This is a genomic window from Pelatocladus sp. BLCC-F211, from assembly GCF_041928655.1.
Taxonomy (GTDB): domain Bacteria; phylum Cyanobacteriota; class Cyanobacteriia; order Cyanobacteriales; family Nostocaceae; genus Pelatocladus.
Genome location: NZ_JBHFLM010000232.1, coordinates 1 through 57,671, shown reverse-complemented (window position 1 = coordinate 57,671; position 57,671 = coordinate 1). Strand labels below are relative to the sequence as shown.

The following is a 57,671-nucleotide window of genomic DNA, read 5'->3' as shown; positions in this document are numbered from 1 at the left end:
GGGCTTCTAAGTCTTCTGTTTCTACGGGTTCAAATCTTTCAGAATTGACGATTTCACTCAGGACATTCAGCATATTTGTCATTGAAGCATGACCAGCTATTTGTATATTCACCCGTTCTGCAAGTTTGTCGGCAGTTGCAAGTTCTGCTTGGTCGTAATTTAATGCCAAAGCGAGGAAGGAAATCAACTGATACAGGGGTAGTTCCATCCGCGCCCGCAATAAACTTCGACATAGGTGTGCGGCTTTTTGTACTGGTTCTGGCTGGGGTGCAGACAAGGGGCCTGGATACAAGAATTCTTCAGGTACAGCAGCAGGGGCGTTGAGGTCTTGAGTGGGAATTAACTGTCTTTCTACAAAGACTTCCAAGGCTGCTTTCAAATGGTCAGGAGAGTGGGGGCGATCGCAAAATTGTAGTAATGCCAAAATTTCCTGGGGTACATGGGAATGGCGATCGCGTTCTCCAACATCATAAAGTGTAATTTGATGCTCTTTACATACAGGTGTTAATGCTTCTGCTAACCATCTACCTTGACGGTTTTCTCTGACTAATATGGCTGCACTAATGGTATTTGGTTCTGAGGAAAATAACTGAATTACTCGTTGGGAAAGCAATTCAACTGTGTGATGAATATCACGCGGAGTATACAGTTCTAGTCCCCGTCCCACTGGTTGAGGATTTGCATCTGGTTGAGGATCACTAGAGTCAACAAGGCGAATGATTTGGGGACGAAAGGGGGAGGTGGACAGGTCTATTGAGAGATGCGAAGACGCGGAAACATCCCCGTGTCCCTGTGTCCCTGTGTCCCCGTGTCGTTTTGTGTTCCCATAGAGGCTATTTACCCATTGCAAGACGAAATTGGCAGCATCAATAATCATTTTGGTGCTGCGTCCTGCTTGATCCATTGTTGCTAAACGATTTTTGCTGTTGCAATCTTCGCAAAACTCACGAAAATAAATTGGGTCTGCGGGGGTGAAGGTGGAGTTAATTGCTTGGTTGGGGTCGCCGACACGAATTAAGTTTGGTTGGTTGAGATCGTCGGGATTGGTGGCAAGAATTTGTAAGAGTTTGGTTTGGAGGGGACTAGAGTCTTGGGCTTCGTCTTCAAAAACGGCGAATACTTGGTTTTGTTCGATTTTGCGGGCGCTGGGATTTTCGAGTACTCGCAGCGCGGCTAAAATCATGTCATCGTAGTCAATGAAGTCACGCGATCGCATTAATTTTTGGTACTGCTCGTATAATCCCGCAGCCACAGTTAAAATTTCATAATTGTCTGTGGTTTGTTCACTTAAACGTCGTAAATCTTCTGGCAATATTCCCGAACTTTTTGCCTCATGAATTACGGTTGTTGCTAAATCTGGTAATACTTCTGTTCGCAATACTGATTGGCGACGCAATCTTTCTGTCTCTTCACCGTCAAATTGTATACCTTCTAGTAAGCGAAAATAATGCCCTGGATGGCTAGCAATCCATTCTTCTACGGCATTACGGATGAAGCGGTGGCTTTGGTTGGGTGTAATTAATGTGACGTTATCTAATTGCAATCCTGATAAATCGGAATGGCGACTAGCAATGTTTAAAGCTAGTCCATGCAGGGTATATACAACAAAACCAGTTTGAGGTAAGGATAATTCTTCACGTAAGTATTTACGGATTTTGACTTTGATATTAGCAACAGCAGAACGAGTGAAGGTCACTACTACTAATTGCTGACGTTGAGACGAACCTGAAGAATTTGAACGCTGATACTGACGGGCGATCGCGATCGCCGCCGCCGCCGCCATTCCCGTAGATTTACCAGCACCAGGAACAGCAGAGACAGCCAATGGCCCAGAGTACCAATCAGCCATTTGTTGCTGTCCAGGACGCAGGCGATTGCGAATGCTTAAAATCGCACTTTCTCTCAGAGAAGATAAAGTGGACAGAGGATCAGCTTCGATTGGATATGATTCTTGAGGCACTAGATGTTTAAAATGAGATATTACATTAAAATTTTAAATTTTTAGTACAACCAACAACTAAACTATCAACAACAACCACAAACTTGACCAATTATTCCGAGCAGGGTACAGAGCTTCTCCCCCTAACCCCCCATTCCCCCAAATTGGGGGTTAGGGGCTGGGGGACGGCACTCAATGTGGCGATGCTCTTTCGTCACCCGTGCCTCGTCAATCCAAAATCTAAAATCCAAAATCCTGTTAGAGGTTGACTGCTGTATCACCCTAGAGTGAAGATAAAATGGTTGGGACTGTTGCTAAAGTATAGGCGATTTTTGATGTCGCCTTGTTCTCTTATTCTTCTCGTCGATTGGAAAACAGGGTTTTAGACTAAGAGAACGAACCATATTCAAGCCTGCATGGGCAGGCTTTGTTTGTCTAGCAGTATTAAGACGTCAAATTGCGCCTTAATACTGCTAGAAGCCAAGATCAACTTTTGCAAACAGTCTATTTTATGAGCAGCAAGTTCAATGAGGGATGGCAGTGGAGACACTTGTGGAAAAGCAGAAGCTAGGTGTAAATTTTGTTATGAATAAAGGCGATCGCGTTCGTGTTAAAGAATCCGTGGTAGTGTACCATCATCCCGAACATCGCGGTAATGCATTTGACCTGAAAGGTACAGAAGGAGAAGTAGTAGCTATTGTTACTCAATGGCAGGAGAGACCAGTTAGTGCTAACTTGCCAGTCTTAGTGCAGTTTAGTAAAAAATTTAAAGCTCACTTCCGCGAACAGGAGTTAGAAATTATCTAACATCCCTCATTGGCGGCGAACAAAAAACTGCATTATATTCAATTCGCCGCGCATTTTTTTTAGGTCTTGACGATGCTGTTCTGCTATTGCGTAGTACCACTCACAGTATTCTTGATGATCTGATCTCGTTTTAACTTCGTGATAAAACTGGTGAGTTGTTTGATAGACAGCAAAACTTTCCTCAACTTGAGGTTGAGGCGGAGGAATAATATATGGTAAGTTTTTAGACATAAGGAGTCAAACAATTTTGGATTTTAGATTACTTTGTCGAGTAGACACGGAGTGGCTACTTGCACGCCTGTCGCTAACGCGCCTACCAAAGGTAGCCGCACTTCGTGCATCTATGGATTTTGGATTGATCTTTCAAATCAAAGCCAACCTCTTAAACGATAGACAAACATACCTACATACTCTTTTGCTGCCGCAGTAAACTTGTGTAAATTAGAACTCTCAGGTAGCAAACTCAAAATAGCAGCCTTGGGAGTGTGACTTAGCGCCTCGATTTCACTTTGAGTTACAAGAAAGTCAGTAGGTGCAGGGATAGCATCAATACCCTGGTGTTTAAAGATTAAGAACGATCGCGGCATATGCATAGCTGAAGTCACAAGTAAAATCTGGCGAATTCCACGAGTATCAAGTATTTTTTTGACATTTACTGCATTTTGATAGGTATTGAGAGATTCCGATTCTTGAATGAGAACTTCTGGTGGAACACCAATAGATGTAAGGACTTGAGCCATATCTTCAGATTCTGCTAAACCTTGGTTGTCGTCCCAATTGATACGTCCACCACTCAGAATAATTACAGGGGCTTTGTTTTGGCGATAAAGTTGAGCAGCATAAATTACGCGATCGCCAGCTTCATTTAAATCTACACCCGGTCGTGGTGATAAAGCTGGTTTGGTAGCACCGCCTAAGACAACTATTGCTTCAGTATTTGGGAGTTGTGCAGGTGGTAAATACTGCCATTCGAGCGATCGCACCATGAGATTAGCAATCCAGGCGTTACTGCTCAATAACAATATTAGCAGCGCCAACATCATCGCGATCGCTGCTGTACGAGGGCGTTTCCATACCATAAACAGCGCTACCACTAGACAAATACTAGCTAGCCCCAAAGGATAAAAAAATAGTGGTAGCAACTTTGAGAGATACAAGAACATAAGGGGGATCGGGGATTGGGACACGGGGGACAACTTCTCAGTGATCACTGATCAGTGATCAGTTACCAGTTTAATTTGATAACTGATCACTGATTCATGCCCGATCCCCAAAACTTTTTTACCTCCGCCAAAATTGTGGCCAGTTGGAATTACCAGATGAACGACGGTAACGACGTGTGGGCTTTCGGATGCGTCGTTTGACAGTTGGGGTAGGGGGTAATTCTAGTTGTGTTTCATCTGTTAATTCATCGGGGATTTGAGTTCTAGTTTCTTCCTTGCTTTTCCACCAAGCAATCAGCCAGCCTCCGCCAATCCCAGCCAATGAACCCAGCAAGATGCTTACAGATGGTTTGTATCCCAAAAAAACAAAGCCAAGTAAGAAAAATAACCAGTATTTCAAACCTGCATCAATACCCTCAGAAGAAGCAATTGCATCACTCTGAGGGCTACTTTTATTAGCTGTAGTCACCCAGCCTACAGCCAAACCACCCAACACACCCAAGAAAAGGCTTATAGGTAGTGCATAACCGACTACCAAAAAAATGAGTGTTAAAAATACCCCAAACAGGATTTGATTCAAAAAGTTGGGCGAAATCGATAGAAATTGGTTGAAATTGTTCTTTTGTGGTGCCATGAGGTCAACCGATTTTAGATTTTAGATTTTAGATTTTAGATTTTGGATTTTAGATTTTGGATTTTGGATTTATGAGCATCAAGTCAATTACAAAAATTACTTTCCTATTCACTAATAATTCTCAATCTAAAATCCAAAATCTCAAATTTCAAATCTCAAATTTTCTGTTAAGGCATTAGTGAAATATTTCTTTTAATTGTGCCTGTATTGGTTGAGTTGTGTCCAAAATTTTTACTAGTGGTTTTTCTTTTTCTGTCCAAGCCTCAGCAGCAGCAAGTTGTGACTCTAACAATTCAGCAGTTGCATCAGCAATATCACCAGTGCGGTGTTGCAGACGTTGTTGTAAAACTTCTAGCGGTGCAGTGCAACCCAGAATTTGTAAAGGTATTTGTTTGTCTTGGGCTTGGGCGATCGCTTCTTGTCGTAATTGCTGGCGATCGTACTTAGCATCCAAAATCACATTAAATCCTTGACTTGCGAGTATTATTCCCAATTCCAGCAAGCGTGCATAGGTTTTTTGACTCATTTCGGGGGTATACAAATCATCTCCACCACGTTGCAGTAGGGGAATCCCCGCCAAATGCTTCCGCACCGCATCTGAGCGCAGGTGAACTGCTCCTATCTGTTGAGCTAAACACCGAGCCGTTGTACTTTTCCCAGAACCAGATACCCCGGACATTAAAATTAACTGTCCTTGACGCGGTTGAGTATACTCCCACGCTTGCCGGTAATAAGCCGCCGCAGTTTTCGCCGCTTCCTCTTTGGCTTCTGGCGGTACACCAGGATCATCTAACAAAAACGAAGTTACTTTGGCTCTGACATACGCTTGGCGGCTTAAATACAAAGGTAATAGCTGTAAACCTTCCCAATCTCCAGTTTGCTCAATATAAGTATTTAAAAACACATTAGCTAAATCTTTGCACTGCCTTGCTTCCAAGTCCATTACCGCAAAAGCGACATCGTACATTACATCAACAAAGCGAAATGGTTCGTTAAACTCAATGCAATCAAAGAGCAAAATTTTATCTTGCCATAGCGCAATATTTCTTAAATGCAGGTCTCCGTGACATTCCTTAATATAATTGTTCTGAATGCGACTCTTAAATAAATCCGCACGTTCTGCAAAAAACCGATCTGTATACTGCTTCGTTTCCTCAAACTGCACCTGAGTTTGTGGCCCACCAATATATTTTTCCGTTTGCTGGTAATTTTCGTCAAATGCAGCCCGGACTTGTGATACTTCCCCAAAAGAACTAATGTAATCATTGGTAACAGCTTCCCTATGAAACTCTGCTACTACCCGTCCCAATTCTGCGATATGCTCCTCCTCTAACTTCCCCTGCTCAAACATTTCACTCAGCAAAGCTTCCTGGGGAAACTGATGCATTTTCAACGCATACTCTACCGCTTCTGTTCCCCCTAGTTGATATTGCTCACCTACCAAACTTATAGGCAATACTTCTAGATATAATTCCCCTGCACCTCGCTGATTTAACCTTAACTCTTCCTCACAAAAGTGCTGGCGTTTTTCCAAGGTTGAATAATCCAAAAAGCCAAAATTTACTGGCTTCTTCAACTTATAAACATAATCCCCAGTCAACAATACATAAGAAACATGCGTCTGAATTAACTTCACTGGTTCCTGTACCACATGGGGATAAAACCCAGGTTGTAACATCTGCTCAATTAAAGGTGGAATAGAAATAGCCATCTTTTCTCTTTGTCTCCTACTCTTCCTTGAAGCCGCTATCGCGTTTATGTGTTCTATGTGATTCAATCAACAAAAAACCAGGGTTTTTACCCTGGTCTTTTCAGCAATTATGATAAACTCTATCAACCTTTGCTGGAAGCAAAAAAACTCAAGTGGTAAGGTGTTCCCTTCGCCGGATGAGTTTGAAGTTCGCGGATCACCGTTTTACCGCGCCAATCCAAATCTGTAACATTGAGTTCAAACTCAGTTTTGTTGACACGAGCCTTCTTGAGCAAATTCTCAACAGTTTTAGCGTCAACAACTAGAGAAACAGACTCGCTACCTTTGTGACCATACAAATTAGCAGGTATTAATCCAGAACGACGCAAAGCATTGGGCTTGCTACCTTCCGGGCGCTTTTTACAATCAATCGTAAGTTCCATAGAAATTGTTAGTTGTAAATTGACAAATTGGGGGATCGGGGATCGGGGATCGAGGAAAGGGGATCGGGGAAAGGGGATCGGGGAAAGGGGATTAGTGTTTATTCTCTCCCTTGTCTCCCTTGTCCTCCTTGTCTCCGATCCCTGATCCCCGATCCCCGATCCCTAACCTAAGCACTCAGCAATGAAGCTGGAGAACCATCGGCGTGTAGCAAAGCCCGTTTGGGGCCATGTATCGGGTCTTCGACAATGATAGTTTGATCGCGGCTGGCTCCTAAAGAAACAATCGCGATCGGCACTTCCATTAATTCTGCCAAAAATTTGAGATAATCCAACGCTTGTCTTGGCAAGTCATCTAAAGAACGGCAGTTACTGGTAGACTGCTGCCATCCAGGTAAGGTTTTGTAAACGGGACGACATTGAGTAAACTTACGGGCGCTGGTGGGAAAATGCTCACAGCGTTCCCCATCTATCTCATAGGCAACACAAACTTTAATTTCCTCTAGTTCATCAAGGACATCTAGTTTTGTGATTGCTAGACAGTCTAAGCCATTAATACGCACAGCATAGCGACCGATGACCGCATCAAACCAGCCACACCGGCGTTTGCGTCCGGTGGTTGTGCCAAATTCCGCACCACGGGAACACAACAATTCTCCTAATTCCCCATCTAATTCTGTGGGGAAAGGCCCTTCGCCAACACGAGTAGTATAGGCTTTTGCTACCCCAATTACCCGGTCTATCATTGTCGGGCCTAGCCCTGTACCAACACAAGCCCCTCCTGCTACTGGGTTAGAAGAGGTGACGTAGGGATAAGTCCCATGATCTAGATCAAGGAGTGTACCCTGTGCGCCTTCAAATAAGATATTCCGCCGTCGCAGAATCGCATCGTAAATTTTTAGAGAGGTATCGACCACATAAGGTCGCAACCTTTCCGCATACCCCAGATATTCATCTATCACCTTCTGGGGTTCTAGCGGTGGTAAGTTGTAAAGTTTTTCTAAAATGACGTTTTTATAATTGATCGTCCACTCTAGTTGGTCACTTAGCCCTTGGGAGTCCATCAAGTCTAACATCCTGATGCCTGTCCGCTCCGATTTGTCGGCATAGGTTGGGCCAATACCTCGACCAGTCGTACCTATTTTATGATTTCCTCGGCGTTCCTCTGATGCCTGATCAATCAAACGATGATAAGGCATTGTCACGTGTGCAGTTTCAGCAATTAATAAATTGCTAGTAGAAATGCCAAGTTCTTCTATTTGATCGAGTTCTGCTATTAAAACCTGTGGATCGATGACTGTTCCTGAACCAATAATGCACTCTGTATCCGGGTACAAAATACCAGAGGGAATCAAATGCAATTTAAAGGTTTGACCCTTGACTACAATTGTGTGTCCAGCATTGACACCCCCTTGATAACGTACTACCACATCTGCGGAGCGGCTGAGTAAGTCGGTGATTTTTCCTTTTCCTTCATCGCCCCACTGGGCACCTATAACAATAACGTTAGCCAAGAGTTTATATTAAAAAGCTAAAGTTTTCACAAATGCTAATTATCGACAAATTTTGTAGCCGATGTCAAGCTTTGAAAGCAAAAGTTTACCGATGATAAACGTAGACACGTCTCTTAATGTGGGCGATCGCATTAGCAAGCGTTTTTTTGCAATCAAATACTACCCAACATCAAGCCTCTGCGGTGTACATCATTAAAAGTAATTGCTTGTTGGGAGGAGCGATCGCCATCCGCAAGTTCAAATAAATCAACCCAAAATTAAGTGGTTAGGCAACAGGGAACAGGGAACGGGGAACAGGAAGACAATGTGTGTAATTAATTCTGTTTGAGTACTTACCTCAAGTATACTTTTATGAAAGCCAAAAGTTACTGATATCCAAGACATAGGATTAAAAGAATTTTTGGCGTTGCTGAATCATAGGATGATTTCGCTTAATTTTTAACTATTTTTCCATGCTTTCAACCCCCAACTCATCTTGCATTTATACAACACTGAATTTTATCTAAACCTTGTGAGCAAATGAATTATTGAGGACTCTGAATGCAGTTATCTGCAATTGTGATTCTTAATATAATTCATGATTAAAATGTTATTTTGTTAGTGAAATAATCTCTTTAATCTTGCGATTCTGTTTTATGATAAAATTGAACATGCTGCTTTTAGCAGGTTAGCAATCGCACTTAGTAGTTTTTCTCTTTTTTACACACATAATTTGTGGAATACTTGGAACAATAGAAAAAATGTGTAGTTAAAGACACCAAAAATCAAATAAAATTAAAAATTATATATTTATTATTCCAGAAGGTTTTCAGGTGGTCGAAATAATGTTTGCTCAGAAATAAATGATACCTCTAAACTCTTTATTCAGAGCTATTACCTAATGTTATTTTACATTAAGAAAAATCTGACACTTGGATTTGCAATTGCGTCGGCAATTATAGTTGCTAATGCAGTAATATCTTATTGGCACATTGTCAAGCTAATAAAAAATGAGCAATGGGTGCAACATACTCACCAGGTGCTAACTCAACTTGAAGATACACTTTCGACATTAGAAAATGCTGAAACTGGGCAACGCGGCTATCTAATTACAGGAGATATCAGTTATCTAGAATCATATTTTGTGGCTGATCAAGAAATAGAGAACAAGATCAATCAACTTAAAGAATTAACAGCAGATAACCCCAGACAACAACAGCGAATTTCTGTACTTCAGCAGAAGATTCCTGAGAGATTGCAGCACCTCGAACAAGGAATTTTATTGCGGAGACAAAAGGGATTTGTACCTGCACAACAGTTAGTCATGTCTGGTAAGGGAAAACGGGTAATGGACGAAATCCGCCAGATTGTGCAGGAAATGGAAAAGACAGAAAACTCACTCTTACAACAACGAAGTCAACAGTCGCAAGCAAGTTCTCAACAGACAATAACGACATTCTCCTTCGCCGCAATTCTGAATTTTGCGCTAATCGTTGCGCTTTACATGTTTCTCAGGCGTTATCTCAACCAACGCTTGTTGGCTGAGAAGGAACTACAAGATAGCGAGCAGCGATTTCGCGGTACATTTAATCAGGCTGCTGTTGGTATTGCTCATGTTGCACCAGATGGCAAATTCTTACAAGTCAACGAAAAAATTTGTCAGATTATTGGCTACAGTCATCGGGAATTACTCAACTTAACTTTTCAAGATATTACCCATCCTGATGATCTTAATTCCGATTTAGAGTACGTCCAACAAATGTTAGCAAATCAAATTCAGACGTACTCAATGGAGAAGCGGTACATCAAGAAGAATGGCGATCGCATTTGGGTAAATTTGACTGTATCGCTTGTACGCGAAGTTAGTGGAGAGCCTAAATATTTTATTTCAGTTATAGAAAAAATTACAAAACGTAAGCAGGCAGAACAAGCGCTCCAAGAGTCGCTTAAAAACCTAGCAGACATGAAATTTGCACTAGATCAAGCTGCTATTGTGGCTTTTACCGACAAGAAAGGAACAATTACATACGTCAACGATAAATTCTGCAAAATTGCCAAATATTCTAGAGAAGAACTTTTGGGACAAAATCACCGCCTGATTAATTCTGGTTATCACCCACAGGAATTTTTTCAACAAATGTGGGCAAGTATTACTAAAGGACAGGTATGGAGAGGTGAAATTAAAAACCGCGCTCAAGATGGCACACTTTACTGGGTAGATACAACAATAGTACCGTTATTAGATGCTGAAGGCAAACCCCAGGAATATGTAGCAATTCGTAGCGATATTACCGAGCGCAAAGCTGACGAAGAGAAAATCCAAGAGCAAGCACAACTTTTAGATCAATCCCAAGACGCGATTTTTGTTCTAGATATGGCAGAAACTATCGTGTTTTGGAATAAGAGTGCAGAAAGTTTATTTGGTTGGACAACAAAAGAAGCAATTGGTACAAATAGCAGCGAACTTGTCTTTGAGGAAACTTCACCACAGCTCGAAGAAGCACAAGAAACAGTTGTTCAATCAGGCTCATGGCAAGGTGAGTTATATCTAATCACAAAACAGGGCAAAGAAATTATCGTCCGAAGTGGTTGGACACTAGTACGAAATGAGAAGCAGCAACCCAAGTCGATTTTAATTGTCAATACAGATATCACAGAAAAGAAAAAATTGGAAGCACAATTCTTACGCGCTCAACGCCTAGAAAGCATCGGCACTCTTGCAGGCGGTATCGCTCATGACCTCAACAACGTATTAGCACCAATTTTGATGTCTGTACAGCTGTTGCAGAAGAAATACCCCGAACGGCAGAATCAACAATTACTAACATTAATGGAAGACAGTGTCAAACGTGGAGCGAATTTGGTTAAGCAGGTGCTGTCTTTTGCTAGGGGAATGGAGGGCGATCGCACCACCTTACAAGTTAAGCATATCATCCGAGAAATTGAGCAGATTATTCGAGAGACATTTCCTAAGTCTCTTGAATTCTACACAGATGTATCAAGAGACCTTGCGACTGTTTCTGGCGATGCTACCCAAATCCATCAGGTACTGATGAACTTAGCTGTTAACGCCAGGGATGCCATGCCTAATGGCGGTAAACTTAATATTTGTGCGGAAAATGTGGTTCTTGATGAACAATATGCCAGGATGCATATTGATGCCCAACCTGGATCTTACATAGTCATTACAATCGAGGATACAGGCATAGGTATATCCCCGGAAGTTCAAGAACGGATTTTTGAGCCATTTTTTACCACAAAAGAGATAGGTAAAGGTACAGGTTTAGGTCTTTCTACCGCGATTGGAATTGTGAAAAATCATGGTGGTTTTATCAATGTCTACAGTGAAGTAGATAAAGGCACAAAATTTCAAGTTTACTTACCAGCTATCGAAGATAATGAAACCCAACAATCTACTCAACAAGTAGAAGAACTCACAGGAAATGGCGAGTTAATTTTGGTAGTAGATGATGAAGCCACAATTCGTGAAATCACTAAGTCATCTCTAGAAACTTACAATTATCAAGTACTTACTGCTAGTGATGGCGTAGAAGCAGTAAAAATCTATGCACAATATAAGCAGGAAATTAATCTAGTGTTACTAGATATGATGATGCCATCAATGGATGGAGCGATCGCCATCCGCACGCTACAAAAAATCAATCCCAATGTCAAAATTATTGCTACTAGTGGACTGTCGTCACAGCAACACATCGCCGAATCACAAGGGGTAGGAGTCAAAGCATTTTTATCTAAACCTTGTACGGCGAAAGAATTATTACTGACAATTGCCGCAATCAATAAAGGTAATTAAATTAACTTACAAAAAATTTATCCAGAAGCAGCTTATTTTTTTATTTGTTACTGTTAATAATAATTAATATTTGTTCTAGATACACTACTATGGCTTTATACGCAGAGTTACACAGACACCTTGGCGGTTCGGTTGTACCGCGAGTTTTATGGCGGTACTTTGAACGTCATTCCTCGGAGTTAATTTCTCGGTTTGCTGACTATGGAGGTTTTGAAGAGTTTTATACACGTCCGCGTAATACTTTAGATGAGTATTTAGAGTTACATACTTTAGTAGAAAGTGTACAAACTGTAGAGACTCTACCCTACTTTATTTATCGGCTATTACGGGGTGCTTATATATTTGAAAATTTGGCTTACTTAGAACTGCGTTATACACCTTATCTACGAACACCAGAACACCTAAGTCAATCAGAAAGAATTGACAAAATGGCAGAAATTGTCGAAGTTGTAGGTAAGGCCAGCAAACTACCTGAATATCCGATTGTCACTAGTCAAATTCTTTGTATGCATTCGCGTTTACCCTATGAGGTGAATAAAGCGATTGTAGATTTAGCTGCACAAAATAAGCAGTATGTTTGTGCAGTAGACGTGGCGGGAGGAGATAGTTATTATGGCGATCGCATAGAAGAATGGGTAGAACTATATAATTACGCACTGTCTTTAGGAATTGGTACAACAGGACACCTGTACGAAACAACAGCTGGTTGTTACCCTGAACTGTTACCATTTTTGATGCGAATTGGTCACGGTATCCAAATTCCTTTGTTGTACCCCGAATTACTTCCAGATTTAGCGAAACAGAATCAGTGTTTGGAAGTTTGCCCTACAACTTACCTCAAAACAGGTACTTTAGAAGATATCCGCCAACTTAAAGTTGTCTTTGACCGTTGTTTTGATGCTGGAGTCGATATCGCCATTTGTACAGACAACGCTGGACTACACAACGTCCGTTTACCATTTGAGTACGAAAATCTGCTCACCTACGACATCATTAATTTTCAACAACTCCAAGCTTGTCAGGATGCAGCTTTCCGTCATGCTTTTGCTTGGCCTTACACTCAACGTCCAGCATCACTATTAAATGGATTGCTGAAACCTGAATCTACCAAGCTTGTAGCGACGAAAAATTAGATCGGGGATCGGGGACTTAAATCAGTTAACAGTTAACAGTTAACAGTAACCAGTTTAATTTTGATAACTGATAACTGATAACTGATAACTGATAACTGAATTTTAAGCTCCTACTGTTGCACCTCCGGCTGTTTTCCAGGCGGACAAGCCACCTTTAATTTCAGAGACATGAGTAAATCCAGCCTCTTTTAAAAGTTGTGTAGCTTCGGTTGCTTGTTCGTCGTTTTCACCATAAACAAAAATCTCGCGCTTGCTATGGAAAGCAGTTTTCGCGCGGCTTGTCAAGTCAGCTAGGGGAATGGGTACTGCTCCTGTAATATGACCTGTATTGTAGCTGCTGCGATCGCGTACATCCAAAATCGTAAAACCAGGTTGACCCAATTCCAGACGAGATTTCAGGTCGTGTGCAACAGAATCAAGCATAATAGCCACCTAAATTAATTGTTTTTGCCTAATAGTTTCGTTGATTTCCACTATCAACAGCAATCTATCAAAAAACTTATTTTTATCGAGCTTTTTTTAAAAAGAATAAATATTTTCATTAAGATTAATAAATCTGTATGTTTTTGTGTCAAAAAATATAAAATTTTGTATATAAAGTTAATGAAATTTGTTTAGATGATACACTGACTAACGCCTTGTTTAAACTAGACTTTATGGTATCCACGATCCAAGTTTTACCAAAAGAAGTCGTACATTTAATTACAGCTGGAGAGGTTATAGATTCTTTAGCAGCTGTAGTCCGGGAATTAGTAGAAAATTCCCTTGATGCAGGTGCAACGCGGATTGTGGTTTCTATTTGGCCAGAACAATGGCGAGTCCGAGTAGCTGATAATGGCTGCGGGATGAACTTAGAAGACCTGCAACGAGCTGCATCAGCCCATAGTACGAGTAAAATTCATAGCTGTGCAGATTTATGGAAAATTACTAGTTTGGGATTTCGTGGTGAAGCGTTGCACAGTTTGACGACTTTGGCTGAATTAGAAATCTTGAGTCGTCCGTCTCCGGTTGTATCTGCTCAATTTACTGGGGGAACACGGATAGTATATGGCTATGGAGGGCAAATTCTACATCAACAAGCAGCCGCGATCGCGCCTGGTACAGTTGTCACAGTCTCCAATCTCTTTGGTAGTTGTATCGCCAGACGTCAAGGTTTACCAGCGATCGCACAGCAAATGAAAGCAGTGCAAGCAACGATCTATCAAATAGCCCTTTGCCACCCGCAAGTTGCTTGGCAAGTTTGGCAAAATGACCGGGAATGGTTTAATATTTCTCCGGCTGGGACAATGGGGAAACTCCTACCGCAACTAATCCAGCAGGTGCGTCCGGGAGACTTGCAAGAATTGCAAATAGAATTGTCTCATTCTCCCCAACATTCCTTAAATATAGTTGTGGGATTACCTGATCGCTGTCATCGTCATCGTCCAGATTGGCTGCGGGTTGCGGTAAACGGCAGAATAGTCAAAGCGCCGGAATTAGAACAAACTATTTTAGGAGCATTTCACAGAACATTACCACGCGATCGCTATCCAGTTTGTTGTCTACATCTGGTGATTTCTCCAGATCAAATCAATTGGAACCGCAACCCCGCCAAGACAGAAATTTATCTCAATGACTTGAGTTTTTGGCAAAAGCAAGTCAGCCAAGCTATTGAACAAGCACTCCGAATTAATTCTGACACGATTCAAGAAGCAGTTCACACTACTAGAGTTGGGAAATTAATTAAAGTAGCCGAAGAAAGCGGTGCTTACAATACAAACTGTTCCACTTCGTCTGAAGATCATTCAACTTCTCACACCTTAAAAGCCGTTGGACAAGTTAACAATACTTATATAGTTGCTGAACATCCCGGTGGTTTGTGGTTAGTGGAACAACATATTGCTCATGAGCGCATATTGTACGAACAATTGTGCGATCGCTGGCAAATTGTCCCGATTGAACCACCGATCATTCTCTATCAATTGTCCTCATTGCAAGTGTCTCAACTACAGCGCCTTGGTTTAGATATTGAACCCTTTGGTGAACAACTTTGGGCAATCCGCAGTATACCCGCAATGTTGCAGCAGCGAGACGACTGTGCAGACGCAATTTTAGAACTGAGTCGGGGAGGAGATTTACAAACAGCACAAGTAGCTGTTGCTTGTCGCAGTGCCATTCGCAATGGTACACCCCTTTCCTTACCAGAAATGCAACAAATTTTAGATGACTGGCAACGCACCCGCAACCCCCGCACCTGTCCCCACGGACGCCCAATTTTTCTATCACTCGAAGAGTCTTCTTTAGCACGCTTTTTCCGGCGTCACTGGGTGATTGGGAAGAGTCACGGGATTTAAGCGGATTTATCCGTGGAATCAATTGCGTTTTCCAAAATCCTACTGTACCATTTCACGAAAACCTTGATACATCTGCTACTAAAAGACAAAGACGCCAATAATTACTCAGCGTCTTTGCATCAGATAAATTTTGCTGGTTTAGCCTACACCATTTCTGAGGATGTTTGCACTACTGCTTGAGGTTGGGGTTGGAACATAAACAAGGAGTAGACGACATCTCGACGAATATTGGTCATCATATCCAAGAAGAGTTCGTAACCCTCGGTCTTGTATTCAATCAATGGGTCTTTTTGACCATAACCCCGTAATCCTACGGACTCACGCAAAGCATCCATTTGTTGCAGATGTTCTCGCCAGAGGGTATCGATTCGCTGCAAGATAAAGAAGCGTTCGGCTTGGCGCATCAATCCGGGTTGAATTTGGTCTATTTGCGCTTCCTTCATGTCGTAGGCGATTCGCACCTGTTCGTGCATGAAGGCTTTAATTTCACTCATCGACATATCTACTAGTTGAGATGATTGTAAGTCTGCTAGTAGATAAACAAATTCTTTGACTTTCTCAACTAATTTGTCTAGTTCCCACTCTTCGGAAGGCAAATCTGGATTGATGTAGTAGTTAACGATGTCGTCCATCGTTCTTTCGGCGTACTCAATCACTTGTTCTTTGAGGTCTAGTCCTTCTAAAACCCGACGGCGTTCGGCGTAAATCGCACGACGTTGGTTGTTCATCACCTCGTCGTACTCAAATACCTGTTTCCGGATATCGTAGTAGTAGGTTTCAACTTTTTTCTGGGCGCCTTCTAAACTGCGGGTTAGCATCCCAGACTCAATTGGCATATCTTCTTCAACGCGGAAAGCTTCCATTAATTTAGCGACGCGATCGCCACCAAAAATCCGCATCAAGTTATCTTCTAAGCTAAGGAAAAATCTCGTGGAACCAGGGTCGCCTTGCCGTCCCGCACGTCCGCGTAATTGGTTATCAATCCGTCGTGATTCGTGGCGTTCTGTACCAATTACGTGTAAGCCTCCCAAGTCTACTACTTCTTGGTGTTCACGACTGGTGAATACTTCATACTCTTGTTTGATCAGTTTGTAAGCTTCCCGCAATTTTTGAATTACAGGGTCGTCAGTGGGGGCTTTTTCGGCGGCGACAGCGATTTTTTCCTCTGCTTCCAATTCTGGTAAACTGCGATCGCCATAGGCTTGAACTGCCATTTCTACTGCTTGTTTGAGCAGTTGTTCTGTTTCTTTGGAAAGTTGAGTTGGGAAAACTTGGGGCGAAGCTTTCCAAGTTTTGACTTTTTTCCCAGGAACAAAGCCTTGTCCCGCACTACTGGAACTCGGAGGTAAACCAGCTGCTCTGTGGACACTAAACATATCTTCATCTTCTGGCTTGACGATCCGGGGCATAAAGTATTCCCGCATCTTCAAACGAGCCATATATTCAGAGTTACCACCCAAGATAATATCCGTACCTCTACCTGCCATGTTTGTGGCAATAGTCACAGCACCTTTGCGTCCAGCTTGAGCGACAATCTCCGCTTCCCGCTCTACGTTTTCCGGTCGGGCGTTGAGCAATTCGTAGGGAATTTCCATTTGCTTCAACAGCTGGCTGAGATACTCAGATTTTTCGACACTTGTGGTCCCGACCAAAACAGGCCTACCAAGTTGGTGCATTTCGGCACATTCTTTGGCGATCGCTCGCCACTTACCTGGTTCATTCTTAAACACCATATCAGACAAGTCTTCCCGTCTTCTGATCCGGTTAGTAGGAATGACGGTGACTTCTAGTTTGTAAATTTTTTCAAATTCAGCTTCTTCAGTTTTTGCCGTTCCTGTCATCCCACCCAGTTTTGGATACAGCAAAAACAGGTTTTGATAAGTAATGGTTGCTAAAGTTTGGGTTTCTGGTTGAATGTCTACGTGTTCTTTGGCTTCAATTGCTTGGTGTAGTCCATCACTCCAACGTCGTCCCGGTAGCACCCGCCCGGTAAATTCATCGACAATTACTACTTCGTCATTACGGACAATGTAGTTAACGTCTTTGAGGAACAGTTCTTTGGCTTTAATCGCGTTGAAAACAAAGTGCGCCCAAGGTTCTTCGGGGTCAAATAAATCTTTTACTTGCAAAAGCTGTTCTGCTTCAGCAAAACCTTCATCTGTTAACAGCACGTTCCGGGCTTTTTCATCTACTTCATAATGCTCATCTTTTTGCAAAGCGGCGGCGATGCGAGCTGCTTCTGTATATTTCTCTGTTGGTCGTTCGACTTGCCCAGAGATAATTAATGGTGTCCGCGCTTCGTCAACTAAGATTGAATCGACCTCGTCAATCACGCAGTAGTTAAATGGGCGTTGCACTACATCTGTGATTGATGTTGCCATATTATCCCGTAGGTAATCAAAACCTACTTCACTGTTGGTAACGTAAGTAATATCACAGTCATAGTTTTTCTTGCGTTCTTGGGGCGTCATGCTGGCTTGAATCAAACCGACACTCAAACCCATGAAGCGATGCACCTGTCCCATCCATTCCGCGTCCCGACGAGCCAGGTAATCGTTAACAGTAACTACGTGTACACCCTTACCTGTTAGGGCATTTAAATAACTCGGTAAAGTAGCAACCAGGGTTTTACCTTCACCAGTTTTCATTTCGGCAATTTGCCCTGTGTGCAGAATTACACCACCCAACAACTGAACATCAAAATGCCGCAACCCCAAGACTCGTCGTCCGGCTTCCCTGACTACAGCAAAAGCTTCGCTTAAAATGTCATCGAGAGTTTCGCCTTTAGCCAGACGCTGTTTAAACTCTAGTGTTTTACCCTTGAGTTCATCATCAGAAAGGGCTTTGATCTCTTCCTCTAACAGGTTAATTTCAGTAATGTAAGGTTGATATTTTTTAAGCTTACGAGCGTTGGGGTCGCCCAACAAAGTTTTTAGCATGGCAGATTATTTAACAAAATCAACGGGGACGGGAATTTTAGGTTTGGATATGATTATAAGCATTTGACCCAAATGAGTTTTTATACTCTATAAATGGGTTGGCAATCGATTTTCCAACAAAAACAGCAACAAGACAAACCAATCTAGTTACTAAATGATGGCTTTAAATTAGGAGTTTATATTTGAAACTTTATTAATAGTATCATTTCGCTTCCAGATGAAGCAGTGAAGCCCGACCATGCTCAAGTAGCGATCGCCCATGCCTAATACCCATTATTGTGTGTTTTCCCACTCTGGTGTCAGACGGCGGAAATTATACTCATTGGCACTCGGATGACAAGAGACACAGCTATTTATTTCCACAGGACGTGGAAGTTGCACTTGGGGATGCAAAGCTTTGAAAAAACGAGAGTTGTTGACACGATAGGGTATTTGTTCGTCTTCTCGGATAGAACGGGAAAAAGTGGAAAGATATCTCCAAACCAAAATTCGCGGTGGATCGACAAGAGGCTGAACTTGAGCGCCGTAATGTTGTGAATCTTGCAGAATATTTTTCCAAGTTTGGGTAGGTAAAACTTGTGGCGGTAAGGCTAGATGACAACTAGAGCAGTTTTCTAAGTAAAGTTCTTGACCGAGTTGGTACTGAGCAGGGACTACATCTACAGTCCCGATTTCAGAGGTAGGAGTTGCGCTTTGAGCATTAGTTGCAAAGGAAATAAGCCAACCCATAGCCAAACTCCAAGTTATGACTACTAAAAATAAACCCAAAGATTTTATTTTGAATTGGCGACGTTTGCGATACTTAATCATACTAGAAATGCCTCACACCATTAATTCTTTATTTAAGATTTAGACACACAACTACGCATTTATTAGCATAGCTACTGCTTTTTTTAAAGATACCTCTGCAACTCGACCAAACAACCGCCGTTGAGCAAACTGTTTAGCTAGCAAAAGCTTCTTGATGACGTTGCTTGCAATTAGTCCATATACTGTAGTGGTTAAGTATTGATTGCATCTTAACTATACAGGTAATACTTATGGGCTTTATATTCTCCCTCTTAACAAGCCTGATTGCAATTTTTATCTATTTAAGCTCTGGCAAAATATCTAATGAGCGATCGCGCTGGGTAATTCGCACAGTTAGTATCTTAATTGGTGCGATCGCTCTACTTGCTTCTATTTCCAGACTTTTAGTGATCGTACCACCAGGTAACGTTGGAGTCGCCAACTTATTTGGTCAAGTTTCTGATGATACCTTTAATCCAGGTGTCCACTTGATGAATCCTTTTGTTAGGGTAATCAATTTTTCTACACGTTTAAAAGATGTCAAGGAAAACGTAGACACCACATCTCAAGAAGGATTGAGTTTAAATCTTGATGTAAGTTTGCAATACAAACTCGATCCACAAAAAGCAGCAACAGTATATAAAAATATTGGCATTGACGAGGCACAATTAGTAAATTCTAGATTTCGCTCAACAATTCGCGCTATCACAGCTAACTACCCAGCAGCAGCTATTTATTCTACCAAGCGTCAAGAAATAGTCCAGCAACTCGATCAACAACTCACTCAACAGTTACTTCCCTTGGGTTTTATTGTCGAAGAAGCTTTGTTAAGAAATGTCAAAATGCCTGACAGCTTGCAAGCAGCAATTCAAGAAAAACTCAAAGCCGAACAAGAAAATCAGCAAATGAAATTTATTCTAGAAAAAGAACGTCAAGAAGCAGAACGCAAACGCATTGAAGCTAAGGGTATAGCTGATTCTCAAAAAATTATTGCTGATGGACTGAGCAATTCTGTGTTGCAACTGCGAGCCATAGAAGCTACTGAAAAATTAGCACAATCTCCCAACTCAAAAATTATTGTGATTGGTTCTGAAAAAGGCACGGTACCAATTTTACTTCAACAAGAAACCAAATAGGGGATACCACTATGCTATGTAGCAGTGCGTTAAGCACTTAGATCATATTTTTCGCGACAAATCAGATTAAAAAATATGGGCTTAACACAGAGAAATGACCACCCGCAAAGTTAACTTCATGGGCAATGCCAACATTAAAATTTAAAATATGAATGTCTTTGTCAAGCAAATATGTTGTCAAAATCATGGAAATGATATCACAAAAATCATATATTGTCAAGCGTCCTGCTGGAAATTGCGAAATCATCCCCAGCGATGAAATTGCTGGGGATGACAATCCAGAGATTATAGAGAAGTGGGGTCCCTTTGAATCCCAAGGGGAAGCGATCGCTCGTCGTGTTGGACTGATTAGAGCAGGTAAATGCCAACCAGTCTAGAGGCAAAATTTAATTTCTTTGTGCATTTGTCCCTTTAGCTGCAATTTCTTTGCCTAACACTTCCACAGCTTTAGCGAATTGTGGATCTGCTAAAGTAGCGACTTTTTCTCGTTCTTTGAGCCACAGGTCTTGCCGCTGTTTATCGCTTAAGTTTACTACTATGTTGGGGTCAATCCCATGTTTGTTGATATCTCTACCAAGAGGGGTATGATATTTGGCGATTGTTACTGCTAATCCTGAACCATCATCTAAGGGACGCACAGATTGTACTAGACCCTTACCAAAAGTTTGACTGCCCACTACGACTGCACGCTTGTTGTCCTGCAATGCTCCTGAAAGAATTTCACTAGCACTAGCACTACCTTTATCTACCAATACCACCAAAGGTTTATTCGTCAAAGCACGTCCATTGGCAATTTCTCGTTCTACCTCACCCTGACGGTCAATAGTAGAAACAATCGTGCCTCTATCCATCCACATCCGCGCAATATCCACACTTGAGTAGAGAAGACCGCCTGGGTTATTACGTAGATCCAATACGTATCCAGAGACTTGCTTACTTTCTAAATTTTTGATCGCATCCCGCATTTCTTTGGCAGCATTTGAACTGAATTGCTTCAAGCGAATGTAGCCAACATTACCTACTGGTGTTTGCTTTTGAGAAAATTCAACTGGATGAATCTCAATCCGCGCCCGTGTAATTGTAAATTCTTTTCTTTGACCCCCACGCAGGATAGTTAAGCTAACTTTGCTCCCAGGTTCACCTCGGATCAGGGCTACTGCTTCATTAGTATCCATCCCCTCAGTACTTTTACCATTGATGTAGATAATGGTATCTTTAGCGAGGACACCAGCTTTAAATGCAGGTGTATCCTCAATAGGAGAAATTACAGTTAGCTTTTTAGTTTTTTCATCCAGACCGATTTGGATACCAATACCCGTTAATTCGCCAGAGGTATCAACTTGCATATTTTTGAATTCCTCTGGGTCCATAAACCGGGTATATGGATCGTCCAGTTTCTTCAGCATTTCCCGGATGGACTTATAAGCTTCCTCGTTGTTTTTGTAGGACTTATTCAGGTATTCGCTACGAACAGCTTTCCAATCTACCTTATTAAAAGTACCGTCTACATATTGTTTATTAATAACTTGCCAAACTTCATCTATTAATTCCTTTGGACTTTCTTTAAAAAGAGCTTGTCCTTGTGAGTGAATACCAAGGCTAGTAACAGCGATTGTGGATAGCGTCACCGCCGTAGCACCCAAAACAAGTCCATTTCTTGTAATTACCATAATGACAGTTGCGTGGCTAGGGACAAAATTTTATATGCTCAGTATGCTCAATCTAACACAGGCAAATACTGTACAGAATGAACATATCTTGTTATTTCGACAAAGTTATTAGGGATTGGGGATTAGGGATTGGGGATTGGGGATTGGGGATTAGGTATGAATCAGTTATCAGTTATCAGTTATCAGTTATCAGTGATCAAATTAAACTGGTAACTGTTAACTGTTAACTGATAACTGATAAGTTGTCCCCCTTGTCTCCCCTGTCCCCATCCCCGTTCCCCTTTCCCTAATTTCTTCACGGTTCTATCCAGCGTCCATCTGCTTTAATCAAATTAATTAACTCCTCTACACCTTGTTCTTCTGGGACTTTCTTAATTTCTTCTCTACCGCGATACAGAGAAATGTAACCTGGAGTTTTACCGACATAACCATAGTCAGCATCTGCCATTTCTCCAGGGCCATTCACAATGCAACCCATGACTGCAATGTCAAGCCCGGTGAGGTGGTTGGTAGCTTCGCGGACTTTGTGCAGTACTTCTTCGAGATTAAATAAAGTACGTCCACAGGAAGGACAAGCCACATACTCTACCATTGTCTTCCGCAATCCCAAAGCTTGCAGAATACTGTAGCAGACTGGAATCTCTTTTTCTGGAGATTCAGTCAGTGACGCTCGAATTGTATCGCCAATGCCATCAGCTAACAAGGTAGCAATACCAGCAGTGGATTTAATTCTTCCGTATTCACCGTCTCCAGCTTCCGTCACACCTAAATGCAAGGGGTAATCCATGGCCAATTCATCCATTCGCTGTACCATGAGACGATAAGCAGCAATCATCACAGGAACTCGTGAGGCTTTCATGGAAATTACTAGGTTGCGGAAGTCTAAAGATTCACAAATACGGATAAATTCGATCGCAGATTGCACCATTCCTTCCGGTGTATCACCATAAGTAAACAGCATCCTTTCAGCAAGAGAACCATGATTCACCCCAATTCGCATGGCTTTACCTTGATCGCGCAAAGAAATTACTAATGGTTCTAGAGTTTCGCGGATTTTCTCCCCAATTTCGTCAAATTCGACTTTGCTGTATTCGGTTCTGTTTGGGTTTGGTTTTTCAAACACATACAATCCCGGATTTATCCGCACTTTCTCTATATGTTTAGCAACTTCTAGGGCAATTTTCAGTCCATTATGATGCACGTCAGCGACGATTGGCACATCTTGATAGGATTTAATTAATTTTTGTTTAATTTCTGCCAAGGCTTTAGCATGAGCCATACTTGGTACTGTGACGCGAACAATTTCGCAGCCTATCTCATGCAAACGTCGAATTGCAGCAACGGAGCCATCAATATCAAGAGTATCCTCATTGATCATAGATTGCACCACCACAGGATGACCTCCCCCAATGGTGACATTTCCTACTTTCACAGGACGGGTTTTCCGCCGTTTAATTGTTGTGTCAAAAGTAGGTTGACTGGGTAAATTATTTGAAGTAACGGGTGTGGGCAGAGTTTGCATAAGTTCTTAAGTAATTTTGCCGTAGCGAAAATATCAGATTTGAAAATGTTCTGTTTCCCAGATTGCCACAGTTAGTGCTGTTTTGGGCAATAATTAGCAAAAAAATGATAGACGTCAAGAATCAAAGAGAAAAGCAGAACTTAACCATTTTTCTCAATGTTAAAAATATATGTTTTCTCCGCCTGTGTTGATATTAGATACTAATACACGCACAATCTCACAAAACTCCATCAAAATAGAGTCATCCCTACCCTCAAACTAACCATGACTCAACTCAAAACCAAATTCACACTTGCAGAATTCCTCGCACTCCCGGAAGGAGACATCACCTACGAACTAATTGACGGAGAAGCTATCCCCAAATTCAAAAACGATGAAATGTCACCAAAATTTTTTCATAGTTCTATAACAGGTGCGTTATTTATACTATTGTCTGCATGGGCGCAAGGAAAGGGGCGGGTTGTCATCGAATGGGCAATTAAGCTAACACGAAATCAACAGGACTGGGTTCCTGTAGCAGATTTGACATATATTTCATATAACCGTCTTTCTGCCGATTGGTTGCAAGATGAAGCTTGTCCTGTTGCGCCGGAATTAGTGATTGAAATTATCTCACCTGGTCAAACTTTCGGAGAAATGACAGAAAAAGCAACCGATTATCTAAATGCTAAAGTTCAACGAGTTTGGATTATTGACACTAGAGCTAAAACTATTACTATTTTTTATCCTGATGTTCTCCCTCAAACCAAACGCGGGACTAATAGTTTAGAAGATTCCCTATTTGAAGGATTGCAAATTACACCTCAACAAATTTTCCAACAAGCAGGAATCCGCTAATAGATAATCTAAAATCTTATTTTATTTTCTCTGATTTCGTATTATGAATACTTCAACGAGAACTCAACTACCTATTCCCTCACACTTCAACCCCAAAACAGTAGATGCAGTCTGGCGCATATCTTACCAACAAACCGCCACAGCTGCACAAGCATGGGCAAAACAACACGACATCAAAGCAGCATCTGAAGATAAAAATCGTATTTGCCTACTTTTAATTGATGTTCAAAACACTTTTTGCATCCCCGAATTTGAATTATTTGTTGGAGGAAAATCTGGTACTGGTGCAGTAGATGATAATGTTCGTTTGTGTGAGTTTATCTATCGCAATTTAGGAGTAATCACAAAAATTGTCCCAACTTTAGATACCCATACAGCGATGCAAATTTTTCATCCTATTTTTTGGGTAAATAACGCAGGTGAACATCCAATCCCTGCTGCAACTAATATTATTCCCGCAGATATTGAGCAAGGAATTTGGAAAGTTAACCCAAGTGTTGCTTTTAGTTTAAGACTTGATTACGAATATTTAGAGAAACACGCCTATCACTACGTTAAACAATTAACTCAAGAAGGTAAATATCCATTAACAGTATGGCCTTATCATTCTATGTTGGGCGGTATTGGCCATGCTTTAGTTTCTGCTGTGGAAGAAGCAATTTTTTTCCACTGTATTGCACGTCATAGTCAAACTCAATTTGAGATTAAAGGTAATAATCCTTTAACAGAAAACTATTCTGTTTTACGCGCAGAAGTTTTGTCAGGTTTTGATGAGCATCCTATTGCCCAAAAGAATATAAGCTTAATTCAGCATCTGTTAGAATTTGATGCTGTAATTATTGCAGGACAAGCTAAAAGCCATTGTGTTGCTTGGACTATTGATGATTTATTAACAGAAATTAGGCAAGTAGATAGCAATTTGGCGAAAAAAGTTTATCTGTTGGAGGATTGTACTTCTGCTGTTGTTGTTCCGGGTATGGTGGATTATACGGAAGTAGCAGATGAGGCGTTTCAGCGATTTGCTGATGCGGGAATGCACATCGTCAATTCTGGTGAATTTGTTTTTTAATGTTGGGGAAGACAATGATTTAATGATTTGTAGTCAGGACTAAAGTCCTGAATTTTTAAGCACGCGCATTGCTTACTACAAACTCTCGAAATTAATAAACTTCATTTCATATATTCTTTTGGATCTTGAGCGACCCAACCCAGAGAAGAGTTAGAACGGATTTCAAAATGTAGATGGGGTTGGCTGATGGTTGGTTGTCCAGTCTGACCAACCGTTCCTAGTAACTCTCCCTGTTTAACTTGTTGACCAAGGCTAACTTTGATACTCTCTAGCTGGGCGTAACGGCTTTGTAATCCACCACCGTGATTAATAATTACTAAGTTACCGTAAGTACCGCGATCGCCTGCAAAAACCACTGTCCCTGGTGCGATCGCATTTACGGGAGTACCAACCGCAGCTAACAAATCAATCCCACTATGAAAGAAAACTTCGCCGTTTTTAGGGTTGATTTGCCAACCATAGGGAAATCCTACCTGAGCCACCGATGCTAAGGGATACCCAGTGATTTGCACAGCAGGGGTATTTACACTAGGAGTTGAGGATGGCGACGAACTCGCACGATTGGATGATTGATTGGATGTGGGAATAAATGCAATTTGAGATGGTGGTTTACAGCCATTCAACTCAAAAAGAGCATCAGCACGAACTTTGTATTTTTGTGCTAATTCTCGCCAAGTTTGACCACGAGCTACTTCCACTACAATACCATTGTAGGGAGGGATGAGAATATTACTACCCGTAGTCACCCTACCGTTTTTGAAACTGGGATTCATGGTGATAATAGTATCAGGAGCTAAATTGTAGAGCGCGGCGATACTCTGCAAAGTTTCGCCACGCCCAACTTTATGACGCTGAAAGCGTTCTAGGGCTGGAGTTGGACATTTAGCAGCCTGTGCTAGTGCAGAATTTGGGTATGTGGATACGAGTTCCAAAGCAGAGATTAAGCTAGAGAAAACAAGTAGAAGTAGGCGATCGCTAACAGTCATGTATGTTAAATGGAGCAAGATTGAAATACTCAACGTCAACAGTTCGTGTATGGCGGGAGTATTCTTGCGATTCTAGCTAAATTTTATATTTTATTTGGCAGTTAGTTGATAGTTTATAGTTGATAGTTGATAGTTGATTGGTATTAACCACCAACCATTAACAAAATTAATCTGTCCACTTGTCTTTTGCTTGACTACACTTAGAAATTAGCATCTTCTGCATTGCTGTCCTTGAGTATGGTGATTATGAAGTTATCCAAGAAACAACTGGCCGTTTATTTTTCATTAGTTGTGGGCGGCGGCGTATTCGGCGGTAGTGCAGTGTTGCTAGCCAGTCCCTATCTCCTGACACAGAGGCGTACGTTTCAGGAACTCAAGAATGTAAGCATGGGTGCGCCATCAGAAACAGTTGTGACTAATTCTTTGGGAAAAAGTATCGAAGCAACTGGAGGTGAAAGCGTTAATTTTGTCGCCACTGCTGTTCAAAAAACAGGATCAGCTGTTGTCCGAATTAATGCCACTCGCAAAGTAGCCAATCCTATTTCAGATGCTTTCAAAAACCCTCTGTTGCGTCGATTTTTTGGCGAAGATGAAGAACCAATTCCACAAGAGAGAATTGAGCGTGGTACGGGTTCTGGTTTTATCCTTAGTACGAATGGAGAAATTCTCACCAACGCTCATGTAGTAGCAAATACAGATACAGTACAAGTTACCCTCAAAGATGGCAGAACATTTGAAGGAAAGGTGATGGGAGTTGATCCCATGACGGATGTAGCAGTAGTAAAAATTCCTGCCAAGCAATTACCGTCTGTGAAATTGGGCAATTCACAAAATTTGATTCCTGGACAGTGGGCGATCGCGATCGGCAATCCTTTGGGTTTAGATAACACTGTTACTATCGGTATCATCAGCGCCACAGACCGTACAAGTTCCCAAGTTGGCGTACCAGATAAACGAGTTAGCTTTATCCAAACCGACGCCGCCATTAATCCTGGGAACTCTGGAGGACCTTTGTTAAATTCTCAAGGTGAGGTAATTGGAGTTAATACTGCAATTCGTGCTGATGCTCAGGGACTTGGTTTTGCCATTCCCATAGAAACTGCTGCTCGCATTGCTGACGAGCTTTTTGCTAAAGGGCGCGTGGAACATCCCTTCTTGGGGATTGAAATGGTAGACCTTTCTCCCACCAAAAAACAGCAAATCAATCAAGAGAATAATCTTAACATCCAGCAAAATGCTGGTGTTGCCATCAAGGGAGTTCTCGACAAATCACCTGCACAGCGAATAGGACTGCGTCCCGGAGATGTCATCCAAAAGTTTAACGGCAAACCAGTTAAAACTGCTGCTCAAGTACAGAAAATGGTAGAGTCTAGCAGTGTTGGAGACACTTTGCAAATTGAAGTCAACCGTGACGGTAAAATTCAAACTTTTCAGGTTCAGTCAGGAGCTTATCCCCACAAATAGTCCAGAGTCCAAAGTCCACAGTCAAGCAATTTTGGATATTGGATTTTGGATATTGGATTTTGGATTTACCCCACAGCATCATAAATCTGAGGGACTTTACCCTGATCGGCAGTATTGGTCAAGAGTATTAAACTACTGAACATTGACAATTGACCATTGACAATTGACTCTTGACTAAGGATTATTAGCCAAATGATCTAAGTGCATTCGTTGTTCCATCTGGCGCAGGAAATAGCCCGTCATCATTGCTGATGCTAGAAGACCAGCCAGATTATCCCGGTCTGTTGTAATCTGAACATTGAAGTTTTCAGCAGGCAACATCCCAACTAGCCCTTGGACATTTTGGGAAATAATTTGCTTGATTTCAGGGCTGACGGACTGAGCGACGTTAGCCAAAACTTCTGGGGACTGATGCTGTAAGTATTTGAGCAACTGATTAGAGGGTTCCTCAAAAGCGTCACTCAGATGCTGACGAGGGTGTTGTTCAAAATTATCATTCAAAAAGTCAGGATCAAACACCATTGGCAATTTAAGTTTAGCGGAGTTGCTAATTCTACTCTAAACCATACTATGGGCTTAAGACATATTTCCTCAGCTAGGAGTAGCATTCATCTTAGGTAAGGGATTGGGGATTGGGGATTGGGGATTGGGAAGAGACTTGTTAAATAATTCTCCCTTGTCCTCCTGGTCTTCCTTATCCCCCTTCCCTTGTCCCCGACCCCGATTCCTGATCCCCAATCCCTGATCGCCGATCTACTCTATTTCCGAGGCTGATTCTAGTTTCAGTTCCAATTGTCGCTGCTGTTGTGGAGTAGAAAATGGTGAAGGAAGTTGCTCGATCTGGAAATATTGATGAAATTTGGGTGTTACCTGAAGCGAATAGGAGCGAGAGTCATTATCTCGGCGTTTCTTGACAAAACCAAGTTCCACTAATTCTTGGACGTGTTGATATGCTCCGGAACCACGCAGGTTAATTAAGTCAGTTTGTAGCATGGGACTATTCAAGGCGATCGCAGCTAAAGTCCGCAATGCACCCACCCCCAATTCTACTGGTATCAGAGTTTGGACTAAATCTTGAAAACCAGACCGCAGTTGCAAGCAGTAACCATTTGGGGTTTCTACGACTTCTAGGGCGCTATCACGACGAGCATAATCGTCAATCAGCTCAATAATACCTTCTTCAGCAGTCGCGCGATCGCACGCGGCATAATCAGCAATCTCGCTGATTGATAAGGGTTTACTCTTCAAATAAAGAATTGCTTCTATTTTTGTCGCTGCATTCATTTATCAATAATCACTAGTCAAGAGAAGCCAGTGTGCTTTTAGGAGTTTCCTCCGTTGTCGCACCTGACTTTCAATAGTGTAACGATTCTAATATCACAATTAAAACTAAAAGTCAAGTTGTGGTAGTCAGTGGTTAGTGATTGGTTGTTGGTCAATCCCCAATCCCCAATCCCTACTCCTCACCAAATCTGGTTTTGAAGATAAATTCTGCGATCGCTAAATCTTGTGGGGTAGTTACCTTTAAGTTTGTTTCCTCTCCTTGAACAATTTGCACTTGATAACCAGATTTTTCAAACAAAGCAGCATCGTCAGTCACTTCCCAACCCTGAGCGACACCTTCAGCGTGACACTGTTTTAGCAGCTTCACACCAAAGCCTTGGGGAGTCTGTGCAGCCCAGAGTTGGCTTCGCTCTGGTGTACTCTGAATTATGCCATTTTCATCTACGACTTTGATGGTGTCTTTGACTGGCACCGCTGCTATTAAACCAGGACATTGCCGAATTGCTTCGGCACATCTGTTGAGTAAATCTGGTGTAGCTAGACATCTTGCTCCATCATGAATCAACACTTGTTTAGCATTGGCTGGTAATGATTGCAACCCATTGTAAACAGATTCTTGACGGGTGGAACCACCCTGAATTAACTCCACTGGTTTAGTTAGCTGCAAATCAGCGATAATTTTCTTAAAGTCTTGCCAGTCAATAGGTTGAGAAATAATTCCTATCCAACTAATCTCATCTGATGCTTGTGCAGCTAAGAGCGTCCAAGCAATAATTGGTCGCGATCGCACTTGCAAGAGGAGTTTATTGCGATTACTCCCCATCCTTCGTCCACTACCGGCAGCAGGAATTAATAAATGCACAGGTTTTTTTAACTTTTGACTTTTGAGTTTTGACTTTTCTAGTCCCTATCTTCCCCTAAAATAAGGAGCGAGTAGGCGTAAATTAATATTATGCGAATAGTAGCCCTTGTCCCTGGTGGAATAAGCGACCAAATTCTATTCTTTCCGACACTAGACGACCTGAAGCGTAATCATCCTGACGCTCATATAGATGTCGTTGTGGAACCCCGGTCAAAGGCTGCTTACCGGATGAGTAAGTCAGTTAACGATGTACTGATATTTGATTATAAAGACCGCAACAGCTTGGCTGATTGGGCTAACTTAGTAGGCATACTTCGCGATCGCGAATACGATGCCGCTATTACCCTGACGCAAAGCTGGTTAATGGGTCTTTTACTGTGGTTGACTGGAATCCCCATACGTATTGGCTACAAAGGCAAGGGAGCAGCTTTTCTGACTAACACCCTACCTCTTAAGCAAGAACAATACGCTGCTTATGCGTATCACACTTTGCTGCAAGAATTGGGTATTAAGTCCTCTTGCCCAGAATTAGCTGTGAATGTACCTAAATCAGATATTGATTGGGCAGACAAAGAGCAATTAAGGTTGGGAGTTAAAGAAACTGGTTATATTTTGATTCACAATGGTGTAAATGAGTTACCACCAAATAAAAGTCAAGATAGAACATACCATGCCGAAAATTGGTTGCAGATCATTCAAGATTGCCAACAAAAGCAACCAGATATACCCGTAGTGGTAGTTCAAGAAACCGGTCAACAAGAGTTTGTGGCTAGACTCAAACAGTCTGTACCTGATATCAAAATTACTTTCCCAGATAATATAGGCAAGTTAGCGGCAATGATTACAGGAGCAAATTTATTACTGTGTACCGATAGTGCGATCGTACAGCTTGCCGTTGCTGTACAGACCTATACTATTGCCTTGTTTGGTTCTACAGATCCAGTTAAATTGTTGCCGAAAAGCGATAAATTTATTGCAATCAAATCCCCTACAGGCAAAATAGCAGATATTTCGCCCAAAGTCATTTTGGAAAAAATCTGGGGTGGCTAGCACTTCAATCCCATTACCTTGAATTGCTGTAGTAATTTGAACCCCCTTTCCGCCTGTTGATTTTCTCCTACAAGCGGAAGGGGGTTCCATATTCTTTATGATTTTAGATTTGTTCCGCCCACAAGAGGCGGGACTTGAACCGAAAAAATAATCTAAAATCCAAAATCTAAAATTGGCACGGTCAAAATAATGTGCAGCTTCATATGAAATTGGTATAACTGTTATTTATGTTGTATAATAAATTACTTATATTTTTAAAATAGTTACGGTATAAGAGTTACCTAAACAACTGTTTTTTTTTCTAGAACCTGATATGTTGAATGAATTATAGGGAAATATTTATGTAGATACATTTATAAATGTGTATCTCATCTACCACAGTCTATAAATATTGAATATACGGGTTCCTAAATAACTCCCTATTTGGATAGTTAGTAACAACGTTTACTACATGTTTTTGTGTGTCAAAAAAATTACGTACTCAATATTAGATAGCAGTATGGAATGAAATTAATCACTGAATCAAAAAGTTTTGTTGTTACTTAGTGGATAAAAACTTTGAGAATATTGCTGTTATTAACTAGATATTTGCTGACCGAAGAATATTTAGTAAACAGCCTGATGAAATTACATACTTTATAATGTATCTTAATGAAATTAAGGTTGACCTTCAAATAAATATTAGTTTCTATGAATTGAGTTCAGCAAGACAGAAAATTACATCTATTTAACGATTGATAGTTGTAAAAATTACCTGGTGTGATTAGCTTTTGGGTGGATCTAACACGCCATTATATGTGTTCCTTTACTTTAAAATGTTGCGAATTAGCAAAGACATCCACCAAGAATGTCATGAAATTTTCAAAGGGAAAACAAATGGCGATTCATTTACATGGCTTTACTAGCAATGGCAAACGTTACATTCAAGTAGAAAGCCAGCCCCATCATATCACGGGCGTTTTTAGAAAAATGGTCTGCTTCTGTAACAGTAGGTATGAGAGTAAAGTGATGAATACAGAAAGCGCCTATTTCGAGTGTGATGAAGATGGAACAATTACTTTTTACCAACCAGTGAATAGCGATGGAATAAAATCAGGTATTTGGACTTATCTTGTGTATGAATGTGGAGAGACAGAAGAAAAGGTATTCCCAGATAAATTTATTGATACAAGTATCAATTATTTATATAAATTATTAGCTGGTCAGAAAATAGTTCAAAATGCTACAGGTATTCATGAGTATCTTAAATATAAACTTTACGAAAATGAATATTTAGATATTCATCTACCTGCTGATTGGGATAATCTTACAGGTAGAGCAATAGCTAATTTACTTTTAGAGGAATTTAAGGCATTTAATTCTTCATCTTTATTTGCCAAAGATGATGGTAAAAAATATATGAAAACTGTGATCAATCATTTTATTCAACTGGGGCGAGAAGTTTTAGACAAAGATGGAACCATCAAAGATTTTGAATTACATCAATATGATGTTTTGAAAAATATTAGGATTAGTGAAATTGCAAATTTAATAATAGAATATAACGATTATCGACTATGGCAAGCAGCTTTACCCAGCAAATCTAAAGCTGTAGAATACGCTTTTAGTGCTGCTTTAGATTTAATATGTCAAATGACCTAAGCTGGTCGGGACACTGAAACATAACGGCTACCCTTGGAAGTGTAAGGTATAAGTACCTAAACAAAATTAATTATACAAATTGTTTCTTTGTTCCCTGTTCCCTTTTAATAGCTATTCAAACATTGCAAAAAAAGCATCCTCTAATTCATAACCTAGCATTTGAGCCATCGATTGCAGACGTGATTGGCTAGGTATATTGTTTTGTTTGAACCAGTCACTTAAAATGAAGATTTTATGCATTAAAAAGATTTCCAATGCTTCTGGATTGTACTGAATTCCTTCTTTGGAACTGAATTGATGCGGTACTAACATAGCTGTATAGCGAGCGAATTCCCCCGTTTTCCAGTCAAGTAAAAATGGTAACCAAGGATAACGAGCATCAAGGCGAACAAACCACAGCCGCACTTCTGGAATTTCAGGAAGTTCTCGTGGGTCATCCTCTTGTTGGGAATAATTAATATCAAAGTGTAATTGCTGTTCATGGGATGCAATCGCTCCTTCTTGCAGCAATTGCTCAATTACTGTTGTTACAGGAGATATATCTAAATTGTGAATGGAGTCAGAATTGAGAGCGATCGTAATAGACATAAATAACTTAAGAATATATATAGTGACTTTGACTCAAAAGTAACCAATTCAGACTACCAGTTTTGTGAGCTTAATGCTAGAAGAGAACGGGAAGAAGGACAAGTTATCAGTGATCAGTGATCAGTTATCAAATTAAACTGGTAACTGTTAACTGTTAACTGATTCATGCCCAATGCCCCATTCCCCGCGTCTTCTCCCGAAAAAAATTCCTTTACTGCAACTTGAGATAGATGTATAATTACCTATAAATAAAGAAGGGGAGTAGCTGCTGGCAAAAGATTCAGCCAGCCCATCTAAATCAACATACTGGCGATGAGCCTGGTTTAGATGTCATCAAGCAATAAGCTAGTTGAAAGCGAGACCTTCACTGAGTTCACACAAAAAGTAAAGTGTGAAGCTCGGTGAGGTCTCGCTAGTCTCATTGAGCTTCACACACGAGTAAACAAATCGTCTGGAGCTTGAGAGAGTGTTAACAGCTTTCACCGCAGGTTTATTACTAATTACAGTTTCGGAATTGGGTGATAAAACCTTTTTTATCGCCGTGATTTTGTCAATGCAGCACTCGCGGCGACTTGTATTTGCAGGTGTGACAGCAGCTTTAGCGGCGATGACAATACTGTCTGTCGTGGTAGGACAAGCAGTGTCCTTGCTGCCAAAAGCTTACATCTATTACGGCGAGATTGTTTTATTTGTTGCCTTTGGTTTAAAGCTGTTGTACCAAGGTAGTAAAATGCCTGATGCTACCTGCGATACGGAAGTTGTAGAAGAAGCAAAAACCGCAGTTGCTCAGGCAGAAAAGCAACTGAAAAAGCAAAAAACAATTTGGGCAATTGTATTAGAAGCTTTTGCATTAACATTTATGGCAGAGTGGGGCGATCGCACACAATTTGCCACCATTGCTCTAGCAGCAGGGAATAATCCTGTTGGGGTGACAACAGGTGCAATTTTAGGACATGCCATTTGTGCTGCGATCGCTGTAATTGGTGGCAGAATGTTAGCCGGAAGAATTTCTGAAAAAACACTCACCATCGTTGGCGGGTTTTTGTTTATTTTATTTGGTATCGTCGCAGCTGTGGAAGGAGCATAAATCGGGGATTGGGGAAAGGGGATCGGGCATTGGGCATTGGTCATGAATCAGTTAACAGTCTAATTTTGATAACTGATAACTGATAACTGATAACTGATAAGTCCCCCTTGTCCTCCCTGTCCTCCCTGTCTTTTTCCCCTATCCCCTATCCCCTATCCCTACGGTATAGGCGTTGCAGCAGGAGTGGGAGTCGCAGCCTCAGAACTTCTTTTATTAATTTCGTCTTTATACTGAGCTGGTGCTAAAGATGCAGCCTTATCAAACAAAGGTTTTGCTTCATCAGTTTTTCCCTGCTCTTTGATAACCATTGCTTTTGCCAAAACAGGACGAAAATCATTAGGAGCATTATTAATTGCTTGATCGTATACAGATAGGGCTTGCGGATAGCGTTTTTGGGTAGCATGAACATTACCCAGCATCACTTGCACAGCGACAGTATCCACGCTACCAGGTTCAATCTTATTTGCTTGAGCGGATTTAGCAAGAGTATCTTGTAATAGCCCAATAGCTGCTTCCGGGCGCTTTTGGTTGAGCAATAAACCTACCATTCCTTGTAAAGCATTAATATCGCCTGGTTTAGTTTCCAAAACAGAACGATAAGCCTCGGCTGCACCTTCCTTGTCACCGATTTGTTGCTTGGCTTGCGCCAAAAGTACGCCGTATTTAGTCTGTTCTGGATTGAGCTTGGTTAATTTTTCTAGAGGTTCAATAACTGCTTGAATATTACCTACACCCAAACTTAGCAATTGCAAACGAGTTTCTAACAAACCTCGCAGGGCTGTTTGATTTTCGGGTTCTCGCTGCAAAACTTGTTCATAACCTCTTGCTGCATCTTCCAATTTTGACTTTAGATCCGAGGAAGACGAATTTCCTCTGCCGCTAGCGGAATTTGGGCTGGATTGTTGCGTATCATTAAATGCGGCTATGATGGGAACCATAGACACCCCAACAAAAGCTATCACTGCCAGCACTAACACTACTTTAACTAACCATCGATTACGCGGCTGAGACACAAAACCGTCCTTAAGTCTAACAACACTATTGTTTACCGTTTACACAAAATTGAGAAAATTAAAAAATTGAAAAAGTTTGCGGAATACCGCTAACTAACTGTGAACTTTATAACAAATAGCCATTTTTGATGCTTAAGAAAGAGATGACTTTAAGAGGAGACGCTTAAATAGTAGCTATGCTATGCTTCCGAAACTAGTGGAAAGACGCTAAATTACACATTTAGTGTGTATGCGAAAAATCGCGTCTTTCAGTATCATAACAGGGCAAACGATGGTGGTTGTTTTAAAAGTAAATATACTTTGAGCAGCCGCACAAACGCTCTTCCCTGTTGCGTCAATAAAATCCCACAATGGGATGTGTCTCCGCCGCAAGGAGTTGCTATGAATTCCGACCTGATGCCGTCCCCTGAATCATCAAATTCAACAGCTTCTGATGAAGCTAAACCGATCCAAGAAGAAACTACTGATGTAATAGCACTAGCCGGAGCGTCGCAAAGTGAGGCTTCGTCTGTGACGTCAAGCGAAACTAGTAATGATAGGAACTTAGTGAATCGACAGCAACCGATTCCACCTCCCAGCGAATCGATGCAGTATCGAGCGATTGGTCTAGTCCGGGGTCGTTACTTTGCTAGTAGCGAACAATTTACCCAAGGTGTAATGTTGACCCCAGATGGCACTAAATTAGAGGCTGTGCTACTTGGTCGAATCATGAGTTTAGTCAAAAACCATCTCGACTTAGAGCAAGAGCATCTATGGGTTGTTTATCCACGGACACGCCAAGAAAACGACAATTTGCATCTTCAAATTGTGGGGGTATGGGAGCCAGAAAAACTGGCTAAAAGTTCCATAACCGAACAGCAGCAAGATATCACCTCACCAGAGGAGGAAACAGCAAATCCTGATTTATCCGAGAATTTAGAGGAAAAAGACCAACACACCTCAATAGAACCAACATCATTACAAATTACAGATGGTAGCTTCTCTGTTCGTGGCGAAATAGTTTACCAGTCATATGATACAGATAACTTGGTAATCAAAATTAAGCAATCTGCCCGCAAGCCAAATGATAAACCTAAGTATTTCAAATTGAAACTCAAGGGCAAGCTAGAAACCAAAGCAGTAGGAAAGTTTTGGGACTTGCAAGTCCAGCGAGAAGGTGAATATTTGGTCGTAGAAAAGGCGACAATCATTGCTGAACTGCCGAGAAAACGCAGCAGTAGACCACCATTTAAACGTGGAGGTGGAGGTGGAGGTGGAGGTGGTCATCGTCCAGGCCCTGGTGGTAGAAAACCATATCCCCCCAGAAGAAGTGGAGAAGGACCACCACGTCCAACTAAAAAAGTGGGTGATTCATCATCATCACCGCCATCACGACCTATACCCAAAAGTTCTGTTCCCAAGCCGGTGAAGCGACCGAAGCCACCACAGGAATAGGGCATGGGGAATGGGGAATTGAGGATTGGGCATGAATCAGTTAACAGTTAACAGTTAACAGTTACCAGTTTAATTTGATCACTGATAACTGATAACTGATAACTGAGAAGTTGTCCCCCGTGTCTTCCGACTAAAACTCCGTCCACCGATCTTGGGGGAGAAAGGAGCGTTCCATCGGGATTTGGGCGACTGGTTCAGTGAGGGTAAAAGTACCTGCTTGAATCCATTGTTTTAACTCTTGGGCAACTTGTCGAGAGAGGAAAATGCTCACAACGGGTGCAACTCGTACTGTTTTACCTTCAATGATGATGCGTCCAGACTTGAGTTGAGCGTAACTGACCAAGCCAAATGTGGGACGCACCCGTCGGGGAATGGAAAAGTCTACGATGGGTGCTACTAAGTCTTTATCAGTCACTGCACATCTGGCTACTACTTCTTCGTTTAATACCGGAAGTGGTACACCTACACCCAACATTAAAGAAGGACCATAATTTTTAAAATAACAACCCCGTACCCAACGAGCATCCATTTGTTTGGCGTCACCAATTAAAGCCAGAGTAGCAGCCGGGCCAATGGGTGTACGATTGGGCAAACGTTTTTGTAAAGGGAAATGCTGTGTCCCTTCCCATGCTACATAGCCAATACCCCCACCCAAGAAAATTTGTGTACCAATACCGACTAGTTGGAGATCGGGGTCGTTGAGGAGAGGAGAAATAGCGCCAGAGTTGGAATAAACTGCATTACTCAAACGTGGCTGTAAGGGGCCTAAATAAGTAAAAAGTGGGCGATCGCCTCCGTTCACTCCCACAATAAAATTTTGATAAAGATTTCTGGGATTAAATAAATAAAACTGATTAATAGTGTCACGAGTAATTGTTGTTTCAAAGGTAGCCCTGGGATAGCAATCTGTAACTTGTCCTTGAGCGCGTACGTGTACTGGCTTACCAGCAATCAAATCTTCAATCACATGACCACCGCCCCGTTCTCGGACTTCTTCTCCCTCCATTACCTCTACAGCAGAACTTGCACCCAGGTATAAATCTACAGCACCAAAACCGGGATAGACTGGCACACCATCCAACCAACAGCGACGAATTTTGATTGGTGGATCAGTGTGTCCCAAGTTAATAATTGCACCACTAGATTCCATTGGTTCAAAAGTGCCAGTGGTGACGACATCAACTTCCTTGGCAACTTTTGTAACACCAACTTCCTCTACTCTAGTTTTTAATTCTTCAACAGTCAAAACCACCGCACGTTGACGGCTGATTTTTTCGTTAATTTCCGCAATGGTTCGCATATTAAAGGGGACTTTAGGGGTGACACCCCTCATCAATGATTTTTCGTCATTCCACCAGATGTAGAGACGTAGCAATGCTACGTCTCTACAAGTCAATTTGTGGGTGAACGAGGGATTAGACCCACCATTCGCCAGCTGCATCCTTAAAGAATTCAGGGATCTATAACCCCTCATAATTAAGGCGATAGACCACTAGTAACGCCCATAAATTATAGCCATCTCCTTGAGACGATTACTGTAATCGTCCGTCAAGGCTTCGTTTCGATAGCGCCAACCCCAATTTCCCTCAGCTTTGCTAGGGGTGTTCATACGAGCATCAGCCCCTAAATTGAAGACATCTTGGAGAGGAATAATCGCCTGATGAGCAACAGAACTCATCGCTAATCGGATCAGGTCCCAAGCAATTCCATAGGGACTATTACAACCAAGGTATTTTTGGACGCGATCGCGTTCATAATTTGAAGCATCATGGTTATACCAGCCAATCGTTGTGTTGTTGTCGTGAGTTCCGGTGTAGATCACGCTGTTGGGAAGCACATTGTACGGCAAGTAGGCATTATGACCATCGCTACCAAAGGCAAAGTGCAGAATCTTCATCCCTGGAAATCCGAAATGGTCTCTGAGGTCTAACACTGGCTGATCGATGTAGCCTAAGTCTTCCGCAATAATTGGTAGACTACCTAACTCTTCACGAATTGTCTCAAATAGAGCATAACCTGGAGCCTTTACCCATTTTCCATTTACTGCTGTTGGTTCTCCTGCTGGAACCGACCAATAAGACTCTAAACCTCGGAAGTGGTCAATACGGATCATATCAGCGTGAGCGAGGATTTCACGTACACGCCAGACCCACCAATGAAAACGAGTTGATTCTAGGTATTTCCAGTTGTAAATTGGATTCCCCCAAAGTTGACCCGTGACTGAGAAATAATCTGGTGGTACCCCTGCGACTTCAGTTGCTTTTCCTGTTTCGGGGTCGAGCATAAAATTCTCTGGATGCGCCCACACATCAGCGCTATTATGGGCAACGTAGATAGGAATATCGCCGATAATCTGAATATTTTGTTGGTTAGCGTAGAGTTTAAGCTCAGACCACTGGCGAAAAAACTCGAACTGTAGGAATTGGTGAAAAAATATCTGGTCTGTCAATTGCAGACGCCAGTATTCCAATACTTCTGGTTTGCGGTGACGCAGTTCTTCAGGCCAGTCAGTCCAAGTTGTAGCTTCCTGAGTGTCTATCAATGCCATAAACAGTGCATAATCTTCCAGCCAATTGACCTTCCCTCGGCAAAAACCCTCAAACTCTTTGTGCTGGATTTTACTAACTCTTTGCTTAAAATTTTCACAAGCTTTCCGCAATAGAGGTATTTTCCAAGCAATCACTTGCTCAAAATCTATATGATCTAATGGGAAGTCTGGTACATCACGCAGGTCATCTTCACTCAAAAAGCCTTGGTCTTTGAGTACATCCAGGCTAATCAACAGAGGATTACCTGCCATAGCAGAGAAACACATATAGGGTGAATTGCCGAAGCCTGTGGGTCCCAAAGGCAATATCTGCCACAAACGCTGGCCACTGCGAGCCAAAAAATCTACGAACTGATAGGCCTCCAAGCCCAAATCCCCAATTCCGTAGCGACCGGGGAAACTGGTTGGATGTAGTAAAATACCACTGGTTCTGGGAAAAGGCATAAATACCCTGAACTATAAAAGAGCAAAGATATGCACTGAATTTAACACGGAACAGTTGTTGACTTTCAGCTATCTGAAAACCAGATTTGATGTCACAATTGATGTTTTATGAGTTATCAAAATCCTATCCCGACTGTTGATATCATCATCGAATTGCTTGACCGACCTCATCGACCAATAGTGTTAATTGAGAGACATAATCCACCGTTAGGTTGGGCCATACCTGGTGGTTTTGTCGATTACGGAGAAACTGTGGAAGCAGCAGCGCGGCGCGAAGCCTTGGAAGAGACTGGTTTAGAGGTGGAGTTGATTGAACAATTTCATGTTTATTCTGACCCAGCACGCGATCGCCGCAAGCACACGATCAGTATTGTATTTTTAGCAACGGCAAAAGGTGAACCCCAGGCGGGAGATGATGCCAAAGGAATAGAATTTTTTGAGTCTTGGCGTGTACCTGATAATTTGTGTTTCGATCACGATACAATTTTGCGAGATTATTGGCGATATCGACATTATGGAATACGTCCGAGGTAGGGATTGGGGATCGGGGAAGGTAGGGGTCCCCTTTGGGGATAAGGGGCAGGTGGGGCCCCCTCTGGGGATAAGGGGCAACGGGGATCGGGGATTGGAGATCGGGGATCAGGAATCAGAGATTAGGGACAAGGGAGACACGGGAGACAAATTATCAGTTAACTGTTAACTGATTCATGACCAATGACCAATGACCAATAACAAATGACAAATGACACAAAAACCATGAGTAAAGAGATTATCCGTACTGAGAACGCACCAGCACCAGTAGGCCCTTATAATCAGGCGATCGCTGCTGCTGGGAAAATGATGTTTGTAGCGGGACAGATTGCACTTGATCCAAAGACTGGTGCAATTGTCGGTGAGGGAGATGTCAAAAAGCAAACTGAGCAGGTAATGGCAAATTTAGAGGCGATTTTGGTAGCTGGAGGAGCTAGTTTTGCTGATGTGGTGAGAACGACTGTGTTTTTAGCTGATATGAATGATTTTGCAGCGGTGAATGGAGTGTATGCAAAATATTTTGACGAAGCGACAGCGCCAGCAAGAGCATGTGTACAGGTATCGCGTTTACCTAAGGATGTGTTGGTAGAGATTGATTGTATAGCAGTGGTTAGTGATTAGTGGTTGGGCAGTGATCACTGATCACTGATCAAATTAAACTGGTAACTGTTAACTGTTAACTGATAACTGAGAAGTTGTCTCCCTTGTCTCCCTTCCCTTGTCTCTCTATCTTTCCTACTGGTGCGATCGCTGTTTTTGATGAAGAGACAAATTAATTCACAATATTTTAGTTTTTTGATTTTTTGCTTTCAAACTATTTTGGTTTACATTCATAGTTCAAACAATAAAGTATTACTATTCTTATTGCTAAAGCTATGAAAATATTTGTCAAGTAATATTTCCTTCAATGTCAATATATTGAAGATATGAGCAAATCAAAAAGTCTAGATTAGAGTAGAAATATTCTGATAAAACTAATAAAAAAGAGGGAGTCTAATTATGAGGGCTATCTCCAATATCATTGCTAGTATAACTCGCTATATTACTGAAGCAGCAGTACGGATATTTGGCCCGAATGATGACGCTTATCCGAATATTGGCGTCCAACCATACACGGGAGATGTTTTTTCTGAATAAATAAAAATTAATCAGTAGTTGGTAAAAGATTAAGATGAGTCAATCAATTCAACATCGGTGGAAAAAATGAAATCCACCGATATTTTTTATGTTATTTAATAAACCCGCTTGTGAACAAATCAATCAAGCGGGATAACTTTTTATTAATTTACAAGAATTCTGTTAAAAATCAACACCCGGATTTTGAAGTTTTTTCTGATTAGTGTCAGAAACCTCAGGCTGTTCTTATGGATGTTTTAGCATCCCTCCGGTGACTGCAAAGCAGGGGAAACGGCAAAAACCCTACACCACAAACTAGACTTCTTGCATTAGTCAGGGGAAAGCTAAGGGGGAAGGGTTAAAGGGATTGAAAATCCTTTCCCTTTCCTCTTTACCCTAAAATATGCATCCAAACTCTTGTACTTATGTAATGAGTGCAAGAAGTCTACTAAGCATAAAGGAAAACAGACTTACAACGTCTTTCATCCTTCTCTATCAAGTTTCTCCACACACCGAAAAAGTCAGTAAATAAACGGGTTGTATTGACTATTGATTTTTATTTGAACATACGCGATCGCTCGCTACCCTGACGCCGTTCTCCTTCGGACAGCGATGAACAGGACAAACAGCATAAATCCTGCGTCGATCATGCAACATATATATTACTAGAGTTCTTGCAAAAGTGATTTGTACAAGCAGTTTACTTTTTTATATACGCTGCATATTTTTATTTTGAAGTAAAACCTAGTATCTGTAGTCTAAAGTACAGAAAATTTAAACTTTTGATTTTTTAGTTAACCGAAGCTCATATTGTTGTTGATTAAATAACTTTTGTTCTGGGGTTAAGATAGCGTAATCTTTGAGTGGCTGGTGCATATCCCATTGCCATTCTGCTAATACTAGTAAACTTGCTGCCATAACAATTCCAGTAGCGAAAAATTGCCAACCACTGCATAGGGGTAAAACAGCAATACTAGTGAGGTGAATTATAGCCATCATTAAAAAGGTACGCGATCGCACGCCCCAAGCTGTCAATAAGTAACCAGCAGCGCTGATTGTTAACCATAAAGGACATAGGTACATCAAAACTGTACCCCAACCACAAAAAATCCCCAAATCAGTCAGGCTAACACCTCCAACCATTAAGATTACCCAACCATATAACAACCAACGCAGCTTTTCTACACTTACCCAAAACCATGTCAAAACTATCATGCTTATACTAGCGACAAAGGTAAGTACTGACCACAAGATAGCTTGTGTATACCAGCTAACAGGTAGAAATTGAGCTGTAAGAAAAATACCAGCACAAATCAAACCCCAAAGGATAAATACTTGATCTATTCGGGTATAAAAACCTGACAAAAGATTGAATTTACCAAGTTTCAAATCAAGGCGTAATAAACCTTCTAAATCTTGAATATCTAACTCTTCTTGTTTCTCACGTAGGAGTGGTTGAGATAATGGCGCAAAAGTCATTTAAGTTTTATTGCTGTCATCGTTCAATAGCTTCTATTAGTTTATATATTTTTGTAAAGTTTTAACAAATAACGAAATTATTTTTAGATGTCAGTTCACCACGAACTATCTTTGTAAAAACATTTGGTGATAATCGTTTCCTAGACCAAAAACCTGGTCTTTAAAACGGGATGGAATCTCAAACTAGCCATTTTTGGCAGTAAATAAGAACTGCGTGAACCACCAAGCATAAAAATTAACCTTCCAACCTTGTCGGTGAAGAGTAAATCGAGGATTGAGAAAGGTTTAGCCAAAAACACAAAAATTAGGAGCTAAAATAATGTTTTGGAAGTTCGTAGTCAGTACTTTGGTATTGCCTATCAGCTTGGGATTAGAAGTAGCCGCAGCACATACCTTGTCACCTACTCAAACACCCATCATTTCACAACAAGAAGCTGAGGCAGTAGAACTAAAACAAACAACACATAACCAAGATTACAAAATTAGTCAACGACACAGACATTATCGCTACAGAAGAACACGCCACTACAGACAAAATCGCCACTACAGACGAAATCCCCATTATAGACATCGTCATTATAGGCAGCCTTATTATAGACAGCGTTATAACAGACGGTATCACTATAGACCTCATTATCAAAGGGTTTATTATTACCATCCAGCAGTACGCTACCGTAAAACCTATCGTCACGGAGTAAATTTTCCGCAAAAAACCTTTTATTACCGTAGATATTAGTATCACAGGGGAAAACAAGTCAAAAGTCATTCGATTTTATATTTTGGACGAAGCCCCTCCCCTAACCCCCAAATTGGGGGAATCGGGGTTGTGGGATCAATCCAAAATCCAAAATTGTTTGACCAAGAACTAACCACTAACCAATAATTTAGTTAGCACAAAAGCCAGGGCCGCACTACCCAAGGGAACTGTCAAATTGTCAATTCCAGCAAAAGAAATAGTTTCTAAACCAGTAGTTACTAAAGCGACTAACACAGATATCATCCAAACTTGCCAAGAGTTACCTTGCACACTCAACAAAATCAAGCTACAGATAACAAAACTGATGATCGCCATTGTCAAAGAACCTTCCCAGCTTTTTTGTCCTCCAAAAAGTTGATATTTATGTTTACCAAATCGCTGTCCGATGATGGCAGCGAGTCCATCTCCCCAAGCCATTGTTAAAATACCTAGTGCCGCATAATAGGGTTGTTGCAGATACCAAAACCAAGCAACCAAAACACCGATACTCATAGAATAGAAGAAAGTCCCAAAACTCCGCCGTCCTACACTATTAATACCGGGGAGAATAGGAAAACGGTAAGACAATAAAGTCACAGCACTGGCTAAAACTGAGGCTGTAATACCTGCAATCGCCGGAATTTTTAGCCACCAAGCCAGCAAAATCACATTACCAGTTCCGATATGCACAATCTTCCGCACAATTTCTGGATCTGCTTTCACAAAACGATTAACCCCCCATGCAGTTAACATCACGAGGGACAACCAAGCTGCAACGCTAGCAAGTTGCAGTCCTAGAGAAGGAATGAACTCTTGATCGGAAAACAAACTTAACAACAGCAAAGATTTAAATAAAAAACTTGACCTTTGTTACCATACCAATTTATTAGAAAAACGTGATCTTGATGAAACTATTATTGATTTGGCTGATTCGCTTCTACCGAATGTTCATTTCACCTTTATTTCTCCCTACCTGTCGCTTCCAGCCTACCTGTTCTATGTATGCTATTCAAGCCATTGAAAGATTTGGCCCCTGGCGTGGTTCTTGGTTAGCAATTCGACGCATCCTACGTTGTCATCCGTTTCATTCAGGTGGTTACGATCCTGTACCAGAAGTGGAAAATGGGGATCAGGGACACGGGGGAGACGGTAAGGGAGACAAGGGAGAAGAAATCGCCTTGAAACTAGAACGTTGAGGTTTGAAACTGGAAAGTTGAGGTTTAAATCTTGCCTATTGATATCATGTCCGCCTAATCACTTATCAAAAAAACTCCCCGCGTCCCCGCCTCAGCCTTAATGATAAGTCTTTTACCGAACATGATATGACTATTTATTGACGCTTGACTATTGACAAATAACCAATGACAAATGACAAATGACCAATTCTATTAATTTTATTGTCAAAAACTATACTATATTTTTGTTTTTTGGTATTACACTTAACACCCTCACTTAAGAGTCACCTGTGAGTATCTCAAAATCACTCACAGGATTTCTCATGCTTGAACTCTCTAGGCTTTGCAAGAGCAAAAGCTGAGATTTTCATTTTACTAAAAAATATTAGCTAAAATCCGGAATCAAATAATTCTATTTTGTAGCTCCCAATAGATAACTAAATCAGATAATCCCTACTGAGATTTTGTGAATTTTTAAGACAATATCTGTGCAAATGATCTTGCAAGTATGGGTGAAATTACGATACTCACTACTTTTTTAATACTGATGGAGCATATATTATGAGCGATGCAGAATTTAAATTTTATCCTGTTTCTCATAGTTGGGTTGCAATTCATCCTGAACCAAAAGGTGTAGTTCAATTTATTGGTGGAGCTTTTTTTGGAACTTTCCCAACTGTATTTTATCGATATTTTTTAAGAAAAATTTTTGCACAAGGTTATACAGTCATTGCGTTACCGTTTCGTTTCAGTTTCCGCCATTGGCCGATTGCCATTAGTTTATTACAAGAACAAGGGATACTAGCAGACGCTATTACTCAAATCGCTAAATCACTGAATTACCAATCCGAAATATATCAGGATAAGAAAAAATACTATTGGCTTGCTCATAGCTTGGGCTGTAAATATATCACTCTTTTAGAGTTTCTGAGTAACGATTGGGAACCAATTTTACAAAAATGTCCTGAAAAAACTTGTAAAGGTCAAATACAAAAAATTAAAAACTATCTCAGTCAAATTCCTGCGGAAAGACGCAATATTAAAGGTCAACCATCTTTACTAGTTGCACCAGATATCAGTGATACAGAAAGCGCAGTTCCCCAACCTTTGGCGTTTATCGCGCATTCATTAGATAGACTGGGACTCGGTGTTATACCTACCAGAAAGCAAACTCAATTTTTTATTAAAGAAAGTGAGTTATTTAAATTAACAGGAATTATTTCTTTTGATCGAGACACTATCGCTGGTAGTGAAACTGACAAAGACAAAGACAAGAAAACTCAAGAAAATAGTGATGTATTGTGGTTATTGCAAAACTTAGAGAATATTCTTCATCAAGAACTACCAGATACACGAACAGTACAAGGTAGACATTGTAAGCACTTAGAACCTGTTGGGAATCAAATCGGTGAATATGTCGTTGATTTCAACCCACTGGACAAATTTATTGAACCGATCAAATATAGACAACTAGAAGGTGTAGTGCTGCAATTCTTACAGAATCTTAGACAAAAAGAACAGGTACTTAGTTCGGAAAAACGGACTGGATCAGTAGTACAATCATCCCAAAACCCAACACCTATAGTTACAAGCAAGGTAAGTTAATTAGCTAGTTACGATTCAATCTTACTTTGTGTAATTGCTGCTAAGTTAAATCAATCAAATTAAATATCAGACCTCACCCCGTCTACGCTACCCTTCTCCTTGCTAAGGAAAGGCATTAGGGGAGAGGTTTGTTTTGTTTTTTAGGTTGATCTCCTGAAAATGCGATCGCTTTTGGTTAAAGTTCAGTTTTTACCCAGTACCATAGGTAAACCACAGACTTTTACTTGATAGGGTAATACATTTGGGTGAAGACGAATAGCAAGTTCAAGCATGAAAATATACCTATTGGATGATGCTGAATCTCAAATTATGTTGATAATTTTTTCTTAACAGAAGTATAAAAATGGCGATCGCAATCAACTGCAAATTTTTTGTGTTCAATAAAAAATTGAAAGGCAAAAATGGTTCTCCACAGCATTAGTAATGCTAAAGTGGCAAGAAATTCATGTCAAACTTTCAGCGGGTCTCAATGCTGAAGAAGCTACAGAAAAAACAAATTTCTCTGATTGTGGGTGCAGGAATATGTGCCTTTCTGGCTGGGGCGATGGTTTCAGCCCCTCAGATGGGAAGATATCTTGGACAATGGCTCAAGCAATTTAATAATCAGTCAGAACAACTGACAGAAGCAACTAAAGCTGAGTCAGCTGTTTTCTCTTTGGTACTCCAATCTCCTAGCCAAAGAGCAGAAAAACTTGAGGAATTAGCCAAAGGGTTTCCATCACAAGATCGGAACCGCGCTCGTTATTTGCTAGCCAGTGATTTAGTTGAACGCAATGAAGGTAAACAGGCGTTAAGTCTCTTGGAAGGGCTGGAAAAAGACTATCCACAGCTGGCGCCCTATGTTTTGCTGAAAAGGGCCCAAGCGTATGACATTTTAGCAGAAGCGGGTAAAGCCTCTGATGATAGACAGGCAGTGGTAAAAAATTATCCTACACATCCAGCCAGTGTTAAAGCCCTTTATTTAATAGCGTTACCCGAATATCAAGAAAAAGCGATCGCCTCTTTTCCTTCCCATCCCCTTACTTGGGATATTATTCGCAAACGCTTGGCAAAAAATCCCAATCAGCCAGAATTACAACTAATTTTGGCAAAACACGCCTACGACCAACCAGAAATTATACCCATCTTAGATGCTCTGGTTAAAAATGCGACTTTGAAGCCAGAAGAGTGGGAAATTGTTGCTAACGCCTATTGGGAAAATAATCAATTTGCCAAAGCAGCAGAAGTCTACTCCAAATCAACCAAGACACCGCGTAACCTCTATCGTCTGGCGCGGGGATTACAGATAGATGGTAAACGAGATCAAGCGATCGCTATCTACAAACAACTAATTAGTGCTTTCCCAGAAGCCCAAGAAACAGGTACAGCTTTGCTGCGTTTGGCAGAACTGAGCAAACCACGTCAAAATGCTTTACCTTATCTTGACCAAATTATCAGTACATTTCCTGATCTAGCAGGAGAAGCACTGTTAGCAAAAGTCAAAATCTTACAAGCCCAAAATGACACCAACGGAGCAAATACAGCGCTGCAATTATTGATTAGCAAGTACGGAAATACTGAAGAAGCAGCACAATACCGTTGGAAAATGGCATTAGAAAAAGCTGAAGCCAAAGATTACCAAGCTGCATGGCAATGGGCAGAACCAATTCCTAGCACTAACCCTGATAGTATTTTGGCTCCGAGAGCGGGTTTTTGGATCGGGAGATGGGCAACAAATTTAGGGAAAATGCAGGAAGCTACACAAGCTTATGAGTATGTAATTAGCAATTTTCCCCAGTCTTATTATGCGTGGCGATCGGCTGTGACTCTGGGATTAAATGTCGGCAACTTCAACAATGTCCGTCAGTTAACACCAGAAGTAGTTCCCCTTGTGCGCCCTGTACCCACAGCTGGTTCTGAAACCTTCAAAGAATTATATTTGCTTGGTCAAGACCGTGATGCTTGGTTGCAATGGGAAGCTGAATTTAACAACAAAGCCCAACCTACAGTAGCACAACAATTTACCAAGGGTTTGATGCTGCTGACTCAAGGAGAAAATTTACGTGGAATTGACACAATCTCTAAATTGGAAGACCGAGAAAAACCAGAAGAAAAAGCTGAATATGAAAATTTAAGTAAACAAATCACTTACTGGCAAGCTCGTTATCCTTTTCCTTATCTTAAAGAAATAGAATATTGGTCAAAACAACGCCAGCTAAATCCTTTATTGGTGACAGCATTGATTCGTCAAGAGTCACGGTTTCAACCAAAAATTAAATCTGTTGCAAATGCGACGGGTTTAATGCAGGTATTACCAGATACAGCTAAGTGGATTGCTCCTCAAATTAAAGAGGATAGTAAAAAAATTAACCTCGAACACCCCAACGACAATATCATGTTGGGTACTTGGTATTTAGATCATACTCATGAGCAATATGGTAATAACTCGTTGCTGGCGATCGCGAGTTATAATGCTGGCCCCGGTAACGTTGCTAAGTGGTTGCAAACTATACCAACACAAGATCCAGATGAGTTTGTTGAAGTCATACCATTTGATGAAACTAAAAATTATGTACGTCAAGTATTTGGAAATTACTGGAATTATTTGCGACTTTATAACCCCGAAATTTCTCGGTTAGTCAAACAATACTCAGCCAAACATCCACCATTACCGCAACAGTAACGAGAGTGTGCGTTATCGATAACGCACACTCAATCAAGAATTATTTCAAAGCATAGTCTTGGTTATATTCCACTAGCTCAATTTCGTTACCATCGGGGTCATTAACATAAATTCTATGCTTTGTTTCTGGTGATGACATTGTATAATATTCAATGCCTTTATCCTCCAGCAAATTTTTCATGCTTTCGCCATCTTTAATCACAAAACCAACGTGGTTAATACCAATGTTTTCATAGGAATTATGTACACGTTCTTGACCATGCTGATCATTTAATGCTAAATAAAATTGGCGATCGCCAAAATGTATCCAACGCCGACCATTAAATACACCTTCTGCACGAACATACCAATCAGGAAATAAATTCTGGTAAAAATTGCGGCTGGCGTCTAGATTTTTACAAGAAAGGTTAACGTGTTCAAAGCGAATCAAGTTCATATTTTACTCCAGTGATTTGAGAACTGATTAGGCAAAATTAAATTTATTTATAGATATCAGGGAACAGGGAATAGGGAATAGCTTGAAGAATATTAATTAATTTTGTTTATGTACTTATTAATTGAGTCTCCAAATATTTCGCTTCAATAACTTCAATAACTAATTCCTAACTTTCTGAGCAGTCCCTTAAATTACAATACGGTTTAGTTAGCACTCTTTGTGTCTTAGTGTCTTGGTGGTTTAAAGATTATCTTTTTCACCGCAAAGACACCAAGACAAATTAATCATTTCAAGACTCGCGCCTCAACAGGGGTAGATCAAAACCTTAACTGAACCGTATTGCCTTAAATTAAAGAGATTTCCCAATCTCGCAAGTCCTGCGCCTAAACTGGCGATCGCACCGATAATAAGGTTTTCCATACCTGGAATTTTTAATCTAGCTCTTTAAATAAAATCATAATCGTTATGAGTTTATTTTGCAAGTGTCTGATTCCCAAGCAATTGGTGAAAATATATTCGGAAATCTAATGAGGTTAGAAGATGGTGAATCAGACATATCAAGCGGATGTTTTAGTTGTCGGTGGTGGAACAGGTGGAACCGCAGCTGCTATCCAAGCAGCGCGACGGGGAGTAAAAACTATCCTCGTCAGCGAATTTTCTTGGTTAGGAGGAATGCTAACGTCTGCGGGTGTATCTGCACCGGATGGTAATGAATTAGAAGCTTTTCAAACAGGTTTGTGGGGGACGTTTTTACAAGAATTACAGCAGCGACAACCAGGAGGGTTGAATAATAGTTGGGTCAGCTTTTTTAGTTATGACCCGTGTATAGGTGCGGAAATTTTTGCAGATTGGGTGCGAGAATTACCAAATCTGCTTTGGATTCCTGGATATGTGCCTTTGGAGGTTTTGCGAGAAGGAGATTGTATAACTGGCGTTAGGTTTGCAGATTTTACTGTTAAAGCCAAGGTAACTCTTGACGGCACAGAATTAGGAGATTTATTGGCTTTGGCTGAAATATTTCATCGCTGGGGTTGGGAGTTGCAGTCGGAGTTTGGAGAAACTAGCGCCCCAGCTGATTTTAATTCTCTCACAGCAAAATATCCTGTGCAAGCCCCAACCTGGGTAGTGGTGATGCAAGATTACGGTGAAGCTATTGCCCCAGAAATCCCATCTGCACCAAACTACGACCCATCACTGTTTACTGGTGCTTGGGATGACTATGGCGCTGAGAATTTTTTGAACTACGGGCGCTTACCAGGAAATCGGTTCATGATCAATTGGCCGATTCACGGTAACGATTATGGTGAAGGTGTGGGTAGATTGATCCAGTCTGAAGCAGCAAGGCAAGAATTTCAGCAAGAATGCTTTTGGCATAGTCAAAATTTTGCCCATTTTATTCAAAATCAGCTTGGTCGTCGTTACGGTTTAGCAGATGGTATCTTTCCCCAAATCCAAAAAATCCAAAATCGCACAGGTGCTTATGCGTTACATCCTTATTACCGAGAAAGTCGCCGTCTAGTAGGGCTAACTACTATAAGAGAACAGGATATTTTGCCAGTAGCAGGAGGTACGGTAGCAGCGTTAAATATAGATGCGATCGCCATTGGTAACTACGCCAACGACCATCATTATCCTGGTGTGAACTTTGACTTACAACCAAAATCAATTCGTTGGGGAGGGCGCTGGACAGGAACTCCCTTCACTATTCCTTACCGTTGTCTCATTCCGGTAGAGACAGATGGTTTATTAGTGTGTGAAAAGAATATTTCTGTGTCTCATATAGCCAATGGTGCAACTAGATTGCAACCTGTAGTCATGGGTATTGGTCAAGCAGCAGGGATGGCTGCTGCTATTTGCGTAGAGTTGAATTGTCAGCCCAGAGAATTACCCGTTAGAGTCTTGCAAACAGCTTTACTGCTAGATCAAATAGCACCGACAGCAGTCATTCCGTTATTCAATGTCTCGCTTACTAGTATAAATTGGCTACATTGGCAACAATACTACTTAGATAATCCAGAACAATATCCATGTAACGGCTATTGTCCTGATGACTCTGCTTATCAGTACGATCACGGCAGTAAAAAAACTAGGCAAGAACAAAATTTTAACCGTTTCCAAGGTATTTTTCACCGCCTAAATCAGCAAGATTACAACTTCACAATTATGATCCCAGCTTCATACAAAGGCCAAATTTGGCAGCTTGTGACTTTGCGATCGCCAATCAACGAACTGCTGCAAACTTCACCCCATGGGCAACAGCTCAATTTTTGGGGTTATCTCAATCAGGCTGGTCGTTGGTTACTAGTGGAAAATACCCATGACTGATTCAAATATTTTTTTCAGTTAAAAACAATACTTTTTGACGAAATTGTCCGGAAGCAGTAAAAGAAACTCAGTATCAAGTAAATGAAGAGTTCTAAAATAGACACTTGTTATGCGTGCTGCCATTTCACTTTTAGTTACAGGTCTGTTACTGAGCAGCTTGGCTGTGAACAGCCAAACAGTTGCTAGTTCCCTATCCGATATGTCGCCATCTCACTCTAGTTCCCACTTTTTAATCTCGGCAAAATCTAAACCTCAAAAGTCCTCTCCTTATCGGGGTAGTGGACGCGATCGAGAAAGACAAAGAGTGTCTTATCTTTTGCTATCTGCAAAAACTACTCCCAGGAACCGTCCTGCTAAGGGTGGTTCACGTAGAGATTTAATCCAACATCCTGGTAACAAGCATGTTGTTATCTAACAACGTCATACTGAAGACAATCTTTATAGGCTAGTAGTTTTGTTGGTAGCAAGGAATTCAGATTACACCCCAACACGATGTTTTACGAAAACATCTGTTACACACCTTCTATAGCAAGTATATAACAGTTGAGACACAACTAAGTCAGGTAATCGCTCTGTATCAATTCTGTAATCTCCGTGTAAATAAAGGGTCTTCCACCGTTGCGAACAGAAGGCAAAATCAATCAAAATCCGTATTGCAAACACCATCACTCCTCAAACAAATAAGCATATCCCGATCGCAAACCTCAAATAATCAGGAAAAGGGTGTCACTTCGTCTACCAGTGCAGCGTAAGCACATATGTTTGCTGATATATCTCGATTATTAGGGAAATAGGCAAGAAAGCAACTCTCTGATATCTTACTCAGGCTTTTTTCTGTGTTGAGCTACTGGTATCTTGCATCGGGGAAAAAAAGAACTTTGTTGAGGTTGCAAACAACATTACTCTTAGCAAATCAAAGCCTGTGCTTGCTCAGAAATATTTCAACAAGCGCTAGTCATCTTGGTTCCGCTACCATCATTTCGCACAACTATTTTGCTTTTTGCTAAAAAATAACACATAGGGGTGTAGGGAAAAGAAAGCTGCTACTTCTTCCCCTTACACCCCCACACCCTTATCCCTCTAAACCCGCCCAAGGGGTTTGGTCAAACTGGCTTGTGAGCAATCAAATACTTGCTCATCAAATGGACTTGTATTTCAACATTCTCAAAACCTGCTTTTTCTAAACGCTCTACTAAATCATCAGTCATGTAATGTTTATAGTAGGGTTCATGGTACATTTGGTGGAAGTTTTCCATGAATGGTTCCATTTCTGGAGAGTCACTCATTTGCACAGAGTCACAAATAATAAACACTCCTCCTGGTTTTGTTACCCGGTAGCATTGTTCAATCACTCGCTGGCGTACCCCCGCAGGTAATTCATGGAAAAGAAACACAGAAGTAACTGCATGAAAATAATTATCCAGGTAGGGTAACTCTTCAGCGTTAGCCTGTAATAATTGTGCTAATTCTCCTGGAATTTGGCTTAATAATTCATTTGCTTTTCGCAAATAAGCTGGCGACAAATCCGTACCAAACAGCGATGCTTGCGGGAAAGCTGCACGAATCATTTTTAAAGTCCGACCCGTTCCACAAGCTACATCTAAAATGCGTATTTGCCGATGTGGTAAATCAGCAAAAAATTCTAGTTCTTTCTTAAGAGGTGCGAGAATTCGCCGTCGCATGGGATCTGCTGTACCACCAAACAGAATTTCCACCTGTAAATCGTAGAGATTGGCTGACAATTCGCTCAAATAGCCATCAGTCTGGTGATGGAAGTTCTGTACGTAATAACTGGGATAACCAGAAGTGTCCACATCTGTGGGAAAGTCTTGATAATTCTTCTGTTTGGCCCGCTCCCACGTTTGGAATAAATCTAGGCATACTACTGGATAGTACTGGAAAAAGTCTTGCCAAGGATTATCAAACAGCAAGCTCGTAGGATATACACCCTGCTCTGCATCTTGCCAATCACTTTCTAGTAAATTATCTAGCTTTTTTTGAAATTTGAGTAAAACTTCTGTCGGGACGGGTTTGGTTTGCTGCTCAAAAGGAGAGATTAAATTTAACAAGCGTACGCTTAATGTTTTATGAGCTAAACCAAAATAGTTTTTACCCTGCTGAAATGTTTGATAAGTCAGCTTCGTTAATGTGTCGGACATGTGAATGGCTTGGCTTGTCTTTATTTTTATTTATCTAACTTAAACAATTGTAACTATTAATTCATTAATCTTGAGAATGATCTATTGAGCAAACAAGTCAAACCAATGAAGAGCAACTGAGAAGAAACAACGAAAATAAAAATTCAGGAGTTTGTAGTAAGCACTTTAGTGCTGAATTGAGCGCCTAAGCGCTCACTACAAACCCTTTAACGTGACAGAGTACTAGTCAATGAAATATGAAATTTTATTAAACTGTATCATTTCGTAACTTATGATACAGAATTATCCTGCTATCTTATTAATGGAGACAAACAAATCAATCAAATTAAAACTACAGGGAGGACTCTGGTATGTCTACCCAAGACAAAGCTCGTGCTTTAATGATGCGTCATTATCAGCTGATCAAAAATCGGCAACAATCGATGCTAGAACGTGCAGGGGAAGAATTGGGTCTTCCTGGAGAAATATCTCACTACTGGAACCCGACTCAAGGGAAAATAGACCACAATGCTCGCATGAACTATGACCGCAGTAATGCTGCGATGAGTTAAAACTCGCGTCTGCGCCCCTACAGTGGTAGAGAAACCTAAAAAAAGCCACCCAAACAGGGTGGCTGTATTTATGCTTTCAAATAATACGTCTGGTTTTATGGAGAATCGCTAGTAGTTATTTATAATTAACCACTAACTACCAACCACTAACCCTTTGAAATTAACAATCGTAGTAAAGAGCAAATTCATAAGGATGAGGACGCAGACGCATTGGGTTAACTTCATTGTCTAGCTTGTAAGAAATCCAAGTTTCAATGAAGTCTTCTGTGAAGACACCAGGTTCGGTCAAGAAAGCATGATCTTTCTCTAGTGCTTCCAATGCCAATTCTAGAGATCCAGGAGTGGAAGGAACTTTCGCCAGTTCTTCTGGAGAGAGTTCATAAATATTTTTATCCAGAGGTTCACCGGGATCAATTTTGTTCTTGATGCCATCTAAACCAGCACATAGCATGGCAGCAAATGCCAAGTAGGGGTTAGAAGTTGCATCAGGACAACGGAACTCTAAGCGCTTGGCTTTGGGGTTAGTACCAGACAGAGGAATCCGAATTGAAGCAGAACGGTTTCCTTGGGAGTAAGCCAAGTTCACAGGTGCTTCGTAACCAGGTACTAGGCGCTTGTAAGAGTTGGTGGTGGGGTTAGTAATAGCCAATAGTGCAGGCGCGTGCTTGAGAATGCCACCAATATAATGTAGTGCCATTTCACTCAAGCCAGCGTACTTATCGCCTGCAAACAAAGGCTGACCGTCTTTCCAAATAGACTGGTGGGTGTGCATACCGGAACCGTTGTCTTGGAAGACAGGCTTAGGCATGAAAGTAACGGTTTTGCCGTATTTATTGGCTACGTTCTTGATGACGTATTTGTAAGTCATCAGCCAATCGGCAGCTTCAATCAATTTACCAAAGCGGAAACCGAGTTCGCACTGACCACCTGTAGCTACTTCGTGGTGCTGCTTTTCAATAGGCACGCCGCATTTTGCCATTGTCAGCAGCATTTCTGTACGAATATCTTGGAAAGTATCGGTGGGAGGTACTGGGAAATAACCCTCTTTGAAGCGGGGTTTGTAACCCAGGTTGGGACCTTCTTGTTTACCGGAGTTCCAGCGCCCTTCAACTGAGTCTACATGGTAGTAGCCTTCGTGGGAGTTTTGGTCAAAACGGACATCATCAAAGATGAAAAACTCAGCTTCAGGGCCAAAAAAGGCTGTGTCACCAAGACCGGAGGAAACGAGATAGTCTAATGCTTTTTGAGCAATTACACGCGGACAACGACTGTACCATTCGCCTGTACGGGGTTCTTTAATACTACAAATGATACTGAGAGTTGGTTCTTTCATGAATGGGTCGATCCAGGCAGTGTTTGGATCGAGTACCATTGACATGTCTGACTCGTTGATTGCTTTCCAACCCCGAATACTGGAACCATCGAAGGGTACGCCGTCTGTGAAGCTACTTTCATCGATTTGGTTATGAAACACTGTCAGGTGCTGCCATATTCCTGGCGTATCGATGAATTTCAGATCGATCATCTGAATGTTGTTGTCCCGAATCATATTCAGGACTTCTTGTGGGGTTGTCATGGTTACTCCTTCTCCGCCAATTTAGTACAGTAAACCACAATGTAATGCACGCTGACCTTGCTTGATGAACCCAAATCATTAAAGACACCTGGAATATCCTAATGATATAAATTTGAGATATTTTGTATTTTTTGTTACAGAATATCATGTTTATAGGTTATGTTTACTTTTGCCGAACTAACTCTACAAAACTTGACAGTTCATCTGTTGGGGTCAACTTTGGCATAGAATCCTTTAAGTAGCGCATTTATTGTTTTTGTGCTTGAGCTTCTTTTAATATTCATTTGCACAAAAATTAGCCGCTTGCAAAAGCAGTCAAATAAATATCAAACCATAAATAGCAATGATTGGGAGATAAAGGAATGCGGGATGCAGTCACAAGTTTAATTAAGAATTATGACGTTGCTGGGCGGTATTTTGATCGGAATGCGATCGACACTCTCAAGTCCTACTTTGAAAGCGGGACGGCACGAGTACAAGCCGCAGGAGCTATTAATGCAAATGCGGCGGCAATTGTCAAGCAGGCTGGCTCTCAATTATTTGATGAACAGCCAGAGTTGATTCGTCCCGGCGGTAATGCTTATACGACTCGGCGGTATGCGGCTTGTCTACGGGATATGGATTACTACCTGCGCTATGCTACTTATGCCATTGTAGCTGGCAGTATGGATGTGTTGGATGAGCGCGTGCTGCAAGGTTTGCGGGAAACTTATAATTCTTTGGGTGTTCCCATTGGCCCTACAGTTCGTGGTATCCAACTGATGAAGGATATTGTCAAGCAGCAATTAGCGGATGCTGGCGTTAGTAGTACTAGCTTTGTAGATGAGCCGTTTGACTACATGACTAGAGAGTTGAGCGAGAAGGATATTTAGTGTAATTCAGCATAAGGCAGAAGGCAAGAGACAGGAAATTGTCATGCTTAGACAATCTGTTTTTTCGTCTAGTTTTTACTGTCTAGATATTTCTGCTATGTTGCACTAGCCAATTCCATATATAAAAAGCTGTGATTATCGCACTTTGCCTTTATTGGCAAGGTGCGTTTACTTTTTTTAATACTAAAAATTAATTACTTCCCATTGGATGACTACTTAAAAAATTTGTAAAATATATTACTTATATGGATGATTGTTGGCAGTAGTTCCATGAGTATTAATGATCTAGAATTTTTGCACGGCGCGGCTTTTCTTCGACTCCTCAAAAGAACATCTTATATATCTATAAGTTATTTATCTTCCATTCATCCATCCCTTTATCTTGTAAAAAACACAAATCAAGAATCAGCTGTCTTATTTAAAATATCAAGAAAACCTACGTCTTCCTGGTCATTTAGCTTTAGTTCACAGGAAGAAATTGCATTAGAAATATTTCATCAAACGGGAGCATCCCAATTTTGCAAAAAGAGAGTGAAAAGACCAATTTATTCGCGATTATCTCTCGCGAATAAATGGGGGGCTGTACATCAACACAAGAATTCGAGAGAATTATTTGTGTTCAATCCCAAGATCAAGGCC

Annotated in this window: 49 protein-coding genes (1 of these 49 running past the window's edge); 24 read left to right on the top strand and 25 right to left on the bottom strand. The window is 41.1% G+C overall.

Annotation, left to right across the window (positions count from 1 at the left end):
* On the bottom strand, positions 1 to 1,960 hold the 5' portion of the coding sequence (locus ACE1AT_RS27715; protein ID WP_374874280.1) for an ATP-dependent helicase. Its footprint begins 428 nt before the window's first position; 1,960 of the gene's 2,388 nt are visible here — the first part of the coding sequence; the start codon lies at positions 1,958 to 1,960; its stop codon lies beyond the left edge, outside the window.
* 513 nt (positions 1,961 to 2,473) lie between these two features.
* Between ACE1AT_RS27715 and ACE1AT_RS27710 the strand changes: the two genes are divergently transcribed.
* Complete coding sequence (locus ACE1AT_RS27710; RefSeq protein WP_374874278.1) at positions 2,474 to 2,746, top strand: ferredoxin-thioredoxin reductase variable chain; 273 nt, start codon at positions 2,474 to 2,476, stop codon at positions 2,744 to 2,746.
* A 6-nt stretch (positions 2,747 to 2,752) separates the two neighbouring features.
* Here ACE1AT_RS27710 and ACE1AT_RS27705 read toward each other — a convergent pair whose 3' ends face one another.
* From ACE1AT_RS27705 to ACE1AT_RS27680, 6 genes are all read right to left on the bottom strand, one after another.
* Positions 2,753 to 2,977 carry a hypothetical protein gene (locus tag ACE1AT_RS27705; RefSeq protein ID WP_374874276.1) on the bottom strand — a complete coding sequence of 75 codons (225 nt, stop codon included), beginning with the start codon at positions 2,975 to 2,977 and terminating at the stop codon, positions 2,753 to 2,755.
* Between the two features lie 137 nt (positions 2,978 to 3,114).
* Positions 3,115 to 3,909, bottom strand: a complete 795-nt coding sequence (locus tag ACE1AT_RS27700; protein ID WP_374874274.1) for a YdcF family protein — start codon at positions 3,907 to 3,909, stop codon at positions 3,115 to 3,117.
* A gap of 118 nt (positions 3,910 to 4,027) precedes the next feature.
* Positions 4,028 to 4,543: a hypothetical protein gene (locus tag ACE1AT_RS27695; protein ID WP_374874272.1), complete on the bottom strand. Its 516-nt coding sequence runs from the start codon at positions 4,541 to 4,543 to the stop codon at positions 4,028 to 4,030.
* 175 nt (positions 4,544 to 4,718) lie between these two features.
* Positions 4,719 to 6,254 (bottom strand): AAA family ATPase, encoded by a 1,536-nt coding sequence (locus tag ACE1AT_RS27690; RefSeq protein WP_374874270.1) that lies wholly within the window; start codon positions 6,252 to 6,254, stop codon positions 4,719 to 4,721.
* A 122-nt stretch (positions 6,255 to 6,376) separates the two neighbouring features.
* Complete coding sequence (rplY, locus tag ACE1AT_RS27685) at positions 6,377 to 6,676, bottom strand: 50S ribosomal protein L25 (protein WP_374874268.1); 300 nt, start codon at positions 6,674 to 6,676, stop codon at positions 6,377 to 6,379.
* A 167-nt stretch (positions 6,677 to 6,843) separates the two neighbouring features.
* The gene (locus ACE1AT_RS27680; RefSeq protein WP_374874266.1) at positions 6,844 to 8,187 is read right to left on the bottom strand and encodes an adenylosuccinate synthase; all 1,344 of its coding nucleotides are present in this window, start codon (positions 8,185 to 8,187) and stop codon (positions 6,844 to 6,846) included.
* Positions 8,188 to 9,067: 880 nt separating this feature from the next.
* Here ACE1AT_RS27680 and ACE1AT_RS27675 point away from each other — a divergent pair.
* Positions 9,068 to 11,980 carry a PAS domain S-box protein gene (locus ACE1AT_RS27675; protein ID WP_374874264.1) on the top strand — a complete coding sequence of 971 codons (2,913 nt, stop codon included), beginning with the start codon at positions 9,068 to 9,070 and terminating at the stop codon, positions 11,978 to 11,980.
* Between the two features lie 89 nt (positions 11,981 to 12,069).
* On the top strand, positions 12,070 to 13,113 hold the full coding sequence (locus tag ACE1AT_RS27670) for an adenosine deaminase (RefSeq protein ID WP_374874262.1): 1,044 nt from the start codon (positions 12,070 to 12,072) through the stop codon (positions 13,111 to 13,113).
* A 102-nt stretch (positions 13,114 to 13,215) separates the two neighbouring features.
* On the opposite strand, the gene ACE1AT_RS27665 is transcribed toward ACE1AT_RS27670, so the two are convergent.
* Positions 13,216 to 13,536, bottom strand: coding sequence for a rhodanese-like domain-containing protein (locus ACE1AT_RS27665; RefSeq protein WP_374874260.1), 321 nt, complete (start codon positions 13,534 to 13,536; stop codon positions 13,216 to 13,218).
* A 233-nt stretch (positions 13,537 to 13,769) separates the two neighbouring features.
* Between ACE1AT_RS27665 and mutL the strand changes: the two genes are divergently transcribed.
* Entirely contained in the window at positions 13,770 to 15,446 is a 1,677-nt protein-coding gene (gene mutL / locus ACE1AT_RS27660; protein ID WP_374874258.1) for a DNA mismatch repair endonuclease MutL, read from the top strand.
* A 143-nt stretch (positions 15,447 to 15,589) separates the two neighbouring features.
* Here mutL and secA read toward each other — a convergent pair whose 3' ends face one another.
* A complete protein-coding gene (gene secA / locus ACE1AT_RS27655) occupies positions 15,590 to 18,385 on the bottom strand; it encodes a preprotein translocase subunit SecA (RefSeq protein WP_374874256.1) in 2,796 nt (931 codons plus the stop codon).
* A 273-nt stretch (positions 18,386 to 18,658) separates the two neighbouring features.
* Entirely contained in the window at positions 18,659 to 19,195 is a 537-nt protein-coding gene (locus tag ACE1AT_RS27650; RefSeq protein WP_374874254.1) for a diheme cytochrome c, read from the bottom strand.
* A gap of 230 nt (positions 19,196 to 19,425) precedes the next feature.
* On the opposite strand from ACE1AT_RS27650, the gene ACE1AT_RS27645 reads away from it, so the two are divergent.
* On the top strand, positions 19,426 to 20,310 hold the full coding sequence (locus ACE1AT_RS27645; RefSeq protein WP_374874252.1) for a prohibitin family protein: 885 nt from the start codon (positions 19,426 to 19,428) through the stop codon (positions 20,308 to 20,310).
* Between the two features lie 152 nt (positions 20,311 to 20,462).
* Positions 20,463 to 20,687 carry a DDE transposase family protein gene (locus ACE1AT_RS27640; protein WP_374874250.1) on the top strand — a complete coding sequence of 75 codons (225 nt, stop codon included), beginning with the start codon at positions 20,463 to 20,465 and terminating at the stop codon, positions 20,685 to 20,687.
* A 9-nt stretch (positions 20,688 to 20,696) separates the two neighbouring features.
* Here ACE1AT_RS27640 and ctpC read toward each other — a convergent pair whose 3' ends face one another.
* Positions 20,697 to 21,980, bottom strand: a complete 1,284-nt coding sequence (gene ctpC / locus ACE1AT_RS27635; RefSeq protein ID WP_374874249.1) for a carboxyl-terminal processing protease CtpC — start codon at positions 21,978 to 21,980, stop codon at positions 20,697 to 20,699.
* A 295-nt stretch (positions 21,981 to 22,275) separates the two neighbouring features.
* Positions 22,276 to 23,502 carry a (E)-4-hydroxy-3-methylbut-2-enyl-diphosphate synthase gene (ispG, locus tag ACE1AT_RS27630; RefSeq protein WP_374874247.1) on the bottom strand — a complete coding sequence of 409 codons (1,227 nt, stop codon included), beginning with the start codon at positions 23,500 to 23,502 and terminating at the stop codon, positions 22,276 to 22,278.
* Between the two features lie 264 nt (positions 23,503 to 23,766).
* On the opposite strand from ispG, the gene ACE1AT_RS27625 reads away from it, so the two are divergent.
* Together ACE1AT_RS27625 and ACE1AT_RS27620 are read left to right on the top strand one after the other, a co-directional pair.
* The gene (locus ACE1AT_RS27625; protein WP_374874245.1) at positions 23,767 to 24,339 is read left to right on the top strand and encodes a Uma2 family endonuclease; all 573 of its coding nucleotides are present in this window, start codon (positions 23,767 to 23,769) and stop codon (positions 24,337 to 24,339) included.
* Positions 24,340 to 24,382: 43 nt separating this feature from the next.
* Positions 24,383 to 25,408, top strand: a complete 1,026-nt coding sequence (locus tag ACE1AT_RS27620; RefSeq protein WP_374874244.1) for an isochorismatase — start codon at positions 24,383 to 24,385, stop codon at positions 25,406 to 25,408.
* Positions 25,409 to 25,509: 101 nt separating this feature from the next.
* Here the strand turns inward: ACE1AT_RS27620 and ACE1AT_RS27615 are convergent, their stop codons facing one another.
* Positions 25,510 to 26,394, bottom strand: coding sequence for a LysM peptidoglycan-binding domain-containing M23 family metallopeptidase (locus ACE1AT_RS27615; RefSeq protein ID WP_374874294.1), 885 nt, complete (start codon positions 26,392 to 26,394; stop codon positions 25,510 to 25,512).
* Positions 26,395 to 26,640: 246 nt separating this feature from the next.
* Between ACE1AT_RS27615 and ACE1AT_RS27610 the strand changes: the two genes are divergently transcribed.
* Positions 26,641 to 27,858, top strand: a complete 1,218-nt coding sequence (locus ACE1AT_RS27610; RefSeq protein ID WP_374874242.1) for an HhoA/HhoB/HtrA family serine endopeptidase — start codon at positions 26,641 to 26,643, stop codon at positions 27,856 to 27,858.
* 174 nt (positions 27,859 to 28,032) lie between these two features.
* Here the strand turns inward: ACE1AT_RS27610 and ACE1AT_RS27605 are convergent, their stop codons facing one another.
* The 3 genes from ACE1AT_RS27605 to ispD all read right to left on the bottom strand — a co-directional run bounded on the left by ACE1AT_RS27605 (position 28,033) and on the right by ispD (position 30,004).
* Positions 28,033 to 28,380, bottom strand: coding sequence for a DUF760 domain-containing protein (locus ACE1AT_RS27605; protein ID WP_374874240.1), 348 nt, complete (start codon positions 28,378 to 28,380; stop codon positions 28,033 to 28,035).
* Positions 28,381 to 28,611: 231 nt separating this feature from the next.
* Complete coding sequence (gene scpB, locus ACE1AT_RS27600) at positions 28,612 to 29,142, bottom strand: SMC-Scp complex subunit ScpB (protein WP_374874238.1); 531 nt, start codon at positions 29,140 to 29,142, stop codon at positions 28,612 to 28,614.
* Between the two features lie 172 nt (positions 29,143 to 29,314).
* Positions 29,315 to 30,004, bottom strand: coding sequence for a 2-C-methyl-D-erythritol 4-phosphate cytidylyltransferase (gene ispD, locus ACE1AT_RS27595; RefSeq protein WP_374874236.1), 690 nt, complete (start codon positions 30,002 to 30,004; stop codon positions 29,315 to 29,317).
* A 90-nt stretch (positions 30,005 to 30,094) separates the two neighbouring features.
* Here ispD and ACE1AT_RS27590 point away from each other — a divergent pair, with 90 nt between their 5' ends.
* Together ACE1AT_RS27590 and ACE1AT_RS27585 are read left to right on the top strand one after the other, a co-directional pair.
* Positions 30,095 to 31,054: a glycosyltransferase family 9 protein gene (locus tag ACE1AT_RS27590; protein ID WP_374874234.1), complete on the top strand. Its 960-nt coding sequence runs from the start codon at positions 30,095 to 30,097 to the stop codon at positions 31,052 to 31,054.
* A gap of 852 nt (positions 31,055 to 31,906) precedes the next feature.
* The gene (locus ACE1AT_RS27585) at positions 31,907 to 32,695 is read left to right on the top strand and encodes a hypothetical protein (RefSeq protein ID WP_374874232.1); all 789 of its coding nucleotides are present in this window, start codon (positions 31,907 to 31,909) and stop codon (positions 32,693 to 32,695) included.
* A gap of 111 nt (positions 32,696 to 32,806) precedes the next feature.
* Here ACE1AT_RS27585 and ACE1AT_RS27580 read toward each other — a convergent pair whose 3' ends face one another.
* Positions 32,807 to 33,283: a CRR6 family NdhI maturation factor gene (locus ACE1AT_RS27580; RefSeq protein ID WP_374874230.1), complete on the bottom strand. Its 477-nt coding sequence runs from the start codon at positions 33,281 to 33,283 to the stop codon at positions 32,807 to 32,809.
* Between the two features lie 466 nt (positions 33,284 to 33,749).
* Between ACE1AT_RS27580 and ACE1AT_RS27575 the strand changes: the two genes are divergently transcribed.
* Positions 33,750 to 34,370, top strand: a complete 621-nt coding sequence (locus tag ACE1AT_RS27575; RefSeq protein WP_374874228.1) for a TMEM165/GDT1 family protein — start codon at positions 33,750 to 33,752, stop codon at positions 34,368 to 34,370.
* 158 nt (positions 34,371 to 34,528) lie between these two features.
* On the opposite strand, the gene ACE1AT_RS27570 is transcribed toward ACE1AT_RS27575, so the two are convergent.
* The gene (locus ACE1AT_RS27570; RefSeq protein ID WP_374874226.1) at positions 34,529 to 35,383 is read right to left on the bottom strand and encodes a tetratricopeptide repeat protein; all 855 of its coding nucleotides are present in this window, start codon (positions 35,381 to 35,383) and stop codon (positions 34,529 to 34,531) included.
* Positions 35,384 to 35,764: 381 nt separating this feature from the next.
* On the opposite strand from ACE1AT_RS27570, the gene ACE1AT_RS27565 reads away from it, so the two are divergent.
* Positions 35,765 to 36,817, top strand: a complete 1,053-nt coding sequence (locus tag ACE1AT_RS27565) for a hypothetical protein (protein ID WP_374874224.1) — start codon at positions 35,765 to 35,767, stop codon at positions 36,815 to 36,817.
* A gap of 130 nt (positions 36,818 to 36,947) precedes the next feature.
* Here ACE1AT_RS27565 and ACE1AT_RS27560 read toward each other — a convergent pair whose 3' ends face one another.
* Positions 36,948 to 38,117: a homocysteine biosynthesis protein gene (locus ACE1AT_RS27560; RefSeq protein ID WP_374874292.1), complete on the bottom strand. Its 1,170-nt coding sequence runs from the start codon at positions 38,115 to 38,117 to the stop codon at positions 36,948 to 36,950.
* Between the two features lie 192 nt (positions 38,118 to 38,309).
* Positions 38,310 to 39,809 carry a 4-alpha-glucanotransferase gene (gene malQ, locus ACE1AT_RS27555; RefSeq protein ID WP_374874222.1) on the bottom strand — a complete coding sequence of 500 codons (1,500 nt, stop codon included), beginning with the start codon at positions 39,807 to 39,809 and terminating at the stop codon, positions 38,310 to 38,312.
* 108 nt (positions 39,810 to 39,917) lie between these two features.
* On the opposite strand from malQ, the gene ACE1AT_RS27550 reads away from it, so the two are divergent.
* The 3 genes from ACE1AT_RS27550 (at position 39,918) to ACE1AT_RS27540 (ending at position 41,477) form a co-directional block, all read left to right on the top strand.
* Positions 39,918 to 40,343: an NUDIX domain-containing protein gene (locus ACE1AT_RS27550; RefSeq protein ID WP_374874220.1), complete on the top strand. Its 426-nt coding sequence runs from the start codon at positions 39,918 to 39,920 to the stop codon at positions 40,341 to 40,343.
* Between the two features lie 222 nt (positions 40,344 to 40,565).
* Positions 40,566 to 40,961, top strand: a complete 396-nt coding sequence (locus ACE1AT_RS27545) for a RidA family protein (protein ID WP_374874290.1) — start codon at positions 40,566 to 40,568, stop codon at positions 40,959 to 40,961.
* 378 nt (positions 40,962 to 41,339) lie between these two features.
* Entirely contained in the window at positions 41,340 to 41,477 is a 138-nt protein-coding gene (locus tag ACE1AT_RS27540) for a hypothetical protein (RefSeq protein WP_199780727.1), read from the top strand.
* 753 nt (positions 41,478 to 42,230) lie between these two features.
* Here the strand turns inward: ACE1AT_RS27540 and ACE1AT_RS27535 are convergent.
* Positions 42,231 to 42,935, bottom strand: coding sequence for a hypothetical protein (locus ACE1AT_RS27535; protein ID WP_374874218.1), 705 nt, complete (start codon positions 42,933 to 42,935; stop codon positions 42,231 to 42,233).
* 319 nt (positions 42,936 to 43,254) lie between these two features.
* On the opposite strand from ACE1AT_RS27535, the gene ACE1AT_RS27530 reads away from it, so the two are divergent.
* Positions 43,255 to 43,671 carry a hypothetical protein gene (locus ACE1AT_RS27530; RefSeq protein WP_374874216.1) on the top strand — a complete coding sequence of 139 codons (417 nt, stop codon included), beginning with the start codon at positions 43,255 to 43,257 and terminating at the stop codon, positions 43,669 to 43,671.
* A gap of 129 nt (positions 43,672 to 43,800) precedes the next feature.
* Here ACE1AT_RS27530 and ACE1AT_RS27525 read toward each other — a convergent pair whose 3' ends face one another.
* A complete protein-coding gene (locus ACE1AT_RS27525; RefSeq protein WP_374874288.1) occupies positions 43,801 to 44,508 on the bottom strand; it encodes a diacylglycerol/polyprenol kinase family protein in 708 nt (235 codons plus the stop codon).
* 68 nt (positions 44,509 to 44,576) lie between these two features.
* On the opposite strand from ACE1AT_RS27525, the gene yidD reads away from it, so the two are divergent.
* From yidD to ACE1AT_RS27510, 3 genes are all read left to right on the top strand, one after another.
* Positions 44,577 to 44,867 (top strand): membrane protein insertion efficiency factor YidD, encoded by a 291-nt coding sequence (gene yidD / locus ACE1AT_RS27520; RefSeq protein ID WP_374874214.1) that lies wholly within the window; start codon positions 44,577 to 44,579, stop codon positions 44,865 to 44,867.
* 540 nt (positions 44,868 to 45,407) lie between these two features.
* Complete coding sequence (locus ACE1AT_RS27515; RefSeq protein WP_374874212.1) at positions 45,408 to 46,451, top strand: DUF1350 family protein; 1,044 nt, start codon at positions 45,408 to 45,410, stop codon at positions 46,449 to 46,451.
* Positions 46,452 to 46,920: 469 nt separating this feature from the next.
* A complete protein-coding gene (locus ACE1AT_RS27510) occupies positions 46,921 to 49,113 on the top strand; it encodes a transglycosylase SLT domain-containing protein (RefSeq protein ID WP_374874210.1) in 2,193 nt (730 codons plus the stop codon).
* Between the two features lie 40 nt (positions 49,114 to 49,153).
* Here the strand turns inward: ACE1AT_RS27510 and ACE1AT_RS27505 are convergent, their stop codons facing one another.
* A complete protein-coding gene (locus tag ACE1AT_RS27505) occupies positions 49,154 to 49,549 on the bottom strand; it encodes a VOC family protein (RefSeq protein WP_374874208.1) in 396 nt (131 codons plus the stop codon).
* Positions 49,550 to 50,089: 540 nt separating this feature from the next.
* On the opposite strand from ACE1AT_RS27505, the gene ACE1AT_RS27500 reads away from it, so the two are divergent.
* Positions 50,090 to 51,874 carry an FAD-dependent oxidoreductase gene (locus ACE1AT_RS27500; RefSeq protein ID WP_374874206.1) on the top strand — a complete coding sequence of 595 codons (1,785 nt, stop codon included), beginning with the start codon at positions 50,090 to 50,092 and terminating at the stop codon, positions 51,872 to 51,874.
* 109 nt (positions 51,875 to 51,983) lie between these two features.
* Positions 51,984 to 52,289, top strand: a complete 306-nt coding sequence (gene patX, locus ACE1AT_RS27495) for a heterocyst-inhibiting protein PatX (RefSeq protein WP_374874204.1) — start codon at positions 51,984 to 51,986, stop codon at positions 52,287 to 52,289.
* Between the two features lie 688 nt (positions 52,290 to 52,977).
* On the opposite strand, the gene ACE1AT_RS27490 is transcribed toward patX, so the two are convergent.
* Entirely contained in the window at positions 52,978 to 54,033 is a 1,056-nt protein-coding gene (locus ACE1AT_RS27490) for a class I SAM-dependent methyltransferase (RefSeq protein WP_374874202.1), read from the bottom strand.
* Between the two features lie 350 nt (positions 54,034 to 54,383).
* Here ACE1AT_RS27490 and ACE1AT_RS27485 point away from each other — a divergent pair, with 350 nt between their 5' ends.
* Positions 54,384 to 54,584: a hypothetical protein gene (locus ACE1AT_RS27485; protein ID WP_016859834.1), complete on the top strand. Its 201-nt coding sequence runs from the start codon at positions 54,384 to 54,386 to the stop codon at positions 54,582 to 54,584.
* Positions 54,585 to 54,744: 160 nt separating this feature from the next.
* On the opposite strand, the gene glnA is transcribed toward ACE1AT_RS27485, so the two are convergent.
* Positions 54,745 to 56,160 carry a type I glutamate--ammonia ligase gene (gene glnA, locus ACE1AT_RS27480; RefSeq protein ID WP_374874200.1) on the bottom strand — a complete coding sequence of 472 codons (1,416 nt, stop codon included), beginning with the start codon at positions 56,158 to 56,160 and terminating at the stop codon, positions 54,745 to 54,747.
* A gap of 362 nt (positions 56,161 to 56,522) precedes the next feature.
* Here glnA and apcB point away from each other — a divergent pair, with 362 nt between their 5' ends.
* The gene (gene apcB, locus ACE1AT_RS27475; RefSeq protein WP_374874198.1) at positions 56,523 to 57,032 is read left to right on the top strand and encodes an allophycocyanin subunit beta; all 510 of its coding nucleotides are present in this window, start codon (positions 56,523 to 56,525) and stop codon (positions 57,030 to 57,032) included.
* Positions 57,033 to 57,671: the final 639 nt, after the last annotated feature.

Excerpts from the sequence above, each read along its gene's own strand:
- ACE1AT_RS27650 (WP_374874254.1), bottom strand. The coding sequence starts at position 19,195 with ATGATTAAGTATCGCAAACGTCGCCAATTCAAAATAAAATCTTTGGGT.
- ACE1AT_RS27615 (WP_374874294.1), bottom strand. The coding sequence starts at position 26,394 with ATGACTGTTAGCGATCGCCTACTTCTACTTGTTTTCTCTAGCTTAATC.
- ACE1AT_RS27690 (WP_374874270.1), bottom strand. The coding sequence starts at position 6,254 with ATGGCTATTTCTATTCCACCTTTAATTGAGCAGATGTTACAACCTGGG.
- malQ (WP_374874222.1), bottom strand. The coding sequence starts at position 39,809 with ATGCCTTTTCCCAGAACCAGTGGTATTTTACTACATCCAACCAGTTTC.
- ACE1AT_RS27605 (WP_374874240.1), bottom strand. The coding sequence starts at position 28,380 with ATGGTGTTTGATCCTGACTTTTTGAATGATAATTTTGAACAACACCCT.
- ACE1AT_RS27515 (WP_374874212.1), top strand. The coding sequence starts at position 45,408 with ATGAGCGATGCAGAATTTAAATTTTATCCTGTTTCTCATAGTTGGGTT.
- ACE1AT_RS27490 (WP_374874202.1), bottom strand. The coding sequence starts at position 54,033 with ATGTCCGACACATTAACGAAGCTGACTTATCAAACATTTCAGCAGGGT.
- ACE1AT_RS27560 (WP_374874292.1), bottom strand. The coding sequence starts at position 38,117 with ATGCGAACCATTGCGGAAATTAACGAAAAAATCAGCCGTCAACGTGCG.
- ACE1AT_RS27700 (WP_374874274.1), bottom strand. The coding sequence starts at position 3,909 with ATGTTCTTGTATCTCTCAAAGTTGCTACCACTATTTTTTTATCCTTTG.
- ACE1AT_RS27565 (WP_374874224.1), top strand. The coding sequence starts at position 35,765 with ATGAATTCCGACCTGATGCCGTCCCCTGAATCATCAAATTCAACAGCT.
- ACE1AT_RS27510 (WP_374874210.1), top strand. The coding sequence starts at position 46,921 with ATGCTGAAGAAGCTACAGAAAAAACAAATTTCTCTGATTGTGGGTGCA.
- scpB (WP_374874238.1), bottom strand. The coding sequence starts at position 29,142 with ATGAATGCAGCGACAAAAATAGAAGCAATTCTTTATTTGAAGAGTAAA.
- ACE1AT_RS27620 (WP_374874244.1), top strand. The coding sequence starts at position 24,383 with ATGAATACTTCAACGAGAACTCAACTACCTATTCCCTCACACTTCAAC.
- ACE1AT_RS27545 (WP_374874290.1), top strand. The coding sequence starts at position 40,566 with ATGAGTAAAGAGATTATCCGTACTGAGAACGCACCAGCACCAGTAGGC.
- ACE1AT_RS27550 (WP_374874220.1), top strand. The coding sequence starts at position 39,918 with ATGAGTTATCAAAATCCTATCCCGACTGTTGATATCATCATCGAATTG.
- mutL (WP_374874258.1), top strand. The coding sequence starts at position 13,770 with ATGGTATCCACGATCCAAGTTTTACCAAAAGAAGTCGTACATTTAATT.
- ACE1AT_RS27500 (WP_374874206.1), top strand. The coding sequence starts at position 50,090 with ATGGTGAATCAGACATATCAAGCGGATGTTTTAGTTGTCGGTGGTGGA.
- ctpC (WP_374874249.1), bottom strand. The coding sequence starts at position 21,980 with ATGGTAATTACAAGAAATGGACTTGTTTTGGGTGCTACGGCGGTGACG.
- patX (WP_374874204.1), top strand. The coding sequence starts at position 51,984 with ATGCGTGCTGCCATTTCACTTTTAGTTACAGGTCTGTTACTGAGCAGC.
- glnA (WP_374874200.1), bottom strand. The coding sequence starts at position 56,160 with ATGACAACCCCACAAGAAGTCCTGAATATGATTCGGGACAACAACATT.
- ACE1AT_RS27675 (WP_374874264.1), top strand. The coding sequence starts at position 9,068 with ATGTTATTTTACATTAAGAAAAATCTGACACTTGGATTTGCAATTGCG.
- ACE1AT_RS27695 (WP_374874272.1), bottom strand. The coding sequence starts at position 4,543 with ATGGCACCACAAAAGAACAATTTCAACCAATTTCTATCGATTTCGCCC.
- ACE1AT_RS27580 (WP_374874230.1), bottom strand. The coding sequence starts at position 33,283 with ATGTCTATTACGATCGCTCTCAATTCTGACTCCATTCACAATTTAGAT.
- ispG (WP_374874247.1), bottom strand. The coding sequence starts at position 23,502 with ATGCAAACTCTGCCCACACCCGTTACTTCAAATAATTTACCCAGTCAA.
- ACE1AT_RS27505 (WP_374874208.1), bottom strand. The coding sequence starts at position 49,549 with ATGAACTTGATTCGCTTTGAACACGTTAACCTTTCTTGTAAAAATCTA.
- ACE1AT_RS27670 (WP_374874262.1), top strand. The coding sequence starts at position 12,070 with ATGGCTTTATACGCAGAGTTACACAGACACCTTGGCGGTTCGGTTGTA.
- ACE1AT_RS27625 (WP_374874245.1), top strand. The coding sequence starts at position 23,767 with ATGACTCAACTCAAAACCAAATTCACACTTGCAGAATTCCTCGCACTC.
- secA (WP_374874256.1), bottom strand. The coding sequence starts at position 18,385 with ATGCTAAAAACTTTGTTGGGCGACCCCAACGCTCGTAAGCTTAAAAAA.
- ACE1AT_RS27540 (WP_199780727.1), top strand. The coding sequence starts at position 41,340 with ATGAGGGCTATCTCCAATATCATTGCTAGTATAACTCGCTATATTACT.
- ACE1AT_RS27705 (WP_374874276.1), bottom strand. The coding sequence starts at position 2,977 with ATGTCTAAAAACTTACCATATATTATTCCTCCGCCTCAACCTCAAGTT.
- ACE1AT_RS27585 (WP_374874232.1), top strand. The coding sequence starts at position 31,907 with ATGAAATTTTCAAAGGGAAAACAAATGGCGATTCATTTACATGGCTTT.
- ACE1AT_RS27665 (WP_374874260.1), bottom strand. The coding sequence starts at position 13,536 with ATGCTTGATTCTGTTGCACACGACCTGAAATCTCGTCTGGAATTGGGT.
- ACE1AT_RS27710 (WP_374874278.1), top strand. The coding sequence starts at position 2,474 with ATGGCAGTGGAGACACTTGTGGAAAAGCAGAAGCTAGGTGTAAATTTT.
- ACE1AT_RS27645 (WP_374874252.1), top strand. The coding sequence starts at position 19,426 with ATGGGCTTTATATTCTCCCTCTTAACAAGCCTGATTGCAATTTTTATC.
- apcB (WP_374874198.1), top strand. The coding sequence starts at position 56,523 with ATGCGGGATGCAGTCACAAGTTTAATTAAGAATTATGACGTTGCTGGG.
- ACE1AT_RS27610 (WP_374874242.1), top strand. The coding sequence starts at position 26,641 with ATGAAGTTATCCAAGAAACAACTGGCCGTTTATTTTTCATTAGTTGTG.
- ACE1AT_RS27590 (WP_374874234.1), top strand. The coding sequence starts at position 30,095 with ATGCGAATAGTAGCCCTTGTCCCTGGTGGAATAAGCGACCAAATTCTA.
- ACE1AT_RS27640 (WP_374874250.1), top strand. The coding sequence starts at position 20,463 with ATGTCTTTGTCAAGCAAATATGTTGTCAAAATCATGGAAATGATATCA.
- yidD (WP_374874214.1), top strand. The coding sequence starts at position 44,577 with ATGAAACTATTATTGATTTGGCTGATTCGCTTCTACCGAATGTTCATT.
- ACE1AT_RS27535 (WP_374874218.1), bottom strand. The coding sequence starts at position 42,935 with ATGACTTTTGCGCCATTATCTCAACCACTCCTACGTGAGAAACAAGAA.
- rplY (WP_374874268.1), bottom strand. The coding sequence starts at position 6,676 with ATGGAACTTACGATTGATTGTAAAAAGCGCCCGGAAGGTAGCAAGCCC.
- ACE1AT_RS27530 (WP_374874216.1), top strand. The coding sequence starts at position 43,255 with ATGTTTTGGAAGTTCGTAGTCAGTACTTTGGTATTGCCTATCAGCTTG.
- ACE1AT_RS27485 (WP_016859834.1), top strand. The coding sequence starts at position 54,384 with ATGTCTACCCAAGACAAAGCTCGTGCTTTAATGATGCGTCATTATCAG.